We start from the raw sequence: 56,373 nt of genomic DNA on the forward strand, positions 1-56,373 counted from the left end.
ACGATCTTTATCTCGCCCTCGTCCGAACTGCCATCTGCCAGAACGATTTCCCACAACGCGTCAAGGGCTGCCAGCCGCTCTTTTAGGTCCGTGGTTTCCCGGATCAGTTTGCCGAACGTATCAGTTTCCGGTGCCGCAGCATGGAGCTTTTCGCAGGTGGCCCGAACCTTGGCCGCCTCAATCGCGTTATGCTGGTAAAGACGAGCCAGTATCTTGTCGATCAGACTGATCTCTTCCAGCTTATAATCGCGATCTGCCTGCGCGACGCGCACCATCAGAGCACCCAGAGCAAGTTCTGCATCCGGGTCCGGCAATTGTTCATGATGAGGCGGTCTGAGCGCCTTAAAGAACCTTTTCAACATAACAAACACCTAGACGACAGGTCGTGATCGGCCAAGCACGAAATGCCGGTCTTGCTATAGTATTGCGTGTGTCCCGCGCTGAACCAGAGCTGCGCGGCACCGGGTACACACCGGCCAACAATCAATCATTGCCCAATATCCATGAGTTTCAATTTGTCCTTAAGAAACAAAGGCCTGCGTTTACCAGGTCAGCGCCTCTTTGGTTGCGTTCTGCAACCAGGCCAGCATCTGGCGATAGGGGACCGGGCCGTAGCTGATCCGCGCGACCCCGAGCTTTGCCAGAGTGGCCGTATCCGGCGTGCCGGGCAGAGCGATGATATTGACCGGCAACGTGGTGGATTCGCAAAGCCGGGCGATCAGGGCTTCGTTCTTTAGCCCGGGGGCAAAGAATCCGCTGGCGCCTGCGTCAGCATAGGCATTGGCACGGGCAATGGCCTCATCCAGCATCGTGTCGTCATGGGTGTCCGCTGCGGCCTTCAGGAAGATATCTGTGCGCGCATTGACATAGCCGGGAATGCTTGCGCGCGCGCAAGCGTCGCACATCGCTTCAACGCGTTTGGCCTGAGTGGCGATATCGTAGAGACCGTCACCACCGATGATCTGGTCTTCAAAGTTGAACCCGACAACACCGCAGTCAAGTGCGCGCCGAACGTTTTGCGCGATCCCTTGCGGGTCTTCGGCATAAGCCCCCTCGAAATCCAGTGTTACCGGCAAATCAATCGCCGCAACGATGCGGCGTACATTGTCCAACGCGGCCTCAAGTGGAATGTTCTGCCCGTCGCCATAGCCCTGCGCCATGGCAACAGGGGCACTGCCGGTCGCGATGGCCTGGGCACCAGCGTCCCGAACGGCGCCAGCGCTGCCAGCGTCCCAGATATTGAACAGAATGACAGGATCGCCCTTCTTGTGAAGGCTGGTAAAGGTCACGGCTTTCTGGGACTGGCTGGTCATCGGAACTCTCCTGTTGTCACGTATCCTACAGCTAACGCTGAGAAAATGACCCGGCCAGAGTTTTTGCACCCAGCCAGGTCAATTTAAGGTGACGGCACAGGCACAGATTGCGTCAGCTTCGCAAAGCACCTGTGACATCCACCGGTTTGAAACCAAGGTCTCAGGCGTCGCCCGCAGCGCCAGAGACGAATTTCGCGCTAAACGCAGATTCGCCCAGACGTTGCAGAAGGCTCAGCTGTGTCTCCAGCCAGGCTTTATGACCTTCTTCTTCCATCAGGATGCGTTCGAACAGTGTACGCGAACCAACATCACCAACTTCGGCCGCCTGTTGCGCTGCATTGGTGTAGAAGTCGACGGCCTCACTCTCGTCTTTGAGATCAGAGGCGAACATCTCTTCCAGCGTGCCCGCTGCGGCTGGGCTTTTCTGAAACGCAAGCTCGGGGGTTCCACCCAGAAACAGGATACGTTCGATAAAGGCGTCAGAATGCACCAACTCTTCCTGCATCTCGCCCCGCATTTTCTCGGCCAGAATATCAAGGCCCCAGTCGTCCAGAACATGCGCGTGCAACTGGTATTGGTGCGCGGCAGTAAGCTCCATATGAAGCGCTTGCTGAAGGTTGGTGATCGTTGTTGCGTTGCTCATCGGAAATCTCCTGAAACCGTGAAATGCAAAAGCAGAAAACCTGCCTCTCCACACAGTTAAGAGGTCAGCCCCCACGAAACAACGTGGGGTGACAGTCCGACACAGTCAGGGATCAAACCAGGCGCGAGGTGTCTTTCGCGGCCCGCACAAATTCGCGAAACAGCGGATGCGGGTCAAACGGCTTGGACTTCAATTCCGGATGGTACTGAACGCCAATGAACCACGGGTGATCCGCCCATTCCACGATTTCGGGCAGACGTCCGTCCGGCGACATGCCCGAAAACTTCAGGCCCGCTTTTTCAAGCTTGTCGCGATACTTGATGTCCACCTCATAGCGGTGGCGGTGACGTTCCTCGATCTGCGTGCCGCCATAAACCTCGGCCACTTTGGATCCATCCGCCAATACTGCGTTGTAAGCCCCAAGGCGCATTGTGCCGCCCTTGTCGTCGCCGACCTTGCGCTCGACCTTGTGGTTGCCCTGTACCCACTCCTTGAGGTGATAGACCACCGGTTCAAACCGTTTCTTCCCGGCCTCATGGTCGAATTCCTCGGACCCGGCTTCGGTAATACCCGCAGCGTTCCGCGCAGCCTCGATCACCGCCATCTGCATGCCAAGACAAATGCCCAGATAGGGAACCTTGTGCTCGCGCGCATATTGCGCCGCCTTGATCTTGCCTTCGGTGCCACGCTCGCCAAACCCACCGGGGACAAGGATGGCGTGGAAGCCTTCCAGATACGGGGCCGCGTCTTCGGTGTCGAAAACCTCGGCATCCACCCACTCGATCTTGACCTTCACGCGGTTGGCCATACCGCCATGGGTCAGCGCCTCGGCAATCGACTTATAGGCGTCCTCAAGCTGCGTATATTTGCCGACAATGGCCACTTTCACTTCGCCCTCGGCGTTGTGGATGCGGTCGCTCACATCTTCCCATTTGGCCAGATCGGGCTTGGGAGCGGGGCTGATCTGGAAGGCATCCAGAACGGCCTGATCCAGCCCCTCGCGGTGATAGGCCAGCGGCGCGTCGTAAATGGTGGACAGGTCCTGTGCCGCGATCACGCTGTCTGGGCGCACGTTACAGAACAGGGCCAGCTTTTCCCGTTCCTTGGTCGGGATCGGCCCTTCGGACCGGCAGACCAGAATATCGGGGGCCAGACCGATCGAACGCAGTTCTTTAACCGAGTGCTGGGTCGGCTTGGTTTTCAACTCACCCGAGGCCTTGATGTAAGGCAGCAGCGTCAGGTGCATGAAAATGCACTGCCCGCGCGGCTTGTCCTGACTGAACTGGCGGATGGCTTCAAAGAAGGGCAGGCCTTCGATATCGCCCACAGTGCCGCCAATCTCGCACAGCATGAAATCAACCTCATCCTCGCCTATGGCGATGAAATCCTTGATCTCGTTTGTGACGTGCGGGATCACCTGAATGGTCTTGCCAAGGTAATCGCCACGGCGTTCTTTCTCGAGCACGTTCGAATAGATCCGCCCGGAACTGACCGAGTCGGTCTTGCGGGCAGCCACGCCGGTGAACCGTTCGTAATGGCCCAGGTCCAGATCGGTTTCGGCCCCGTCATCGGTGACGAACACTTCGCCATGCTCAAACGGCGACATCGTGCCCGGATCGACGTTCAGATAGGGGTCCAGCTTGCGCAGACGCACCGAATAACCGCGGGCCTGCAACAAAGCGCCCAAAGCTGCCGAAGCCAGCCCTTTGCCCAAGGACGAAACCACACCACCGGTGATGAAAATAAAACGTGCCATAGTTTTTCGGCTGCTCCCGTGAGACGTCAAAATCAGCTGCCCGGCGGTTCCGAAAAACCGCTGCATCACGGGACTTCACGTATAAAGGATTCGCGCCAAAAGCGCAAGAGAACCGCAAGATGCTGTTGCAGTCCTCTCTCAGGTTTCTAGGTTTTGTGGATCAATCCGCCTGCGGGATCAGCGGCGCGTTGTCGTCCTGTGCCGGCGGCAGAAGATCATCAACCGACGGAATAGCCGGAGCGCTTTCCTCGGTCGAAGCCGGTGCCGGAACGCCCAGACGGTCGATTACCGAGCTGCCCGAAGATTTCTGAGCCGCAAGAATGGTCAGTGTGATCGAGGTGACGATGAAACACGCTGCAAGTATCCAGGTCAGCTTGCCCAAAGCCGTCGCTGCCGCGCGACCGGTCATCGCACCACCGCCACCGCCCATGCCAAGGCCACCGCCTTCAGACCGCTGCATCAGGACAACGGCGATCAGGCCCAGAGCCAGAAGAAGATGGATGATGAGAACGACGTTTTCCATGGTGGTCCTGTACAGCGTGGCGTGTATCGCGTGGTACTTATGCAAGTTTGCCAGCGGGGGCAAGTCAGGAGTTGGCATCAACTTCCTTGATGTATCCCATCACGTCAAAGGGACTGGACAGTGCGTTGAGTTGTGACGCAGGCTGCGGCCATGCCACATGACGATCACGACCACCCGCATGCCCTGTTGCCACCCGAACCCGCATTGCGCGTCAAAGCGCTTGAGACGATTCTGACTCGCAAAGGGCTGATCGATCCGGCGGCTCTGGACGAGATCATCGACACCTATCAGAACAGGATCGGGCCGCAAAACGGTGCGCGCGTAGTTGCCAAAGCCTGGAGCGACCCTGCCTTCAAAGCTGCCCTGCTTGAAGACGCCACTCCGGTCGTAGCCGACCTTGGCTACTATGGCCGCCAGGGCGAACATATGGTGGTGGTTGAGAACACACCGGATCGGCACAACATGGTCGTCTGCACCCTGTGCAGCTGTTACCCTTGGCCACTGCTGGGTATCCCGCCCGGATGGTACAAGTCCGACGCCTACCGAGCCCGCGCGGTGCGAGAACCGCGTAAGGTGCTGGCCGAGTTCGGCGTCACCTTGTCCCAAGACACCTCTGTACGGGTTTGGGATTCGACGGCCGAAATTCGCTACCTTGTCTTGCCCATGCGCCCTGTAGGCACAGAGGGGATGAACGAAGAGGGGCTTGCCGCGCTTGTGACGCGCGACAGCATGATTGGCACGGGCCTTCCAAGGGTGCCCGCATGACCCGCGTTCACGATATGGGAGGACGTTTCGGTGACGGTCCGATAAACCCCGAGACAGAGGATGCGCCGGTCTTTGCCGAAGACTGGCACGCCCGCGCTCTTGCGGTGACACTTGCATCCGGTTTTCTGGGGCAGTGGAACATCGACGTTTCGCGCCACGCGCGAGAACGCCTGTCCCCGAAGGATTACGCCCGGTTTTCCTATTATGAGAAATGGATATCCGGTCTGGCCGATCTGCTGGTCGAAAAGGGTGTTCTGACATTGGATGATCTGCGTGGCGTGAGCGGCGACAACCCGCATCCCTTGGCGGACAGAGCACTCAAGGCGGAAGCGGTGTCCGCTGCGCTGGCCAAAGGCGGGCCTGCGGACAGGCCTTCCAATGTCGCGGCGCTGTATTCTGTGGGGCAAGAGGTTGTCACGGTCCAACCGGCGGCAAATCGCCTCGTGGATGGAGGTCACACGCGCCTGCCTGTCTATGCATCCGGTGCCAGGGGCCGAATCCTGCGCCTGCACGGAACCCATGTTCTGCCCGATTCCAATGCGCATGGGTTGGGTGAGGCGCCAGAGCCGATTTATGCAGTGGCTTTTGCGGCATCAGAACTCTGGGCCGCCCCCGAACATCCCGCTGACCAGGTGGTTCTGGACCTCTGGCAAAGCTACCTGCAACCGGCATGAACGACTGTATCACATACGGAGCCCCCGAGCCGGTTTTTGCTGAGCCCTGGCACGCTCAGGTCTTTGCCGTCACAGTCGCGCTGAACGAGGCCGGGCGGTTCGAATGGGCGGATTGGGCGGCGCGTTTTTCAGCGACATTGAAACGCAACGGGCTTGCCCGGGAACTGGATGGCGGTGACGATTACTTCCACGCATGGCTGGAAACGCTTGAAGCATTGCTGGCCGAACAGGGCGCTGCCATGCCGAAGGATGTGCTTGATCTGCGTAAGGCCTGGGAAGAGGCTTACCTGACCACTCCGCACGGACAACCTGTCCACTTGCGATGACAGGGTAGGGGGGCTCTGCCCCCGCCGCCCGTTCCGGGCGCCTCCCCCGGGATATTTAAAGCCAGGTGAAGTAGGGGATCCGCTCTTCATCTGGCTACAAATATCCCCGCCGGAGGCATCGCGCGCCTGCGCGATTTTCCTCTGCGGCGAAATATCGGTTTCCCTGCCGTTTTTGCCCCGCTATATGAGCCGGGTTTGATCACTCAGCACGAAAAGGACCGGATATGGCCAACGTGGTTGTTGTCGGCGCCCAATGGGGCGACGAAGGAAAAGGCAAGATTGTCGACTGGCTCAGCGAAAGGGCGGACGTAATCGCGCGTTTTCAGGGCGGTCACAATGCCGGTCATACGCTGGTGATCGACGGCGAGGTCTATAAGCTGCACGCGCTTCCTTCGGGTGTGGTACGCGGCGGCAAGTTGAGCGTTATTGGCAATGGGGTGGTTCTGGACCCCTGGCATCTGGTCAATGAGATCGCAACCATCCGGGCGCAGGGTGTTGAGATTACGCCCGACACGCTGATGATTGCCGAAAACACGCCGTTGATTCTGCCGATTCACGGCGAGTTGGATCGTGCGCGCGAGGAAGCTGCGAGCAAAGGCACCAAGATCGGAACAACCGGTCGTGGAATTGGCCCGGCCTATGAAGACAAGGTTGGGCGGCGTTCCGTTCGCGTTGCCGATCTGGCGGACGAAGCCACGCTGGAGGCCCGCGTGGACCGCGCATTGCAACATCACGATCCGTTGCGCAAGGGTCTGGGTATCGAACCGGTTGACCGCGACGCGCTGGTTGCTCAGCTCAAAGAGATCGCGCAACAAATTCTGCCGTTTGCGGCACCTGTCTGGAAAGTGCTGAACGAAAAGCGCAAGGCCGGGAAACGCATCCTGTTTGAAGGGGCGCAGGGCGCGCTGCTGGATATCGATTTTGGCACTTATCCCTTTGTAACGTCTTCGAACGTGATTGCGGGTCAGGCGGCAACCGGTGTTGGAATCGGTCCGGGCTCGATCAATTTCGTGCTTGGCATTGTTAAGGCCTATACCACCCGCGTTGGAGAAGGGCCGTTCCCGACCGAGTTGGAAGACGCAGACGGTCAGCGTCTGGGTGAACGCGGGCACGAATTCGGGACGACAACAGGCCGCAAGCGCCGCTGCGGCTGGTTCGACGCCTGTCTGGTGCGCCAGACCTGCGCCACCAGCGGCGTGAACGGTATCTCGCTGACCAAGCTGGATGTTCTGGACGGGTTTGAGACCCTTAAGATCTGCACCGGGTATGAGCTGGATGGCGAGCGTTTGGATTACCTTCCAACCGCAGCTGATCAGCAAGCCCGCTGTACCCCGATTTATGAAGAAATGCCGGGGTGGAGCGAATCGACCGAAGGCGCGCGCAGCTGGGCCGATTTACCTGCAAATGCGATCAAATATGTACGTCGGGTCGAAGAACTGATCGAATGCCCGGTGGCACTTTTGTCCACCAGCCCGGAGCGGGATGACACCATTCTGGTGACAGACCCCTTTGCCGACTGATGAGCGAAAAACAGAAGACAGGGTTGAGTTACAAGGCACGCCGGCGCTGGTCGCTGGTGATCCTTGTGCTTGGCCTTCCGCTGTACATCATCGCTGTTGTGACGATCGTGAACTTGCTGGGGCGTCCTCCGATCTGGATTGAGTTGCTGGTTTATATCGTGCTGGGCATCCTTTGGGCCCTGCCGTTCAAGTTTGTGTTTCGCGGCGTCGGTAAAGAAGACCCCGATCAGTCCTAGCGCTCGTCAGGTACGTGTAAATGACCGGGCCTGCTGAGCACTGCGCAGGATTACGCGCGGTCCTCGGAGGTATTTTGTCGGCTGTCTGGTATCAGTCGAAACGCTCGGGCTTTGTCATTCAGGGCAGGAGTATGGTCCAACGGCAAAAAGCAAAAAGGCCGGGGGTAAACCCGGCCTCGCTTGTGAACCTTCCAGTGTGATCAGCCAACGGCACGCTCGTCATCGGGGCGAAAACCGATCAGGTTGGACGCCGCGAAACGCCCGCCTCCGGCTTTCTCGATCTTGCCATCGCGCAGCAACTGTCCAAAAGAACGCAGGCTTTCTTCGCGATTGAACTCGTCCTGTTTCAGTGAACGCACCTTGTTCATCAGCTGCGGGCGCGAAAACTGCTCCTGACCTTCGATGAAGGACAGATATGCGGCAGCCGCTTCCAGAAGATCAGGCAGCGATTGCGCACCCTGTTCCTGTGCAAACTGTGCGAAACCGCCTTCCTCCGATCCGGTTGCTTCCTGGTCTGCGGTGACACGACGTGGCGAGACCGGGCTTGCGGATGTTCCGTGTTCATCCACCCGCTGCTCGGCCACCAGCTTGAGCGGCGCTGGAGCTTCCGGTGCCGGACGCATGCTGGTTACCTTGATTTCGGGTCGCCGTGGGCTGACCACGGATGCCAGATCGCCGCGATATTCCCGGTCGGCCGCCTCTTCCGAGCGTGCCTGACCGTCGCGGTCGGCTTCGGTGGCTGCGACGGCGGTGCGCAAGTGCGAATAGGTTTCGCGCGCATCGCTGCTGCTGGGGTCATCCATATGCTCGCCGGTCTTTGCCATCAGGCGCGACATATCCTGATCGGGATCCGCATCGTCCGCCAGTTTTTGGCTCGAACGACCGGACAGGTGCTGTTCGATCTCGGAAATTTCGGTCAGCAGGTGCATTTCGTCGTCTGCCGTCAAAACACCCTGCGCCAGGTCTTCCTCGACCGGTTCATCGTCGGATTCAATTGCTACGTCTTCTACGTTGAGGATGTTGGGGGCATCCTCTTCGTCGAAATCGTCTTCGGCAACGTCTGCAAGATCAGCGAACAGAGGCTCGGCGGCGGTCTGATCCGCCACCGGTGTGTCTTCGATCTCGTCGATTTGCAAGGGCTGGGGGGTCAGGGGCGCCTGCAGGTCAACGTCTTCTTCGATCTGAGTTTCAGCAACTTCGGGGATCAGCGCATCAGCTGTCTCAGCCGCTTGCGGTTCTTCAGCTTCCTGATCCTGCATCTCGTCAATCGCAGGTGCCGCAGGCACTTCGGTTTCCTGGGCTTCAGGCTCTGTGGGCTCGGCAAAGTCTTCCGCGCTGAGCGCACCGGCCTCAAACGCGGCGGCCACTGCATCTACCGGGGGGGCGGTATTGGCCAACAGCGGTGAGTCTTCGTCTTCGGAATACTCGGCCGCGGGCACATCGGAATGAGAGACGACTGCGCGAATGCGTTGCAGTTTCGCCGCGATGCTGTCAGCGGCCGGGGGTGGGGTGTCCGCGACAGGTTCCGCTTCGGCGAACCCGGTCTGCGCAGGGGCCGGTTGTGGCTGAACGTGAGCGGGAGTTTCGGCAACATTGATCGTGGCCGTGTGCGGGGCCGGCTCTTCAGCAGCGACAGGGGTTTCGGTTGTCTGAGTGGCGCGCAGCAACAGGCCGGATTCGTTCTGACGGGCTTCGACGCGCTGCGACGCATCGCGCCGGGCGATGCGGGTCAGCATTTCGGCATCAGGTTGCGGGGGTTCCGAGCCGAAGTAACGATCATCCGCTGCGAGATAGCGGAAATATTCGGCGATGGCTTTCATCGTTTCAAAGGAATCATCGAATCCTTCCAAAGTGCAGGAGAAGGTTCCATATGAAACGGTTAGTACCTTGTTATTCTGTACCATCAGACGCACGTCCTTTACAAACTACGAGAGCCCACTTACCCGGAATCGGGAGCACACGAAGGCTCTGAACTTTATGCATGAACCTATCATTTTGTGGTCTTAATGTGTCCAAATCCGGGAAAAATGGCCAATCTTAGGGAAATCGAGCCAATTGTACGCTCTACCGATCCAATTGGGCTGTTCGGAGGGGGATTTATCGGATCTGGAGACCTGAATCTGGTGCTGAATCGCGTCAATTCGGTCGTTGCCGCCGATGGCGGAGCGGACGTTTTGACAGAATCAGGCCGGATTCCCGATGCGGTGATTGGTGACTTCGATTCGCTGAGCAAAGCGACGCAAGCAAAAATCCCCGCGGATCGCCTGTTTGCCATCCGTGAACAGGACAGCACCGATTTCGACAAAGCTCTTCGCAATCTGCACGCTCCGCTGGTTCTTGGGGCCGGGTTTCTTGGCGGGCGACTTGATCATCAACTGGCCGTTCTGAACGTTCTGGTCCGGCGGCAGGATCAGGCCTGCATATTGCTGGGCGAACGTGAACTGGTTTTTCACGCGCCGCCAGAGATCAAGCTGCCGGTTGCACCCGGCGATGTGGTCTCGCTGTTTCCGATGCAGCCCGTGACGGGGCGCAGTACCGGGCTGGAATGGCCGATTGATGATCTGGCCTTTCGGCCGGACGGGCAGGTGGGAACATCCAACCGCGCATTGGCGCCTGTCGAGCTAAAGATGGATGGGCCGGGCCTGTTGGTGATGATCCCGCGCGCAGCGCTTGATCCGCTTATGCAGGTGTTTCTGTCGGGGCAGACCGGGCGCTGGCCCGCTCGCGCAGAATGACGTACAGGCCTGCGGCAATGGTGATGACGATGCCAGCCGCAGCCAATCCATCGGGCAGGTCGTTGAAAATCACCCATCCGATCAGGGTTGCAACCGGGATTTCCAGATATTGCATCGGGGCCAGTGTGGCAGAGGGCGCATAGCGCAGCGACCACGTCATCAGCAGATGCGCGACCGTACCCAACACCCCGATCGCAATCAGCAGCCAGTTCAGATCGCTGGATGGCAGGGTCATCGAGAGCTCCTGAATGTTCATTTGCGTGCCAATCAGAAGGAGCGGTGCCAGAAGGATCGTCGCAAATACGCCGGACACGGCTTGCAACGACACCGGATCGGTCTCTTTCGCGACTTGCCGGGTGACCAGCATGAACAAGGCAAAAACCACGGCAACGATCAGTGGCAGCAACGCAGGTGCACCTACCTCGGCAAAGCTGGGTTGAATGACCAGTAACGTGCCAATGAACCCGACGATGCAGGCAGCAAGACGGCGGGAACCGACCTCTTCCTCCAGAACATATTTGCCCAGCAGCAGCATGATGAATGGCATGACGAAGGCAATTGCAACGGCATCCGCCAATGGCAGGAATTGCAGCGCACTGAACATGGCCGAAATGCCGATGATATGCAGCAGCGTCCGTAGCAGGGTCAGCCGCAGGATGCGGCCGCGCATCCGCCAGGGTCGCCCCGTCACCGCAACCAGGGGGATCAGGATCACCGCTTGCACCGCGAAACGCACCATGACCAGCAGACCCAGCGGTGTGGTTTCACCCAACAGCTTCGCCATCGCATCCCCCAAGGGTGCGAGCACGCAAAAACCAAGCATCAAAAAGATGCCAAAGACGGGTCTGTCCTGGGTCATGAGCGCGACGCTATCTGTTTCGCGACGCAGAGGGAAGCGCTGTTGTCAGCGGTCGGGCAGGGGATGAACCTTGGTGTAATCCGGCCCGATGCAGGTGGGCAAACCATCCTCCAATTTCAGCCATTTCAGCTTTTCTTCATGCGCGACATGCAACGTAGGTTCCAGTGTGTCAGGAGAGTCCAGTGTCGCGACATAAAGGTGCATCACATCCGACATGGCGGTTGAACGGAAGGACATTGGCGTGCCGCAGTGCGGGCAGAAGCTGCGCTCGACACCGGGAGAGGAGTTGAAATGCTTGGGCTCTTCACCGGTCCACCGCCAATGGCCATCCCGAACTCCGAAATACGTTGTCATCGGCGCTGCGCATTGGCGACGGCAACTGTCGCAATGGCAGGTGACGCATGACAGTACCGGAGGGTCGACCTCGAACCGGATCTTGCCGCACAGACAATGTCCACGCATGTCGCCCCTCGCTTTCTGTTTCAGCAATTCGGTACGTTCACAGCCAGACCACCCAGCGACGTTTCCTTGTATTTCTCATGCATGTCATGGCCGGTCTGGCGCATCGTCTCGATCACTGCGTCCAGCGGCACGAAATGCTGACCATCCCCGCGCAAGGCCAGCGAGGCGGCTGAGACCGCTTTGATGGCCCCCAGCCCGTTACGTTCGATACAAGGAACCTGAACCAAACCGGCAACAGGGTCGCAGGTCATGCCCAGATGATGCTCCAGCGCGATCTCAGCGGCATTTTCCACTTGCTCGGGGGTTCCCCCCATCACGGCGCAAAGCCCGGCTGCCGCCATGGCAGCCGCGCTGCCAACTTCGGCCTGACATCCCGCTTCGGCACCCGAGATCGAGGCGTTGTATTTCACCAACCCGCCAATGGCCGCTGCGGTCAGCAGGAAATCTTCGATATGGCTTTCGGACGCGCCCGGTACGTGATCCAGGTAATAGCGCAGAACAGCGGGCAGAACACCTGCGGCCCCGTTGGTGGGCGCGGTGACAACCTGCCCGCCCGCCGCGTTTTCCTCGTTGACCGCCATGGCATAGACGCTCATCCAGTCGTTGATCGTGTGGGGCGCGGTCAGGTTCATGCCGCGCTCGGCCATCAGCGCATCATAGATGCCTTTCGCGCGGCGGCGCACTTTCAAACCGCCCGGAAGGATGCCGTCGGTGGTCAAGCCGCGTTCGATACAGGCGTTCATGACGTCCCACAAACGGGCCGATCCTTTCGCGAAACTGTCGGCGCAGCCCCGCGCGATCTCGTTTGCGCGCTTCATCCCGGCTATGGTCTTGCCACTGGATTTGGCCATCTCAAGCATTTCTGCGGCGGATTTGAACGGGAACGGGACCGGGTCGCCTTCATTGGTGTCTTTCCCCTCGGCCAGTTCTTCCTCGGTCAGGACAAAACCGCCGCCGATCGAATAATACACCTGCCGCAGGATCACATCGCCCTGTGCGTCGGTGGCCATCAGGATCATCCCGTTAGCGTGCCCGGGCAAATTGTTGTCGTAGTCAAAGATCAGATCCGCCTTGGGATCGAAATGAAGCGTCGGCAGGCCTTCGGGCGTTACGGTGTGCGTGCGTGCGATATCGGCCAGCGCGGCCTCGGCCTTTTCGTTGTCATAGGTGTCGGGAACAAAGCCCGCCAGACCCAGAATGGTCGCCCGATCGGTCGCATGGCCGACGCCGGTGAAGGCCAGCGAGCCGTGCAGTGAACCTTTCAGACCCGTAAATTCAAAGGGGGACGCGCGCATCATGTCCAGAAAGCGCGCCGCGGCCACCATCGGGCCCATTGTGTGAGATGAAGACGGGCCAATGCCCACTTTGAACATATCGAAGACAGATAGGAACATATCAGATAGCCGAGCCTTCCGGGGGATTAGCGTAAGTAGGGGATGTGAAGGGTGTAACGCCCAAACCTTCCGCAGCGATTGCCGAACGGGTGGCGGGGCATGTCTCAAGGTGCAGAAGCACTTTCTGCAGATGCGGCGTGTCGGCCAGTTGATACCAGCTGCGGTCAGTACTTACAGGGTACAGGGCCATCCAGCGCATCATGCAGGCGACATAATAGGTCAGAACCGATGGGACACCTGCGCGAAACCACTCAGGCCCGCGTTGCGCCAGCGCATCCAGCAACCGCAGGTGCTGCAGCAACCGGGGTCGGATGCCCGCGCGCAGCGTGTCGGCCTGTGAGGCGTCTATGTATTTTTCAGCGTAGAACAGGATGCGCAGATCCGCATGCAACGTGTTGGACGCGAAGAACAGCCATTTCAGAAATCCGGCGCGTTCAGGATCATCCACCGCCGGGGCCAGTTGACCATGGCGCTCTGTCAGCCAAAGCAGGATCGCCGCAGTTTCAAAGATCGGGCCCTGCGGCGTTTCCAGAACCGGGATCAGCCCGTTGGGATTAAGCGACCGATACGCGTCGCTGTCCTGCTCGTTCTGGCGGCGGTCCACCAGCACGGTTTCATAAGCCACGCCCATCTCGTCCAGCGCCAGCCGGATCACCAGCGAGGCGTTGTCAGGGGCATAATGCAGGCGGTACGGGGTCAACATGCGCGCAACTTACAGCGCAAAGATGTGGGTGTAAGACATGATTGCGACTTTTCCGACAGGAAACGCGTAGTCCTGAGACATCTTAACACCTGTCGGATCGCAAAATGGGGTCGCAGTCGTCTGACGCATTCCCTATAACTCCGTCAGAATAAACTGGGAAAGCTGCCATGACCAGAGATCTGTCGCCAATCGACACCGCGAAATATGTTGCCGCGTACCGTGCCGCCGACATGGTTGAAGACGGGATGCGCGTGGGCCTTGGCACAGGATCGACAGCCGCCTGGCTGGTGCGCCGTCTGGGTGAACGGGTGCGCGAAGACGGACTGCGGATCAAGGGTGTTCCAACCTCGACCCGCACGGCGCAGCTTGCCCGCGAGGTTGGTATCGACGTCATTTCACTGGATCAGGCCGGTTGGCTGGACATGACCATCGACGGCGCGGATGAGTTCGATCAGGACCTGAACCTGATCAAGGGCGGTGGCGGTGCGCATCTGCAGGAAAAGATTGTGGCCACGGCCAGCGACCAGATGATCGTCATCGCCGATGCAGGCAAAGAAGTTGAAACTCTGGGGGCCTTTCCGCTGCCTGTCGAGGTCATTCCCTTTGGCTGGCAGACAACACGCACATTGATCGAGGAAGCTCTGGATACGATGGATGTGCTTGGGACATCCTCGGCGCTGCGCATGAATGGCGAGGCCCCGTTTGTGACCGATGAGGGCAACCACATCCTTGACCTGCACCTCAAGCGCATCGGCAACCCGCGCCAGATGGCGCTGATCCTGAACCAGGTGCCCGGTGTTGTGGAAAATGGCCTGTTCATCGACATCTGCGACAAGGTCGTGATCGGCCATGGCGATGGCCGGGTCGAGCTGCGTGATATCAACGCGGGTACGGTCGCAATGGATCAGCTGCTCAGCAGATCGCGCGATAACCTGTTTTCCGATTTTTCGGACTGAGTATCGTGCAGGTCCCTCCGGCAAGTGGCTATGAAAGTTCGAATTTTCCACGCCGGGGGTTGGCACAGGGTTTTTTACACCCAGATATCCAGAGAATTTTGCAAGTTGAACGAAGGAACCCGGCATGAGCTTTGACTATGATCTTTTTGTCATCGGTGGAGGTTCGGGCGGGGTCCGCGCGGCGCGTGTTGCGGCGGGTGAAACCGGCGCCAAGGTCGCGCTGGCCGAAGAAGACCGGTATGGCGGCACCTGTGTGATCCGGGGCTGCGTACCCAAGAAGCTGATGGTCTTTGCCAGCGAATACTCGGGCATGGTCGGGGACGCGCAGGCCTATGGCTGGGACATTCAGCCCGGCGCGTTCAACTGGAACAGTTTTCACGGCAAGCTGGTGGCCGAGCTTGATCGGTTGGAAGGGATATATCGCAATATCCTGAAGAACAACGGCGTCGAAAGCTTTGACCATCGTGCGCGCCTTGTGGATGCCCACACGGTCGAGCTGGCCGACGGAACCCGCAAAACGGCCAAACACATTCTTGTCGCCACCGGCGGTCGCCCGGTTGTTCCGGATTTTCCGGGCTCGGAACTGGCGATTACGTCGAACGAGATATTCCACCTGGACAAGCTGCCCGAAAGCATCCTGATCGTTGGGGGCGGTTATATTGCCTGTGAATTTGCCGGGATCATGAACGGGCTGGGGGTCAGGACGACTCAGTTCTATCGCGGCGCACAGATCCTTCGGGGGTTTGATGACGAGGCGCGTGGACTGATCAGCGAAGAAATGTGTCAGAACGGCATCGACCTGCATCTGGGCACCAATGTGCTCGAGATGAAAAAGCAGGGCGACAAGATCTGGGTCAAGGCCACCAACGGCTCCGAGCAGAGTTATGATGTGGTGATGTATGCCACGGGCCGTGCGCCGAATGCCGATAACCTTGGGCTAGAGGCTTTGGGCGTTGAACGCGGCCGTAAGGGCGAGATCATCGTGGATGAATACAGCCAGACCGCTGTGCCCTCGATCTATGCCATTGGCGATGTGACCGACCGGGTGAACCTGACACCGGTTGCGATCCGTGAAGGGATGGCTTTTGTGGAAACCGTATTCAAAGGCAATCCGACACCGGTGGATCACGACTTGATCCCGACTGCGATCTTCACTCAGCCTGAGATGGGTACCGTAGGCCTCAGCGAAGAAGAGGCGGCAGCGCAGGAACCAATCGAGGTCTATGCCACATCTTTCAAGCCGATGCAGAAATCTTTTGCTGGCGGCACGCAGCGGGTGCTGATGAAACTCATCGTCTCTCAGGCGACGCGCAAGGTGTTGGGTTGCCATATTGTCGCCCCCGGTGCCGGCGAGATGATCCAGCTGGCGGGAATCGCCGTAAAGATGGGCGCGACCAAGGAAGATTTTGACCGTACGGTTGCAGTTCACCCGGTCATGGCCGAAGAACTGGTGACAATGCGGCAACCTGTGCGCACGGCTTGATTTGCAAGCGCGCGCACACACGTTACAAGGGAACCCGTGATCACACGGTCCAAAACGAAGGAAAAGATACTTATGGCGGGCAACAGCGGCGGCCCCTGGGGGGGCGGAGGCTCATCCGGTGGCGGAGGAAATCGGGGTAACAACGGGGACGGGCGCAAGCCCCCCGAAAGCGATGGCCCGCATATCCCCGAGATCGACGAACTGATGAAAAAAGGCCAGGAACAGCTGCGCGTCCTCATGGGCGGCCGTGGCGGCGGTGGCCGTGGCGGTAGCGGTGATCAGGGCGGTGGCGGTCCGGCCTTTACCAAGGGCACAGTTGCGATTGGCCTTGTTGCAGCTGCAGTAGTCTGGGGGCTTGCGAGCTTTTATACTGTCAAACCCGAAGAACAGTCTGTCGAACTGTTTCTGGGCGAATTCTCGGCCGTCGGCAATCCGGGCCTGAACTTTGCGCCATGGCCGTTTGTAACCGCCGAGGTCATACCGGTGACCCGCGAACAGAACGAAGACATGGGTGGCGCGCGTGGTAGCGACGATGGCCTGATGCTGACCGGCGACGAGAATGTGGTCGACATAGATTATCAGGTTGTCTGGAACATCAACGACCCGGCCAAGTACCTGTTTAATCTGCGTGATCCGCGCCAGACGATCCGAGCCGTGTCCGAATCCGCGATGCGTGAGATCATTGCGCAAAGCGAGCTTGCACCGATCCTTAACCGTGATCGCGGCGTAATCGCCGACCGTTTGCAGGTGCTGATTCAGGATACAATGGACAGCTACGATTCGGGTGTGAACATCATTCGCGTCAACTTTGACAAAGCCGACCCGCCACAGGACGTGATCGCCTCCTTCCGCGATGTCCAGGCTGCCGCGCAAGAACGTGACCGGTTGCAGAACGTGGCAGACGCTTATGCCAACCGTGTGCTGGCCGAGGCACGCGGTGAAGCCGCACAGATTCTGGAAGAGGCTGAAGGGTACCGCGCCCAACAAATCAATAGTGCTCAGGGTGAGGCCAGCCGCTTTAGCGCGGTTCTGGAAGAATACTCCAAGGCACCGGACGTGACTCGCAAGCGTCTGTACTTGGAGCGGATGGAACAGATTTTGGGTGACGTCGACAAGATCATTCTAGACCCGAGTTCGAGTGGACAAGGGCAGGGCGTCGTGCCCTACCTGCCGCTGAATGAGCTGCGCCGTAGTCCTTCTGGGGAGAGCAACTGATGCGTAAGACGACATTTATTTTGCCGATCGTTTTCATCGCGGTAGTCGGTGTTCTTTCCTCGATTTTCATCGTGGACGAGCGCGAACGTGCTCTGGTTCTACAATTTGGCCGCGTTGTCGCGGTGAAGGAGGAGCCAGGTCTGGCGTTCAAGATACCGGTGATTCAAGAAGTAGTGCGCTATGACAACCGCATCCTGTCCATCGATGTCCACCCGCTGGAAGTTACTCCGCTGGATGATCGTCGTCTGGTGGTTGATGCGTTTGCGCGTTATCGAATTTCTGATCTGGAACAGTTCCGTCAGGCCGTTGGCGTCGGTGGTATCCCGGTGGCCGAGGATCGTCTGGACCGCATTCTGCGTGCTGAAACCCGCGAAGTACTGGGTTCGGTTTCCTCGCGTGACATCCTCAGCTCGGACCGTGCAGCCTTGATGCTGCGCATTCGAAATAGCGCGATTGCCGAAGCGCAGGCGTTAGGCGTCACCGTAATCGACGTGCGCCTGAAAGCGACCGACTTGCCGCAGGCCAACCTTGAGGCCACATTTGACAGGATGAAGGCCGAGCGGGAACGTGAAGCGACAGATGAACGCGCACGTGGTAACGAGGCGGCGCAACGTGTGCGCGCGCAGGCTGACCGGACTGTGGTTGAACTGGTGTCGGATGCGCGCCGTGAGGCTGAGATCACCCGCGGTGAAGCCGACGCCGAACGCAACGCGATCTTTGCCGAAGCTTATAGCGCCGATCCGGAGTTCTTTGAATTTTACCGCTCGTTGACGGCCTATCAGAATGCGCTGCAAGGCGGTAACAGCTCGCTGGTGTTGAGCCCGGATTCCGAATTTTTCAATTACCTGGGTTCACCCACAGGGCGGAGTGTTCCGGCGGCTCCGGTCTCTGAATAATGGGCATGATCCTTCTGGCCTTCGGGCTGGTACTGATTGTCGAGGGGCTGGCCTATGCGCTGGCCCCTTCGCTTATCGAGCGGATGCTGGAGGCGTTGCGCGCCATGCCCGAACAGGCCCGGCGTCTGGCCGGGTTGCTTTGTGTTGTCAGTGGTTTGATCCTGCTCTGGGGGGCATATCAACTGGGCTTTTGACGGGGCGGTTTCACGTGCGGGTGATTTCCCTGCGATCCCGAGTTGCTCACCGGGTTAAACTGACTACATTGGAAACTAAGAAAGGCCGAAACAGGCCTTGGCAAGATTGTCGACAAGGAGAGCTCAAGTGCAGGCGAAAGCGCGCAGTTTATCCGTCCGGTGGGACGACGTGAGTGTTTGGATGCGGCTGTTGTGGCTGGCCTTTGCCGGTACGCTGCTTGTGCTGGCGCAGTCGGTTTCCGCTCAGGCCAGAGGCGAAAGCCTGGCGCCCTTGGCCGAAAAGATCAGCCCGGCCGTGGTGAACATCACCACAAGCACCCTGATCGAAGGTCAGACAGGTCCGCAGGGCATCGTGCCCGAGGGGTCTCCGTTCGAGGATTTCTTTCGCGAGTTTCAGGATCGCAACGGCGGCAATGACAACGGCCCGCCCCGACGCAGCAACGCCCTTGGGTCGGGTTTTGTGATCTCTGAAGATGGTTACATTGTCACCAACAATCACGTCATTGCGGAAGCTGATGAAATCCTTGTGGAATTCTTCCCCGGCGACGGGCAGCCCAAAAAAGAACTGGTGGCCAAGGTCATCGGAACCGATGAGAAAACCGATATCGCGCTGCTCAAGGTCGAAGCGTCCGGCCCCTTGAAATACGTGCAATTCGGCGACAGCGACGTGGCGCGTGTGGGTGATTGGGTTATTGCCATGGGCAACCCGCTTGGTCAGGGCTTTTCTGTATCCGCTGGTATCGTATCCGCCCGCAACCGGGCGCTCAGCGGATCTTATGACGACTACATCCAGACGGATGCGGCGATCAACCGGGGCAACTCGGGCGGTCCGTTGTTCAACATGGACGGCGAAGTGATCGGCGTGAACACCGCCATCCTGTCGCCCAACGGTGGCTCGATCGGCATCGGCTTTTCGATGGCGTCGAACGTGGTAGTGAAGGTTGTCGATCAGCTGCGCGAGTTTGGTGAAACCCGGCGCGGCTGGCTGGGTGTCCGCATTCAGGACGTGACCGAGGACATGGCCGAGGCCATGGGGCTGGAAAAGCCCGGTGGCGCGCTGATCAGCGATGTTCCGGAAGGCCCCGCCCAGGAGGCCGGTCTGAAAGCAGGCGACGTGATCATCAGCTTTGACGGTGTCGAGGTCGAAGACACCCGTGGTCTGGTCCGTCAGGTTGGCGAAACAGAAGTCGGCAAAGCTGTCCGGGTCATTGTGCATCGCGATGGCGGCACGCAGACAATTCTGGTCACGCTGGGACGCCGCGAAGACGCAGAAAGCAAAGAAGATGACGAAGAAGAAACGCAGGATGCTCCGGTCGAAGAAAACGCCGATATTCTCGGGCTGACCATCTCCCCGCTCACAGATACGCTGCGTGCGGATATGGGATTGGATGCAGATGCCCAAGGTCTGGTGATTTCGAATGTCGATGAAGCGTCTGAGGCTTACGCGAAAGGGTTGCGTGCGGGTGACCTGATCACGGAAGCGGGTCAGCAAAAGGTGGAAACCATCGCGGACCTGGAAGCCCGAATGGACCAATCGCGAGAGGCTGGGCGGAAATCCCTGCTGCTTTTGGTCCGCAGGGGGGGCGAGCCGCGATTTGTGGCGCTAAGCCTGGAAGAGTGATTTGAATAGGCCGGGACAAGCGCCCGGCCTTTTTCATTGCCTGAACACCTGAAGAGGCATGCAGAAAGAAAATGAGCCATACGCAGTAATTGCGTATGGCTCAGATACAGGGAGAGATCAGTGGACAGATATCGGGGATGATTCTCTGACCTCCTACGGTAACAACTTCACCTTAGGTCAACACAAACCCTCTCGTATGTGAACTAGATCACACTGGTTCAGATAAGTTCGGAATCGGCCAGTTCCCGCAAAGCATCGAAATCCTGAATCAGCAATCCGCCGCGCGAGGATTCGACAATATTGTCGCGTTTCCAGATCGAGATTGTCTTGGAAACGGCCTCGCGCGTGGCCCCGACAAATTCGGCAAGTTCGCTCTGCGACAGGGTGATGCGCTGCGTCGGGTCGTCCTGCAATTCCGACAGATGCAGCAGCTTTCGGGCCAGTCGAATGGGCATGGGCAAAAAGACCTGCTCGTTCAGCTGCAACCCCATCCATCGCATCCGCAGCCCGGCCAATCGGATCAGATCCACGGCAAGATCAGGCTGTTTTCTGATCTGGTTCATGACGTCATTGCGACGCACACGCAGGACGCGCGATGGCTCGGCCGCCGCAATGGTTGCCGTGCGCGGGCCGTTGTCAAACAGCGCAATCTCGCCAAAAACTTCACCTGGGCGCATCAGCGTCAGCGTCAGCTTTCGACCGCTCATCGCCAGAAAGGACACTTCAAGCGTGCCTGCCAGAATGGCATAGAGCGAATCCCCTTCATCGCCTTGTTCGAAAAGGGTTTCTCCTTGAGCCAGCGAGATGTCGGTCGCCTGCGCGGAAAGCATCTCTCTAAGCCCGTCGGAGGCTTCGGAAAGGAAGCCGCTGGTGGGAAAGGCCGTCATGTATACACCGATCTTGGGCAAGGTGTGAGTGTGGGTGGTGACACAACTTCCCATAGCTCGGCGGCTAAGCCAAGAATTTTGTTTGATTTTGCAGGTATGGCGACGTCAGAACAGCTATTTCTGTTCCGGGTCGTCCATATAGCGTTGCAGGATGCTGAATTGCAGCATCAGGAAGGCCATCAGCGCAATGGGAAATCCGAAGGTCTCGATCTTGACCCAAAGGTCGGTCGACATGGTGCGCCAGACAAACTCGTTTGCCGCGGCCAGAACAGCGAAACAGGCGCAAAGGCGGCGTGTCAGAATCATCCAGCCTTCGTGCTTCATCGGCAGCATTTCATCCAATACGTAGGCCAGATAAGATTTCTTTTGCAGCAACCCGATGCCAAGGATCAGGGCGAACAGGCCATAGACAAGCGTGGTTTTCATCTTGAAAAACCGCTCGTCATTGAACCATGCGGTCAGGCTGCCGAAGAAAATAACCATGAAGGCCGTGAAAATCTGCATCCGGCTAAGCTGGCCGGTGAGGTACCACAGGATACCCATTGCCCCCAGCATCAGGGGGACGAAGATAATCGTCGCGATGATAAAGCCGGAATATTCGGTGCCACCGATCAGAAAGCTGTCATCACGCAAGCGCAGGTAGATGAAGAAGAAGGCCAGCGGCGGGCCAAGCTCCAACGCCTGTTTCAGAAATGGGTTGATGTCTTTTTTGGCTGTCATCGGTATGTCCTGCTGCTTACCCGCCCATTTCAACTATTACGGCGCCGAGTGCAATCAATGCCATCAATGCAATGCGCCTTGGGCCAACGGTTTCCTTCAGGACAAGCCAGCCGATCAGCGCCGCAAAGACGGTTGAGGTTTCGCGCAGCACGGCGGCTTCGCCGACTTTGTCCAGTCGTGTGGCCAGCATGATCGAACCGAAGGACAAAGGCGCGATGATCCCGCCGGCCAGCCCCCGCAACATCAGCGGGCCGGGCGCAGGGCGATGCGTCATCGCGCGCCATCTGAGGAAGGCGTAGACCGGCATCGCCGCGCCGTCGATCATGAAGAACCAGGCCAGAAATGTGAACGGGTCGGCGGTGGCGCGTATGCCATAGGCGTCATAGGTGGTGTAAAGGGCGACAAACAGCCCCGTGATGATCGCCAGGACCAGCGCAATCCCCAGCGTGTCCCGGTTGGTTTCAAGAAACCGGAAATTATAGGCGGCCAGGCCGAATATCCCGGCCAGCAGGGTTGCGACGCCCAGCCACTGCACGGTCGAGAATGTTTCACCGAACAGAAGATAGGCACCAATGACCGTAAACAGCGGGCCTGTCCCGCGCACGACGGGATAGACGACCGTGTAGGACCCTTTGGTGTACGCCGCGGCCTGCAGCGTCTTGTAGGCAATGTGGATCAGCCAGGCGAGGGCGAAGATCGGCCACATATGAGGTTCAGGCCAGGGCACCACGAAAAAGGCAAACGGGGCGGCCATCAGGCCATAGCTGGCGTCAATGGCACCGCGGGACAGCCATGGATCATGACGGCCTTTCTGCAGCGCCCCGAACGCGGCGTGCAGGAAAGCGGCCATCAACGCCAGTGCCAGCGCCAGTTGGTGACCGGCTTCGGTGCCTTCAAGTGAGATCAGCCAGTCGCTCAAATACGCAGACCTTTTGTAGGGCGGAGAGGGGTGGGGGCTGTCTGCCCCCACACCCCCGAGGATATTTGGGGCCAGATGAAGTGGCGGATCAGCCCTTGTCGAGCCCGGTCAGGGCGGCGGCGAATTCTTCGGGATCGAAGGGGGCAAGGTCATCGATCTGTTCTCCCACCCCGATAGCGTGGATCGGCAGGCCGAACTTGTCGGCCAGCGCGACAAGAACACCGCCCTTGGCGGTTCCGTCCAGCTTGGTCATGATCAGGCCCGAGACATCGGCCAGCTTGCGAAAGGTTTCCACCTGGCTCAGCGCGTTCTGACCTGTGGTGGCGTCAAGGACCAGCAAGGTGTTGTGCGGTGCGGTCTCGTCGACCTTGCGGATGACGCGGACGATCTTGGCCAGTTCCTCCATCAGGTCGGTGCGGTTTTGCAGGCGCCCGGCGGTATCGATCATCAGCAGATCCGCGCCTTCGGCCTGAGCCCGGGTCAGCGCGTCAAAGGCGAGGCTGGCGGGGTCCGAGCCCTCGGGCGCGGTCAGAACCGGAACCCCGGCGCGATCGCCCCAGACTTGCAATTGTTCGACGGCCGCAGCGCGAAAGGTGTCACCGGCGGCGATGACGACTTTTTTGCCAGCCTGCTTGAACTGGCTGGCCAGTTTGCCGATGGTCGTGGTCTTGCCCGAGCCGTTGACACCGACGACCAGCACCACTTGCGGGCGTTTGGGATAGATCGGCAGGGGCCTGGCCACGGGCTCCATCACGCGGGCCACTTCCTGCGCCAGCAACTGTTTGATTTCCCGGGTCGAGAGTTTGCGCCCAAAGCGCCCCTCGGCCATGTTCGAGGTGACACGCAGGGCGGTGTCGACGCCCATGTCAGAAGCGATCAGCAGCTCTTCGAGTTGCTCGAGCATGTCGTCATCCAGCGTGCGGCGCATTTCAGTGGCGGCGCCGCCGCGGCTGAACAGACGGTTCAGGATGCCTTTGGATTCGGGAATTTCCGGCGGTGGGGCAATGGGCTTGGGGTCCGCCGGGGCGGGGGCAGGTTGTTCAGCCGGTTCCTGCGCCGGTTCAGGGGCCGGAATTTCCGGGACCGGTTGCGGCTCGGGCTCAGGTTCGGGGAGGACAGGGTCGGGTGCGGCGGTTTCCTCGCCACCATCCTCGACGATGGCGTCCAGCCCCTGTTCGAGGCGGGATGAGGATTTGAACAGCTTGTCCTTTAGCTTTGAGAAAAACGCCATATTTGGTCTCCGCAGGTGTTCCTTTCACCTAATGCGGATTTGCGGCAGTTGCAAAGGGTCACGCAAAAGCGAAGACGAAACCAAATTGCGCGCCCCAGTAGAGCGGCCAGATCAGATAGGGCGTCAGCTTGTGGGCGGGGTGGTTCGCAGGCAGCAGGAACTTTTCCGTAGCAAGGATCAGATCGGACGCGATGAAGGCGATTGCAGCCGGGAATGCCCATCGCAAGGCACCTGTCTGGGGCAGCGCCAGCACGGTGATCCCCATGCCAAGGATGATCGGGATATAGGCCAGAACAGGGCCTTTCAGGTCTCCGGCGCGGGGGGCAAGCAGTGTGGCCATGACAATGCCCAGAATGACCAGAGACCACACGATCGCGGGGGCATCCCAGATCAGGCTGGCGGAGCTGGCAGGATGCGACAGGAACAGGGCGATATAGGCCAGATGCCCGGCGGCAAAAGCGGCAATGCCGGCCATGAACGTGGCATCCGTTTCACGCGACAACAGCGCGTCCCCGGTTGCGCACAGGGCAAGCGCAGCGGCAAGCATCCATGGGCTGCCCTGCAGAACCGCAATGACTGCCAGCGCGGCGACCGAGGAGGTTTTCAGCACAGTGCGCAAGGAACTGGCTGGTCGGGCCGTCAGGGGCAGGTATCCCAATGCGCAGCCAAGGGCGATCCAGAAGAGAAAGGTTGTCATGTCACCTCACCGCGGTTTTCGAATACCTTCATCCCGAGCGCGGCATATAATCAAGCGCTTACGTTGAGTTAAGCGTGTTTCCCCAAGCCCTGGCCAAAGGGTGAATGGCATAGCGGGATCGCATCTGACACAATGGGCGTATGTTCCGAGCGCTGATGATTCTCGCCTGCTTTGCCGCACCGCCCGCTGCGGCCCAGACCCCTTTGTCCGGCCCCGAATTCGACACCTATACGCAGGGCAAGACCCTGTTTTACGGTTTCGAAGGGCAGGTTTACGGGGTCGAACGCTATTTGCCCAACCGCCGCGTGATCTGGTCATTTCTGGATGGCGATTGCAAGGAAGGTGTATGGTATCAGCAGGAAGAGCAGATTTGTTTCATCTACGAAGACCGGTTTGATCCGCAATGCTGGGTCTTTACGCGATCCGGCGGTGGCCTTGTCGCGCAGTTTGAAGGCGACCCGCAGGCGACCGAACTGTACGAGGCGGAAGATATCGGGGAAGAAATGGTGTGTTATGGCCCCGACGTCGGTGTCTGACTAGGTCACCCGAAGCTCATCATAGCTGAGCATGACATGCTGCTGATATGCAGGTCTTTCTGTCAGCTTATCGTAATAGCGCCGCAGGTTGGGCAGGACCGCGCGGGATATCGCGATGTCGTAATAGCGATAAAGGATATGTCCCAGCTGAATATCGGCCAGCGTCAGATCGGGCCCGCACAGGTAGGTGTTTTCTGACAGCCGGGTATCGGCAAGTACCAGTTTGCTATCCAGCGCGGCAACGGCCTGCTCAATCGCGTTTTGGTCCTGCTCTGCCGGGGCGGTCCGGACAACCTGCCAGAACACGGGCACCGTGAAATCCATCGCAACGTTGATCTTGGCCCATTCCGCCCATTTGTCGATTTCAGCCCGTTGGACCGGGTCGCGTGGCCAGAACGCATTCCCGCCATAGGCATTCGCCAGGTAGCGCAGGATTGCGCCGGTTTCCCACAGCGGTGGGTGATTGCCATCCTGTAGCACTGGGATGGTGCCGTTCGGGTTCAGCTTGCGAAAGGCATCGGTGTCCAGCCCGCCGAATCTGTGCCTTGCATCGTGGCGGTGAAAGCGCAGATCCATCTCTCCGACGCACCACATCAGGGCCTGAACATTCGATGACGTTTTGCGGCCCCAGATTGTCAGCATGGCTTAGAACAACGATCCTTGATCTGGTGTATCCGGTTTGGATTTCCGGTTGGTCTGCTTTGCGGCTGTCCCGGTGCCAAGAATGCCATCGGCGAATTCGATGTCCAGCACCGTGTGTTTTGCGGCCTCGGCCTTGGTCGTGATGACATTCCCATCTGCGCGAACCACGGCATATCCGCGTTCCAGCGTCGCCTTGTAGCTGAGCGTTTCGCGCAGGCGGTCTGTGGCCTCAAGCTGATGTTTCAGACGATCCAGCCGCGTGGTCTGCGCCGCGTTCATCCGGTCACCAAGCCGGGCAAGGTTTTGCGCGTGCTGGCCGATCTCGCGTTGAATTGGGCGCAGGGACAGGCGCGACGACAGGTTGCGCAGTGATTCCTTCCGGGCCGAGACCAGACCGCGCAGAGTTGACGGGCGCAGATGGGCTGACAGTTCCACAACTTGCAGGCGGCGGTTTTGCACTCCTCGCGTCAAAGCCGGGGTCAGGCGATCTGCAATCAAATCAAGGCGTTGCCGGGGGGAGTTCAACAGACTGTCAGGGCGCGGCAGGGCGCGGGACAAATCGCGCAGCCTTTGCGAACGGCGCTGCACCGCGTCCGTTGCCGCGCGCGACAGACGGGCGCCTTGCTCTCCGGTCCAGGCGAGCAGTTCGATGCGGACCGGCACGGCCAGCTCTGCCGCAGCTGTGGGTGTAGGCGCGCGGCGGTCCGAGACGAAATCAATCAGGGTCGTGTCGGTTTCATGCCCGACGGCCGAAATCAGCGGTATTTCCGATGCGGCGGCGGCGCGCGCGACACTTTCTTCGTTGAAGCCCCAAAGATCTTCGATCGACCCACCGCCACGGGCCACGATGATCAGGTCAGGACGGGGCAGTGCGCCGCCGCGTGTAAACTGGTTGAACCCTTCGATGGCGCGGGAAACCTCGGGGGCGCAGTTTGCGCCCTGCACGGCTACGGGCCAGATCAACACCTTGCGCGGGAACCTGTCCCGAAGCCGGTGCAGAATGTCACGGATCACCGCGCCCGAAGGCGATGTCACGACGCCGATGATCTGCGGCAGATACGGCAGGGGCTTCTTACGCTCGGGCGCAAACAGACCTTCGGCCTCAAGCTGCTTCTTGCGCTTTTCCAGCAAGGCCATAAGCGCGCCCTGACCGGCAACGGCAACTTCATCGACATTCAGGTTGTATTTGGATTGCGCGCCAAAAGCGGTCAGGCGACCGGTGACGACAACCTCCAGCCCTTCCTCTGGCACGACCGAGAGGCTGGAAACCTGACCTTTCCATGTCGTGCAGGCCAAAACGTTCCGGTCGTCCTTGATGTCGTAGTACAGGTGCCCGGATCGGGCCTTGAACACGCGGCCAACTTCGCCGCGCACGCGGATTCGCCCGAACGCGCCTTCCAGCGTGCGTTTTACCTCGCCCGATACCTCGGAAACCGTGTATTCAGGGGTGTTTTGGCCCGGAATCGGGTCATCAAGCAGGTCGGACATTTCAGCGCCTTGTTTCAAATGCTCACCCAGCTTAGAACGCCGCGCAGGCGAGGCCAAGCAGATCGGAGACGACTCCATGAACATCCTTATTCTCGGCAGCGGCGGGCGCGAACACAGCCTGGCCTGGGCGGTGATGCAAAACCCCAAATGCGACCGTCTGATCGTGGCGCCGGGCAATGCCGGGATCGCTCAGATCGCGGAGTGTGCCGCTCTGGATATCGAAAACGGCGGGGCCGTTGTCAGCTTTGCCGAGGAAAACGCGATTGATTTCGTGATTGTCGGCCCCGAGGCCCCCTTGGCCGCCGGAGTAGCGGATCGCCTGCGCGAAGCCGGGGTGCTGGTTTTCGGACCGTCCGCCGAAGCGGCCCGGCTGGAAGCCTCAAAAAGCTTTACCAAGGAAATCTGTGACGCGGCACATGCGCCCACCGCTGCCTATGCGCGGTTCACCGCGCCCGAACCCGCCAAGGCCTATATCCGCGAACAGGGCGCGCCCATCGTGGTCAAGGCCGATGGTCTGGCCGCGGGCAAGGGCGTGATCGTGGCCATGGACGAAGACACGGCGCTTGACGCCATTGACGACATGTTCGGCGGTGCCTTTGGGGGGGCCGGGGCCGAGGTCGTGATCGAAGAGTTTATGGACGGCGAAGAGGCGTCTTTGTTTGTTCTGTGCGACGGCCAAGACATCCTGTCCATCGGCACGGCCCAAGACCACAAGCGGGTGGGCGAAGGGGATACCGGTCTGAACACCGGGGGGATGGGTGCCTATTCTCCGGCGCCGGTTCTGAGCGCGGAAGTTGAAGCGCGCGCGATTGAAGAGATCGTGCGCCCCACCATCGCCGAGATGAAGCGCCGGGGCACACCGTTTCAGGGAATTCTTTATGCGGGGCTGATGATCAAGGACGGCCAGCCGCGCCTTGTGGAATATAACGTCCGTTTCGGGGATCCGGAATGTCAGGTCCTGATGATGCGTCTGGGCGCGCAGGCGATGGACCTGTTGCATGCCACCGCCGAAGGGCGGCTGGGCGAAATGCGGGTCAACTGGGCCGATGATCACGCGATGACGGTCGTGATGGCGGCCAAAGGTTATCCGGGAACCTACGAGAAGGGCACGGTCATCAAAGGATTGGACGGCTTGCCCGAGGACAGCAGCAACATGGTGTTTCATGCGGGCACAAGCGAGGCTGCGGGGCAGGTGCAGGCCGTCGGCGGGCGCGTTCTGAACGTGACCGCGCGCGGAAAAACGCTGCAAGAGGCGCGCGACCGGGCGTACCAGATGGTTGATGCCGTGGATTGGCCTGAAGGGTTCTATCGCAGCGATATCGGCTGGCGCGCTTTGGAGGGATGATCGGGCAGGGGGCTTTGCCCCCTCGGCCTTGCGGCCTCCCGGCACTGCGCGGGTTCGCGGTCGAAATCGTCCGCTGGACGATTTCTTTTCAACCACTCACCCTCCAGGATATTTTTGGCCAGATGAAGAGGCTGATCAGCACTTCAGGGCTGATGTGAGATTGTCGCGCTGTTTGAGCGGGCGCAAGTCCGTCAGGTGCCAGCCATCCTGATAGGAAACACGGATGATCCGCGACCAGTCGGCGCTGGCGAGGATCATTTCGGGATGGTCGCCGCAGCTCCGCAGGCCGCCGGAAATGAAATCCTCACCGATCTTGTGGTTGGTCAGGCCGGGCAGAACAGCGATTTCGGTCAGTCCACCATCTTTGAAGCGCCAGATGCGCAGGGTTTTGGCCAGGTGGGGGCGGTCGACATAGGCGATCTCGATATTGCCATCACCATCCAGATCAGCAGCACCGACCGGGGCGAGCCAGCGGAAACGTGCGCCGATATGAGGAGTGGCCGCTATTTTTTCGCCAGCGGCGTTGTAGATCGCAAGCTGAGCGCCTGTTGTGTTCTGCGTTTCAACGACAATTGCTTCAACCGCGCCGTCCTTGTCGATGTCTGCCAGACGCGGCGCAAGGTCTTCGAATACACGGTCCTGTGGCAGACGAACCGTTACGACTGTGTCATCGACCACAAGCTCCAAAGCGCCGTATTCGATATTGTCGCCCAAAACACCATGCGCGTATCGCGTGGTTGGTTCCGTGAAGCGGGCGTCGGTGATGGTGTCTGCCGTGACAGCGATTGGCAGCGCGCACCACAGGCCAAAAGGGAGCAAAGCGCTGCGCACCCGACATTGCCACAGGCGGGCGGGCTGACGCGGCGCTTTGGACAGCATCAGATCTGCTTTTCGGGCATCTGGACAATCAGACCGTCCAGCGCGTCGGTCACCTTGATCTGGCAGGTCAGGCGCGAGCGGGCCGGGTCAGGCTCATAGGCGAAATCCAGCATATCCTCTTCCATGTCGTCCTTGGCCGGGATCTTCTCGACCCAGTCGGGGTGGACATAGACATGGCAAGTCGAGCAGGCGCAGGCACCGCCGCAATCGGCCTCGATGCCGGGAATATTGTTGTCACGGGCCCCTTCCATGACGGTCAGTCCGTTGGCGACCTCGACAGTGTGCTCGGTACCGCCATGCTCGACATAGGTGATCTTTGCCATTGCGTGCGTCTTCCTTTTGCGATGTTCGAAACCTTCCTTAGTGAAGGGAGTTAGGTGTTTCCAGCCTCATTTGCGACTCCTCACGCCGTGTCTGGACTTTCCTGTATTTTGTTCTATCTTTGTTCTTATGCTTGTTGCCCCTTTTCTCCGCGCGGTTTCAAACCGGGACTGGCCGCGACCGCCGTCCTGTCTGTCCTCCGCCCAGCTGGAGGCCCCGCCCGAAGGGGCGCGTGTGGCCGTGGCCGGGCTGGTGATCCTGCGGCAGCGGCCGGGGACGGCCAAAGGCGTGATCTTTCTGACGCTTGAGGATGAGACCGGGATCGTCAATGTGGTGGTCTGGCGCAAAATCTACGAACGCTTCCGCCGTGCGGTGATCTCGGGGCGGTTGCTGAAGGTGACAGGCCGGATGCAGCGGGCGCATTCGGTGACCCACGTGATCGCGGAAGAGATCGAGGATATCTCGGGCATGCTGGACCTGCTGGTGCAGGGGCAGGGTTAGGTCTGTCGTGCGGATCAATCCTAAATTGTCCGTCGCCGTGCCGCAAACCCGCGCCTGAAGAACGGGCGATATGTTTTCTTTGCCTCAAATGCGCGATTAAGGCGCTTTTCCGCCACTTGAACGCGGGATGGTCGACTCTCCGGCGCCGGGCGCGTAGTGACACGCATCTTTGCGCATCGGCTTGTGTCAAAGCTCGGGCCGGATTGCGCATCACTCAACGTCTTTTCAGAGTCAGTTCGGATGCCCAACGCAACGCACCAAGGATCGCTCGAAAATACCGTCTCTCGGGACGAAAGCCGGATTTCCGACCGTCTGGCAGAGCTCTCGGAACTCACGCGTTCAGCGGGATATGTTCATACCGCCCGAATGATCGATGAGGCGCTAAGCGCTTATTCCTTCGAACGCAGACAGGCTGAGACTGCAAAAAGGCTTCGGTCAGAGTTGCAGCAACTCAAGCGGATTGAGGCGTCGCGCTCGTCTGACGAAACGGATCGAAAGCCGCATTTGGTTCCGAACTTTCGGTCCCGGCGGTCGGCAAAACCCGATGGGATGCTGTTCGACAGGGCCGAGCGTTCTGACGGCGCAGCCCAGAAAGCCGGGGCGCGCAAAGGGCAGGCCGCATTTGTCCTGACGACCCGGATGCGTGTTGACGGGCGGAACGTTGCAAGGCTGCGCAATGGGCACTGGACAGGAATTTCCATGTCTTTCCCCGCGGAACCTGAATTCCAGTTTCGCTGACAGGTCGCCCCACGCCAAGGATTCTCCGCCGGGGGCGTTGCAGGGCCGGATGCAGAGGGCGCATTTGGTAACCCATGCGATCGCGGCAAGGATCGAGGATATTCCGGGGATACAGGATGTGTTGGTGTGGGGGAGAGGGTTAGTCCGCTTAGCGGACTTTGCTGCCATTGCCATTTCAGGTGTTTGCTAATGCAGCATTCTATTGCAGGTGCGGCACGCTCATCGCTGCGATGCAGCCGATGTCGTCAGAGCGGTCATTCAATGCCAGTCTGAGGCGCGAAATTCGAACCGCCCTTTCGCTGCAACCACGACCGACTAACGAGAAGCGGGAATATACCGTCATTGGCGTTCGTGATCTGAACGGCCGCTTTTTTGTCCTTCGCGCCGGCGGCGAAAACAGCAAAGGATAAACCGGACCTTCGCTGCTCTCGCGAAAAGCCATTCCCAGTCTTGCTTAGCGGTCATTCGACGACGTCTGCGTGAATTAACTTATTGGTCCGCTTGAGCACGCAAACAGAGAAACCACCGGACGGTGTCGGCCTGGCTATCTCATCAGGATGTTTGATTGCCGAATTCGCGGCTTTGCAACCCGCTTTGCGATTATGGCACAGCTCTGTCGCGGCCTGCCCAAGAGGATTCAATGTATTCAATTAGTGAGTGGCAATCTATTATGGTGTTGTTAAATATGTAAAATTCCTTTGGGCGCAGGAGTCTCAATGGCATTGTGAATATTTATGCTTTCTAAATATACAAATTCTCCTCTCAAACTTCACCGCTATGTTAGCGTTATCGCTTTGGGATTGATGCTTGTTCTTACCGGTTAGCCGATATCCAGCACAATTTGCGAAGCATTTAGCGTTGCCGACCCAATTGGACCGGCAGCCAAGGAACATACACTGGAGGAAATATGTCCCTTTTGCAGACCATTACCCGTAGAGCCGCCTTGCTGTCTGTCGCCGCTGTCGCACTAACTGCCGGGACAGCGTTTGCAGGCGATGTCAAAATTGGCTTTCTGCTGAAAACCATGCAGGAAGAGCGCTACAAGCGCGACCGCGCCGCGTTTACTGCGAAAGCTGAGGAACTGGGCGCCGAAGTTATCTTTGATTCAGCGAACAATGACGAGCTGACCCAGCTGGCTAAGTTTGAAAACATGCTCGCCAAGGGAGCAGATGTCATCGTGTTGCAGCCGGTGAATACCGGTACTGCTGGTAGCATGGTCAGCATGGCAAACAGCGAAGGTGTGCGCGTTGTCGGGTATGACTCGATGCTTGTGGACGGGCCGCTGGATGCGATGGTGATGCAAGACAGCTGGGCCGTGGGTCGCCTGCAAGGCGAAGCCATGGTCGAATGGTTGCAGGAGAAGAACGGAGAGGTGTCCGGCAAGATCGCCCTGATTCAAGGTCAACCCGGCGACTCTAACGCGATTGCCATGAGCAGCGGTGTGTTGGAGATTGTCGAAGCGAACCCGGGGCTTGAGCTGGTAACAAATCAGGCCCATGAAGGGTGGTCCTCTGAGAAGGCCATGGCGACTGCGGAAAATACGCTGACCTCAAACAGCAACAGCATCGACGCGTTTATCGCCAACAACAGTGGCATGGCCCGTGGAGTTATCGCGGCATTGGAAGCACAGGGGCTGGCTTCATCAGACAAAGTGTTTGTAGCCGGATCTGATGCCGACCTGGCCAACATCCAATACGTCGCGCAAGGCAAGCAAGCCGTTGAAATCTGGAAACAGATCGATCCCTTGGCTGAAACCGCGGCAGAAGTTGCAGTGGCTTTGGCTAAAGCGCCGGACACTGCTCCTGCTGATCTGGTCGAGGTGGACAAGGTTATCAACAACGGCTTCACCGATGTGCCAACAATCGTGACCCCGATCACGCTTGTGACACAGGACAACATCGATGACACGATCATCGCTGGCGGCTTCTACTCCAAGGAAGAAGTCTACGGGAACTGATCCTCGGGACCTTTTCCTGAAGGAGGGCGTTTCGCCATCTGGCTCCCTATGCGTGTACTCCCCGCGCGCAGCTTTATGGTGCCCTCCTTCCTTAACCCGTCACGGAGAAACTGCCGGTCAGGGTGGGGAACGTCCGAAATACCTTTCTGAATGTGATGGGAAAAAGCATGTCTGAAGTCGTCCTGAAAATGCAGGGTATCATCAAGGATTTTCCCGGTGTCCGCGCCCTGAATAATGTCAATTTCGAAGCCCGCTCGGGTGAGCTTCTGGCGCTGATGGGAGAAAACGGAGCGGGCAAATCCACGTTGATGAAAGTGCTCAGTGGAGTTTGGCCCTATCCGACCTACGAAGGCGATATCTATTTGCGCGGCGAAAAGGTCCGATTCGCGAATACAAAAGAGGCCGAGGCAGCAGGCATCGGTATCATCTACCAAGAACTCAACCTGATCCCCGGTTTGTCTGTCGCCGAAAACATCTTTCTGGATCGCCAGTTCACCGATGCCAAGGGCAGGATCAACTGGAACCAGACCTTTGCCGAAACCCAGAAGCTGCTGACCGAACTGGGCATCAATGACATTCGCCCGACCGATCTGGTGCAGAACATCACTGTGGGCAAACAACAGATGGTTGAGATTGCCAAAGCTTTGTCGCTCAAGGCCGAGATACTGGTGCTGGACGAACCGACGTCGGCGCTGACAGATAAGGAGGTCAAGGATCTCTTCCGTATCATCCGCAAGCTGAAAGCCGACGGTGTCTGCATGTGCTACATTTCGCACAAAATGGAAGAGATTGAGCAGATCGCCGACCGGATTGCGGTTCTGCGCGATGGCCAGACCATCGGTGACGTCACGCCTATCGCGGATATCACGCTTGATCAGATCATCGCCCGAATGGTTGGACGCGACATCAAAGATATGTTCCCCAAGGTCGATTTCACACCGGGTGAGGTGACTTTGGAGGTCAACGATCTGTCCGTCACAAACCCCGACCTGCCTGGCAGCTATCTGGTCAAGAACGCCAGCTTCGTTGCCCGCAAAGGCGAGATATTGGGCATCTCCGGGCTAATGGGCGCTGGCCGGACCGAACTGGTTGGCGGTGTATTCGGTGCTTATCCGGACCAGACCACCGGTGAAGTGAAGCTGAACGGGCAAAAGCTGGACATCAAATCGCCGAAGGACGCCATTGATGCCGGCATCGCGCTGCTGACCGAAGATCGTAAGGCTTTGGGGCTGTTTTTGGACAAATCCATTTCCTTCAACACGACGATTTCCTCGCTTGAGACGATCAGTTCAAAGGTTCTGGGCATTATCAACACCCAGCAGGAGCGCAAAATCGTTAAGGAATATGTCGACCAGTTGGGCGTTAAAACACCGTCGATTGACACCGTTATCGGTACACTCAGCGGCGGCAATCAGCAGAAGGTCATTCTGGGTAAGTGGCTGAACTCACGGCCGGATGTGTTCATTCTGGATGAACCCACACGTGGGATCGATATCGGTGCCAAGGTCGAGATTTACAAGCTGCTGAACGAACTGGTCCTACAAGGTGTCACCGTCATCATGATTTCTTCGGAACTGCCTGAGGTCTTGGGCATGTGTGACCGGATTCTGGTGATGTGCGAAGGCGAGATCGTGTCAAACTTTGAACGGGACGATGCGAAGAAAGAAGCAATCATGGCGTATGCCACCGGCAGCGCATAAGGGAGGAAGCAAATGAGTGCTGACAGCAACGTTGCAGGTGTTGGCGTCAATGGCGCCAAGGAAAACCACCTGATAAACTTTATAAAGGACAACGCGACGCTAATTGCGTTGATCGTGCTTGTCGTCGGGCTCAGCTTTGCCGACGACGCGTTTTTCACCGCAAGGAACCTTAGCAACCTATCCCGTCAGGTTACCATCATCGGGATCATTGCCGTAGGCATGACCATGGTCATTCTGATTGCGGGAATTGACCTATCCGTTGGCTCTGTCGTCGGGTTATCAGCGGTCGTCTGTACACTCATGATGCAATGGGGCGTGCCGACCATATTGGCAGTACCTGCAACCCTTTTGATCGTGGGTGTTGGAATAGGTCTGTGGAACGGGTTCTGGATAGCCAAGTTCAACATACCCCCATTCATCATAACCCTTGGAATGCTGACTATCGCACGCGGATTGGCGCTGACCCTGACCAATGGCAGTTCTGTACCGGTAACGAGTAATGTGTTTCCATTGATAGGTGGGGCTTATATCCCGCCGATGATGTCCAGTATCGTGCTGTTCGTGTGTGCTGCGCTTGCTGTTTATTCGATCTTCCGGGATGTTCAGCAAAGCAAGGCGCATGGCGTCGAAGTGAACATGCAAGAGTTGCTAGTCAACGGGGCCGTGATGATTGGTGGCTTTGCTTTGGCCTTCCACGTGTTCACCAGCTACAAAGGGATCCCCGTTCCTGTTGCGATCTTTGCAGTCATTGCGTTTGCCGGGATCTATACGCTGAACAGCACCCGCTTTGGTCGCCGCCTCTATGCGCTTGGCGGAAACGAGGATGCGGCACGCCTGTCCGGCATCAACGTCGTCCGCACCAAGATGATTGTCTATACGGTCATTTCGGTCCTGTCGGCGCTGGCTGGTATCATCCTGGCCTCGCGTCTGAACGGTGCCTCACCCAACCTTGGAACCATGTTCGAACTCGACGCGATTGCAGCGGTTGTTATCGGCGGTACCAGCCTGGCAGGCGGCTCTGGCAAGGTAAGTGGAACCATCATCGGTGCCCTACTGATCGGTGTCCTGAACAACGGCATGAGCCTGCTTGGTGTGGTCACGTTCTATCAGTTGATCATCAAGGGCCTGATCATCATCCTCGCCGTCTGGTTCGATGTGATGCAGAAAAAATAATGTTGCTGGCCTGCCCCCGGTCACACGCACCGGGGGCACCGCCAAAATCCCCTAAATCTTGAATGACAGTTGGGAGGTAAGCGATGGTCCAGTCCATTTTAGCAACCTTACGCACAGACGGCCTCAGAGCTTTGGGTTTGGCCGGCCTTCTATCCGCATCGCTGCCAATGATCGCGGCAGCGCAGGACAACGCCAAGATCGGGTTCCTGCTCAAGACCATGCAGGAAGACAGGTACCAAACAGACAAATCCCTGTTCATCGCACGCGCGGAATCCCAAGGCGCAGATGTGATCTTCGACAGCAGCGGCAATGATCCATTGCGTCAGTTGCAGCAGGTTGAGGAAATGCTGGAATCGGGGGTGGACGTTCTGGTCCTGCAACCCGTCAACACCGCAACCGCTGGTGCCCTTGTTGATCTGGCCCACGATCAAGGCGTCAAAGTGGTCGGGTACGACTCGATGCTGCAGGACGGGCCGCTTGACGTCATGGTCATGCAGGACAGTTGGGCTGTCGGGCAGCTTCAGGCCGAAGCGATGGTGGACTGGCTGAACGACACCCGTGGTGAAGTGGCGGGTCGGGTTGCCCTGATCCGCGGTCAGCCCGGTGATGCCAATGCCGAAGCGCTCAGCAGCGGTGTGCTGAAAGTGATTGCCGATCATCCGGGGCTCGAACTTGTTGCAGATCGCAGCCACGTGGACTGGTCACCGGATATGGCCAGAGACACTGCCGAAAACCTTCTGGTCGAATATGACAACGACATCGATGCATTCATTGCCAATAACAGCGGGCTTGCTTTCGGGGTTCTGGCAGCATTGTCGGACGAGGATCTGGCATCGGCGGATCAGGTCTTTGTTGCCGGTTCAGACGCTGATCTGCGGAATGTCCAGATGGTCGCAAACGATGTGCAGGCGCTGGAAATCTGGAAGCAAATTAAACCTTTGGCCTATGAGGCGGCGGATATTGCCGTGAAAATTGCGCAGTCTCCGGATGCGGAAGTTAGTGATTTGATCGGAGACCATACGCTAATTGACAACGGTTTCACGGAAATCCCGACGGTTATCACTCCTGTTTTTGCAGTGTCAAAAGATACGATCGACAGCACGTTGATCGACGGCGGGTTCTATACCAGCGAACAGATCTATCAGAACTGAAGCTGCTATAATCACGCATACGCCCGTCGACAAAACAGCGAATAAAAGCAAGGGACCGAAATGTCTGACAAGATCAATGTCGCAGTCCTTGGCCCGATCCCAAGGGACAACATCACCAGCTATCAGGGTGAGAAATTCAATAAATTTGGCTGCGCGGTCTATACAGCGGTCTGTATGTCCTCGCTGGCCGGTCCGGGTTCGCGGATCAACGTCGTCAGCCATGTACGCCGGTCAGACGTCGATAATGTTCGCAACTTGCTGTCTGAGTTTCCGTATCTGGATGTCGGCCATGTTACGGGCGACGCTGATCAGGGCGCGGTGATCGATCTTGTCTACGTCGATCAGAACCATCGCAACGAAAAGCAAACGGGTTTCATGAACCCGATCCTGCCCGACGACATCGAAGACCTGATGGATTGCGAGGCTTTCGTTTTCGTTCCGATCACGGATTTCGAGGTTCCGTTGGAAACGATTCGATACATCAAGGCCAACAGCGATGGTCTGGTTGTATTTGATGCGCATGGCCCCACCAGCGGGTGTTCTGCACATGGCGAACGGTATCATAAATTCTGGATCGACCGAGATCGCTGGCTTCCACATATCGACCTTCTAAAGATGAATTTGGAAGAGGCTCAATGCAGTTGGTTCAAGGGAGAATACGGTTCTGACGAGTTGCAGGAAATAAGCGAACTCACGATGGACCAGTTGCCCAAGTTCGCCCAACACTGCCTGGATCTGGGCGTCAAGGCGCTCTACGTCACGCTGGATCAACACGGCTGCGCCGTCTACCACAAGGATGCAACCGGCCGGATGCGGGAACATCTGGTCAAGCGGGTGCTTGTCGAGGATGTGGTCGACACCACGGGCTGCGGTGACAGCTTTGCTGGTGGCCTGGCCTTTGGCTACCTCAAGACCCGCGACTTCGTCAAAGCCTGCCAGTTCGGCAACTGTGCCGGGGCGCAGCGCTGCTCGAGCAGCGAGCTGGATGTCTACGGATCACTGGAAGAAACCGAACGTCAGATTGCCGAAACCTACGGCGACTGAATTACCCGAAATATCACCCGAATGGAGCCCTGACATGCAGACAATGCTGAGCAGTAGCGACTGGCTGATTGAAGAAACCCAATTCAATCTGGATGAAGCGAACTTCAAGGAGACCATTTTCACGGTCGGCAACGGCTATCAGGGCACACGTGGATCGCTGGAAGAGGGTCACAAAGGAGAGCTGTCTGGCACCTATCTGGCTGGTGTTTACGATCACCATGACTCGACGGTGATCGATCAGGTCAATGTGCCGACCTGGCTGCCGCTTCGGGTTCGTGTCGAAGGTGAAATTCTGGATGTCCAAACGTGTAAAGTGGTCGAACACAAGCGCGTGTTGGATCTGCAGACCGGATTTCTCCACCGAGATACGGTTTTTGAAGATAGCAAAGGCCGTCGCACTCGCATCACCAGCATCCGATTTGCGAGTTTTGCCGATCAGCACATCTGTGGCATTCGCCTGACGGTTACGCCTGAGAACTACTCCTCGGAGATCACTGTCGAAAGCGCCCTTGATGCCCATCGATACAATCTGGACCGCCTGCCAGCTTATCAGGGAAATCCCGTCTTCCACCCCGAAGTTAAATGGGAGAAGTGGGCCAAAAGCCGGCACATGAAGGTCACTCAGTCACATGCAAGCAGCGATGCGTCCTATATCGAAACTCTGACACTGGACACTGGCATTTCGATTGGCATGGCGTCTGCCTTGGATTGTCCTGCCTTCAGCGAGTTCAAAGTCGCAAATCGTGGCTATGAGCAGGTTTCACAAACCGTTTCTGTCGAGGCGCTCAACGGGCAAAGTCTGACTTTCGAAAAGCTGGTGTCGATTTATACATCGCGAGATCTGAACGGCGCGGAAATGGCGGCCAAGTGCGAAGCCTCCCTTGAGACCGCGCATGCCAAGGGATTTTCCGCCTGTCTGAGCGAAAGCGCCGCAGCCTGGCGCGAAAAATGGGACGCCTGTGATTGTGTGGTGACGGGTGATCTAGAAGCAACGCGTGCAATGCGTTTCAACATCTATCATCTACTGATTGCCGCAAACGAAAACGACCCGCGCGCGAACATCGGCGCCAAGTCCATGTCAGGCGAGGGGTATAAAGGGCACGTTTTCTGGGATACCGAGATCTTCCTGCTGCCATTCTACATTTTCACGCAGCCGGATACAGCCAAAGCCCTTCTGAAATACCGTTTCAACACGTTGAACGGCGCACTTGAGAACGCCCGAATGAATGGGCTTAAGGGCGCGCAGTACGCGTGGGAATCTGCTGATACCGGAGTAGAGACAACGCCAAAATGGACAGCGGACGGTGCGAACCGTATCTGGACCGGAGAAGAAGAGATTCACGTCACCGCATGCGTGGCATATGGCATCCTCAGTTATGTTGCGGCGACCGGAGACAGAGATTTCCTTCGCGATTTCGGTGCCGAGGTTTTGTATCAAACCAGCCGGTTCTGGATCAGTCGGCTGGAATGGAACAAAGACAAGGACCGGTACGAGCTGACAAATGTTATCGGGCCGGACGAGTTCCACGAACATGTCGACAACAACACATTCACCAATCGGATGGCGAAATGGCACCTTGAACAATCGGCTCGCGTTTTCGCAGAATTCAGCAAAACCACTTCAGCAGTTCATGACGAATTGCTGATACGGTTGGATTTAACCCGAAAAGAAGTGGATCAGTGGCTGGAAACAGCGGAAAAAATCTATGTTCCATTTGATCCCTCCCGCAATCTGATCGAACAGTTTGAAGGGTATTTCCAGCTCAAGGACATTCCCATCACCGAATGGGACAAAAACCGTATGCCAGTCTACCCCGAGGGGCATGATCACTTTTCACTGAATGGCTCGATGCTGCTCAAGCAACCTGACGTGATCATGTTGAATTATCTCTTGCCCGACGAGTTTTCAGACGAAATCAAAAAGGCGAATTACGCGTTTTACGAGAAACGCACGATGCACAAGTCATCACTTAGCCCGGCCATTCATTCGATCATGGGGATTGAAGTTGGCGACATTTCCTCGGCCCATCACTATTTCGAACGTTCTGCCTTTGTTGATCTGGTCAACAATCAGGGAAACACACAGGACGGGATGCATATCGCATCGGCCGGTGGCACCTGGCAGTCGCTTGTTTGTGGGTTTGGCGGGTTCCGGGTCAAGCACGGCAAGATGACGTTCAAACCCTGGCTGCCCGAGGCATGGTCCGGCATCCGGTTTAATCTGAAGTGGCAGGGGAATGACGTCGAAGTTCTGATTTCTCATGACGAGTGTCGGTTTAAGCTGATTGCTCCGTCCGGCACGAAAGAGGATATCGAGGTGATGGGCCATCCTGTTACTTTGATTGCCGGAGAGGAAGCGGTCTTAGCACCGCAGCCTGCGTGACAACCAAGATTTTTCTCGCAGGAATGGTCAAGGTGTGCCGAGGTGCTATCGTCAGTCTGCAAGAGCCTCAGCAACGCGCGTGTGCAGTTGTTCCGCTGCCGCGTGATCGATGAGCAATTCGTTAACAAGTCCCCGGGTGATCAGTTCGAATACCGTATCGCCTCGTTCCTTCTGAATCGCGACGACCACAACACCACTTTGATCAGGATCGTCAAATGCCCGATCTGCGATGGCTTTGACATGCTCTGTTTTGATCCCGGTCCACAGCCCATTCAGCTCGTCAATCAGGTCCATCTTGGCCTGTGAAATTTCGGTTCTCGGGATCAAAATACCGCCAAGGTCCCCGACGACCAATTGCCGGAGATCGTCAGCCCTTAACCCGCCAGCCTGAACCAGCTCTTCAAAACTGCCCAGAACCGGAGTGCTTGAAGACCCGACGCTGGAAATCAACATATCCATTTTATCAATCAATGCGTCTGGACCCGAAAACACGCGGTGAAATCCCGGGGTGTCAGAGATGTACTGCCAAATGGAACGGCGCATGGTCTCATCGTAGTGACGGGGTATGTATGCCGGGAAACCAGTGAGCTGAGGGCTATCCTCCGGCTGATCGTTAAATAGCTCATCAAACGTTCCGGCAAGCCGGCTGGCAGAGTATCCATGCTGAGCCAGCGACATCAATTCTGCGCAAACCGCTGCAAACTCAGTCTTTTGCGACTTATCTATGGGCTGCCTTGAGGCTGCAATCCCTTCTGCCAGAGACTTGATTGTTCGACCCCACGCAACGCCGATGACGTTCGATTTCTCGATCAGTTCTATCAATCGTCCGGATGCGGTTCGTCCAAACCTGGTACGGCGCTGTGACAGCGCGGCCTCGGTGTTCCCCGGGCCGCTTTCAAACACCCCAAGCCGAGGCGGTCTAAGCTTGTTCCTGTTGCAATATCGCTTCAGATCAGAATTCAACCCTGAAGGAGCCAGCATTTCGTCCATCTGGGCAATCCACTCGTCTGAGAATTGTTCTTTGACGAAGCGTTGTTCGATGACCAAGTAGTTTTGGCGTTCAGCGTGTTTCAGTAACCGCGATACATGCGGTTGAGACAGGCCACCAAGAATTGCTCCTATCTCTACCTGCGACATGTTGTGCGTTGCGCGCATATAGGCAGCGCACTGGGCGCGTTCTTCAAATGGAAGTTTTTTAACGTCGATCATTTGTTCAATATTGTTCGTTAGCAGGATCCTGACAGCGTGAATAACTATGCCATATAAACATTCACATGCCAGCCGATTGAAGAAAAATCCTTACATGCTACGTGTTTCTTGCACAGGCTCGAACCAGGAGATTCAGCATGCCGATCAAAGGACTGATCTTTGACCTCGATGGTGTTTTGGTCGACACCGTACCGGCGCATTTTGCTGCTTGGAAACGCATGTTCGAAGAATACGGGTATGAGTTTGGAAGGGCGGAATACCGGCGACTTGTCGATGGGCGCCCTCGTTATGACGGCGCGCGCGCGGTCATGACCCGGCATTCGGAGAATGAAGTCAGAACCGCCGCAGACAAAAAAAATGACTATTATGTTGAAATGATCGAGCGAGGCGAATTTCGTGTCTTCGATGCTGCTGTGCACCTCGTAAGACAATGCCAGTCGGAGGGTTACGGGCTGGCGGCCGCTTCCAGCAGCGCCAATGTCCGAGCCGTTCTCGAAAAAGCTGGTTTGTTGGATGCCTTTCCGGTTGTTATCGGAGGCGACGATGTCGAAAAAGGGAAACCCAACCCTGATATATTCCTCACCGCCGCCAGCGGGCTGGGGCTTAATGTGGATGAATGTATCGTGATCGAGGATTCCTCTTCCGGTGTCGAAGCGGCAAAGAATGGTGGTTTCTATTGCGTAGGTCTTCTTCATGAAGATCACGAGAGTGAACTAACGGCTGCGGATTGCGTCATTTCTTCGCTGGCCGAGGTTAACATTGAGCAGATAGATGGATCTAGGTCTGAGCGGTCGGTTTGAGTACTGTGTAGCGATATAGAATTGGATTTCTTGGGGGCAGATAGCAAACTACACCCAAGATTCGGTATCGTGTACTCAACCTCTCGTAACTTCGGTGTCCGAACTGGACTATTGGCCGCTTCAGCCAAGCTCCGATGCGGCCTTGAAACTGCTGGGACTGTTTGCGCGCGTGTAAGGCGTTTGGCTGAAGGCCCGGAAAATCCGCGAACTGTTCGACTGGCCTTCCCCCTGTCTCGCGCTGGCAGCGAACTGCAGGTTTGACGAACCGCAACGCAGCATTGAAGTTGTCCAATGGACGGCAGCTCCGGGCCGTCCTCAATATCGCTAACGTCGGGTTTCAATGGTTGTCCGGCAATTACGTCTGCGCAGCATCCGGCACTCTGGGCTCGAACCGAACCACTGCCGCGGTGCGACCGTAGGTCTGGTCTGAATTGGCGAACGGCAAGAGCCGCCCGCCATGGTGGTTCAAATGTCGATTTGCTCGGCGATACTCAGCGCATCTTCAAGTTCGACACCAAGATATCTGACTGTGCTGTCAACCTTTGTGTGCCCGAGCAACAGTTGAACCGCCCTAAGATTTCCGGTTTTGCGGTAGATTTCCGCTGCTTTGGTCCGGCGCAGCGAATGGGTGCCGTATCCGCTGGGCTCCAGCCCAATCGCGGCCACCCAATCCCGCACAAGCCGGCCATATTGGCGTGTTGAGATATGCGGGCGGTCGTGAAACCGGCTGGGAAACATGAAACGGCAGCCGAGCATCTCCGGTGACTTGATCCATGCGGCAATGGTATCCCGCGTGTTTTCAGAGAGTTCAAACTGAACAGGCCGCTTGGTTTTGCTCTGGATCACGGACACGCGTTCGCGAACGCGATCATCCCTCACCAGGTCGGCGACGGCCAGTTTCACCAAATCGCATCCGCGAAGCTTGCTATCAATGGCCACGTTGAACAGCGCAAGATCGCGCAGGTTGCCCGCCAGCTCGAGCCGCGCGCGGATCGCCCAGACCTGTTTCGGCAACAGTGGTCGTTTCTGGCCGATAATCCGGCCCTTGTTCCAGGCTCTTCGTTTCGGGGTGACAGCGGGAAGTTGGACTCTTGGCATTGTGCGCCCTCCAATCCTCCCGCCAAACCCAGACATCAGCACAGCGCTGACGCCTCAGTTTACTGGTGGTTTGAATGGCCGTTGTCAGCTTGCTGCTTCATTGGCGAACGACGCAAACGCATTGGGCAGCTTCGAGCCCACTTTGACCGATGCTGCGGTGTGGGCGAATGCCGGCTTCGAGGAACTTACCAACTGAGCAGAATGTTTATTGAAAATTCCTAGAAATTTCCAGAGCGTTGCCGATGAAGGAGACTCACGATGGTAAACTGTGGTTATCGAACCGGCGTGATTTGGGATGTGACGCGCTCAAATTGGCAAAACAATGCAGACCGCCCAATCGCTTGGTCAGCATGGTATCCAGTCGAAGATGTAGAGACAACTGAACGGCCTCCGGGGCAATTCTTTGAACTTGGAGAAGTTATCTGGGAAGCCACACTGGCCCCGAAGGAGACTTTTCCCGTCATACTGTTATCACATGGTACTGGTGGCACAGCTGAAAGCCTTGGTTGGATCGCCCGCGCGCTGGCATCGGAAGGCTATGTGGTCTTGGGCGCAAATCACCATGGCAACACTGGCTTGGAGCCTTATCGCGCCGAGGGCTTTCTTTGCTGGTGGGAACGAGCGACCGACCTGTCAATACTGCTTTCGGAGGTTGGGTCGAAGGGCTTCTTCGCCAACAGATTGGACCTCGATCAAGTAGCAGCACTCGGGTTCTCTCTTGGGGGACATACGGTCTTGGCCCTGTCAGGTGCGCGAACTTCTTTGGATGAGTTTGACGCATGGCGCAGGGCCAACGAGAATACTGAAGGTGGCCCGAGAGAGTTTCCGGATGCAGCGGAACAAATTCCAACGCTGATGGAAACTTCGGATGCATTCCGCGTATCTTGGGCACGTCATAGCAATGATTACTCAGACGTTCGGATTAAGTCTGTTGTTACGATTGCGCCAGCGCCACCAATCCGTTCATTCGTTTCCACCTCAATCACTGAAATTCAGTTGCCTGCTGTTATCCTTACCGGAGGTGCCGATGATGAAGCGCCATCAGAGCATTGTGCCGATTGGCTTGCTTCACAGAACGACAAGTTCCATCTCTGCTGCCTTGGCCGACACGTGGGACACTACACGTTCTTGGATTTCCCTTCTGACAAGTCGCTCATTGGGAAAGAGGACATCTTTTCAGATCATGAAAGTGTGGACAGAAGAAAAATTCATAAACAGACAATAGAAATCGTAATTCAAAGCCTAAGGACGACAGTAAGCAAACGTGAAGCTTGACCACCTCCTGGTGGGAAAGCAGCCATTGGCGCAGCCGCAGCAAACGGCAACTTCGTCCGCGCTGTGTGATTTCGCGGTTTCAGAATTGCTGCATGTTGCATGAATGGCCGGATTTCCCGCCGCGCCGCGACACGAGAGTTTGCGCGCATGCAAAAATTTTCTGTTCTGCGAGCGCATGCAGCACGAAAATTCAAGGTCAGGTGAGGCCTCAAAGCAGCCCATAAGTCTTACCGCTTGAACAAAACGCTCTGTGCCTGTTTGTCCCGATGATCCCCTCGCAACTCGGCATACAGCGCGCGTCCGGCCTGAACGGCTGGGCGGGCGCTGACGGTCTCCAGCCAGCGGGCAAAGTGCGGTTTGTCCTCCAGCACCTGCTGCTGGCCTTCCCACAGGCTGGCCCAGCCCCAGATCGACATGTCGGCGATGGAATAGAAATCGCCCGCGACATACTCGTTTTCGGCCAGCCGCCTGTCCAGTACGCCGTACAGGCGCGCGACCTCGGCGCGGTAGCGGTCCTTGGCATAGGGCAGGTCCTGCGGCGGGTCCAGTTGCGGGGCGTATTTCAGGAAGTGATGCGCCTGACCGGCCATCGGGCCAACGCCGCCCATCTGCCACATCAGCCATTCCTCGACCGCGATCCGGTCGCGTTCGGTCGTGCCATAGAACCGCCCGGTCTTGCGGGCCAGATACATCAGGATCGCGCCGCTTTCGAAAACCGAAACAGGTGCGCCGTCCGGCCCGTCGGGATCGACGATGGCGGGCATCCGGTTGTTGGGCGCGATTTGCAGGAACGCGGGGTCGAACTGGTCACCCTTGCCGATATTGATCAGATGGGTGGTGTAGGGCAGCTCCATCTCCTCCAGGGCGATGGAAACTTTCCAGCCATTCGGTGTCGGCCAGAAATACAGATCAATCGGGTCAGCCATGCATTCTCCTGATGTTGACGGGGATCATGCGGGTTTCTGCCGGTTCGGCAAGTACCGCTTACGAAAGCGTGACCAAAGCGCAGGCCGGGCTTGACCGAGAACCGCCCGAGGCGTATTGCGATCCTGAAGCTACGTGGCGATTTGTTACCGGATTGCGGGCCACGCTAAACAACACCGCTAAAAGGTCAGGATGAAAGACCCCTTTCGCTTGGCCGCGTCTGGGGTTTTTTGTTTGCCTCCACCCGAGGCTGAAAGGATTGAGATGAGCGAGAACTGGAACAAACGCACCCAAGCCGTCCATGGCGGCATCCGTCGCAGCCAGTATAACGAGGTGAGCGAGGCGATTTTTCTGACGCAGGGTTTCGTCTACGAAAACGCTGAACAGGCCGAGGCCCGGTTTCTGGAATGTGGCCCGGACGAGTTCATCTATGCCCGTTACGGCAACCCGACCGTGTCCATGTTCGAGCAGCGCATCGCGGCGCTGGAAGGCGGCGAAGATGCGTTTGCGACGGCCTCGGGTATGGCCGCCGTCAACGGCGCGCTGACCTCGATGCTGAAGGCCGGGGACCATGTCGTTTCGGCCAAGGCGCTGTTCGGCTCGTGCCTCTATATCCTTGAAAACATCCTGAGCCGCTATGGCGTGGACGTGACCTTTGTTGACGGCACCGATCTGGAACAGTGGAAGGCTGCGATCCGCCCGGACACCAAGGCCGTTTTCTTTGAATCCATGTCGAACCCCACGCTTGAGGTGATCGATATCGCCGCCGTGGCCGATCTGGCCCATGCGGTCGGAGCCGTTGTCGTGGTGGACAACGTGTTCTCGACCCCGGTGTTCTCGCGCGCGATCCAGCAGGGTGCGGATGTGGTCGTCTATTCAGCGACCAAGCATATCGATGGGCAGGGCCGTGCGCTGGGCGGTGTGATCATCGGAACCAAGGACTTCATCCGAGGAACCGTTGAACCCTATCTTAAGCATACCGGCGGCGCGCTGAGCCCGTTCAATGCGTGGATCATGCTCAAGGGTCTTGAGACGATGGCGCTGCGGGTCAATGCTCAAGCCGAAAGCGCGCAAAAGATTGCCGAGGCGCTGGAAGGGCACCCGGCGCTGGAACGTACACTTTACCCCGGTCTGAAAACCCATGCCCAGAACGCGCTGGTTCAGACCCAGTTGGGCGGCAAGGGCGGAACCGTGCTGTCGCTGGACATCAAGGGCGGCAAGGATGCAGCGTTTGCCTTCCTGAATGCGATGACCATCCCGGTGATTTCGAACAATCTGGGCGATGCCAAATCCATCGCGACGCACCCGGCGACAACAACGCACCAGCGTCTTAGCGACGCGCAGAAGGACCAGTTGGGCATTGCACCGGGTCTGATCCGCTTTTCCGTCGGGCTTGAGGATGCCGGTGACTTGCTGGCCGACCTTCGGCAAGCGTTGGAAGCCTCGCAGAAATAAACCAAAGCCCCCCGCTTTTTGTACTGGGGGGCAGGCTGCGTGCCTAAGCGGCCACTTTGTTTCGGGCGGCAGCCAGGCGTGCCGCCCGCTGTTCCCACCTTTAAAAGGCGCTAACTGTTGCGAGATGACGGTTTTGCGCCGGATTTTTCAATCCGGGCTGCTATTGCCGACGTATCGGGTTAGACTGGTATTAGACCATCAGTCATATATAGTCCGACGACCAACCAAGGAACCGCCGCTGATGAATGTTCACCCGCGCGACATTGATGAAAAACCGGATCGGGACAAGGCTGCCGAGGCTTTGAACGTTCTGCGGCAATGGGCCAAATCTGCCTCGGAAGCCGAGATAAACCAGCTTGACCCGGCTGTGGCCCGGCTGCTGCCCGGTTTGGCAGCGGGCAACTATCCGCCTTTTTCGCGCGCTTACCCCGATGACTTTACCGTCGATGCGGCGTACCGCGCATCCTTGCCAGATTTGCAGAACGGCCCGTCCAGCCTGATCCGTGGGGCCAAACAGCAGATCCAACATGTGGGTATTTCGAACTTCCGCCTGCCGATCCGGTTCCACCGGAAAGAGGGCGAAGACCTGACGCTGGAAACCTCGATCACCGGCACGGTCAGCCTCGAGGCCGAGAAAAAGGGCATCAACATGTCCCGGATCATGCGGTCTTTCTACAAACATGCGGAACGGACGTTCAGCTTTGAGGTTATGGAATCCGCTCTGGACGATTACATGTCCGATCTGGACAGCTTCGACGCCCGTATCCAGATGCGCTTTTCCTACCCGGACAGGATCAAAAGCCTGCGCTCGGGCCTTGAGGGGTACCAGTATTACGACATCGCCCTGGAACTGGTCGAACAGAACGGTGTGCGTCAGAAGATCATGCACCTTGACTATGTCTATTCCTCGACCTGCCCCTGTTCGCTGGAACTCAGCGAACACGCCCGGTCGATGCGTGGTCAGCTGGCGACGCCGCATTCGCAGCGCTCCGTCGCGCGGATTTCGGTTGTCGTGGATTGCGATGCGGATTGCCTGTGGTTTGAAGACCTGATTGCGCTGTGCCGCCGTGCGGTTCCGACGGAAACGCAGGTGATGGTGAAGCGCGAAGATGAACAGGCTTTCGCCGAATTGAACGCAGCCAATCCGATCTTCGTCGAAGATGCCGCGCGCCTGTTTTGTGCCGAGTTGCTGGCAGATCATCACGTCGGTGATTTTCGCGTTGTCGCAAGCCATCAGGAAAGCCTGCACAGCCATGACGCCGTGTCGATTCTGACCGAAGGCCCAACCTTCGCCGCGTCCAGCCTTGACCCGAAACTGTTTACGACCCTGTTTCACGTTGGCTGAACGTCTCGGGTAAGTGGCTAGAATTTAATCAGAGATTTACCTGATCGGCGCTCATTCGCCGCAGTGCAGCAAAAATGCTGCAATTGCGTGAAAAACTCCTGTATCCTGACGGGGAATGCAGCTTCGGCACACCGGCGCGCTCAATGGTGTGTCACCCGAAAGGAAGCCGAGACGTGAGACGCCTTGGACTGCAAGACCCCAACCTCCGCCCGGACCCCCCGAGCGGGCAGGGCGCTTTACCCTTACTTTTCTGGCTGCATCGTTTTCACAGGAGATCTATGGAATGAATCCGATTACCCAACCGCTGGAGCTTCAGGCCGCGGCTATACGCATGGCTGGCTATGCGATCGTCAACCAGATCAAGATTGCACAGATCATGACCCGTTCGGCGCTTGAACTGCCGATGGTGCCGGTCCACGCCCTGCATCTGGCAGCATCAGCACCGGGTCCAGTGGTAGAAGCTCCGGCGGAAAAACCGGCGGCCAAACCCAAACCTGCCGTGGCGCGCGCGAAACGCGTACCGGTGAAATCGTCAACGGCCAAGAAAAAGCTGGCCCGCAAACCTGCGCCGGCCAAGCCGGTAGCCAAACCTGTTGAGTTTTCAGCCAGTCCGCGGCCCACGGCGGCACCCCCGGCGGCAGCCAAACCGACACCAGCGGTTAGTGATGAAAAAGCAGTGAAGCCTGTTGAATCCGCGGCGACACCTGCGACCGAAACCGTGTCGCCCGTAACGCCCAAGCCCACCCCTGCGACACCGGCGCCCGTTCAGGCAGCGCAGGTCAGGCCGACACAGGCCGATCCTGCCCCGGCCAAGGTGCAGGCGAAACCAGCCCCGGCGACGGAACCGCGCAAACCGCAGGCGCGAAAATCACGCGCCCCGTCCAAACCGCCTGTGATGCCCGGAACAGATGTCAAAAACTGACAGGTAAACCGGGATCATCTGCTTGACACGGTCGGGTTGGCACGCCAACCCTGCGCGTCATGATGGATCTTCGCCCGGTCGGATATGTGATTGGCTTGCTGGTCGCCATTCTTGGGGCGACCATGCTGCTGCCTATGCTCGCGGACCTGATCGAGGGGCGCGGCGAATGGCCGGTATTTCTGGAAAGCGCCATTATCACGACGCTGACCGGGACCGTTCTGGCGATGAGCTGCTCGAACGGTGTGGGCGAAGGGCTGACCATCCGCCAGACCTTCCTGTTGACAACCGGTGTTTGGGCGGCGCTGCCCCTGTTTGGGGCAATTCCGTTTCTGTTCGGTGAAACCGAGCTGCGCTTTGTCGACGCGTATTTCGAGGCGATGTCCGGCCTGACAACAACAGGTTCAACGGTGATTTCCGGGTTGGATACCCTGCCGCAGGGGCTATTGCTGTGGCGTGGTATCCTGCAATGGCTGGGGGGTATCGGGATCATCGTTGTCGCCATGGTGTTCCTGCCCGAACTGCGTGTCGGCGGCATGCAGATCTTCCGCTCGGAAGGCTTTGAAACAATGGGTAAAATCCTGCCTCGCGCGCAAGAGATCGCGGGTCAGATTTCGCTCATCTATGTTTTCCTGACACTGGTTTGCGCGCTGGTTTACGCCGGTCTGGGAATGAACTTTTTCGATGCGCTGGTACATGCGTTGACAACGCTTTCGACCGGTGGGTTCTCGAACTATGACGCCTCGTTCGGAACCTTTTCGGGCCCCGCCGAATATGCGGCGTCGGTGTTCATGATATTGGCGGCGCTTCCTTTTGTGCGCTATGTCCAGCTGGCAAACGGCCATACAGCGTCCTTGTGGAAAGACAGTCAAATTCGCGCGTTTCTGGCGACCATTCTGGTTCTGGTCATCATCATGTCGATTTTCCTGACATCGGTCTTTCCGCATCACTGGGAACAGGCGTTTCGGGAATCTCTGTTCAACATCACCTCGATCATCTCGGGCACCGGCTATGCCAGTGTCGATTACATGGGTTGGGGCAGCTTTCCGATCATGATGTTCTTCCTGATCGGCCTGATTGGCGGCTGCGCGGGTTCGACCGCATGCTCGATCAAGATATTCCGCTACCAGCTGCTATTCGCCTCGATCAAAAGTCAGATCAAACGGATCAGGTCTCCGCATGGCGTGTTCGTGCCGCTCTATGATGGGCGGCCCGTGGGGCAGGGCGTTCTGACCTCGGTGATGAGCTTTTTCATGTTCTTCGTCCTGTCGATGGGCGTGCTGTCCTGGGCGCTGGCGCTGACCGGCCTGGACTTCATCACAGCCGTTTCCGGGGCGGCGACCGCGCTGGCCAATGTCGGTCCCGGTCTGGGCGATCAGATCGGACCAGCGGGTAATTTCGCAAATCTCAACGACACGGCCAAATGGTTGCTGACAATCGGGATGCTGGTCGGGCGGCTCGAGCTGTTGGCCGTTTACGCGATCTTCACCGTTCAATTCTGGAGAGGCTGATGAAAAGACCCCTTGGCGCGCAGATTTCGCATATGCTCAAGGATCGTGGCGTGGACGTGATTTTCGGCATACCCGGCGTTCACAATCAGGAATTGTACCGCGGCATCGAAGAGGCTGGCATCCAACATGTTCTGGCCCGTCACGAACAGGGGGCGGGGTTCATGGCCGATGGGTATGCCCGCGCAACCGGCAAGCCGGGGGTTGCCTATGTGATCACCGGGCCCGGCCTGTGCAACATCATGACGCCGATCGGACAAGCCTACAGCGACTCGGTGCCGATGCTGGTGGTGTCGTCCTGCCTTGATGAAACACAGGCCTTGCGCGGCCAGTTGCACCAGATGAAGGACCAGCGCCTTGCGGCCGGAACCGTTGCCGACTGGTCGGCACAGGCCAACACGGCCGAGGCCGCCTATGCGCTGGTCGAACGCGCCTTTGAAGAATTCGAGCTGTCGCGCCCGCGCCCCAAGCACATTCAGGTGCCAATCGCGCAGTTGCAGGCCGAGGCTGATCCGGCACCTTTCCCCAGCCAGCCCGCGTTGCGCACCAAAGCGTTGCCGCCTGACGTATCGCCTGTTGTCTCGATGCTGAACCTTGCGCGCAGGCCGCTGTTCATTCTGGGGGGCGGTTGCAAGTCCAGCGACTGGCGGCAGATTCTGACACAGCTTGGGGCTGCCTGCTTTACCACTTATGCAGGGCGCGGGCTGCCAGGCGCAAACTATCCGCTGGATTTCGGCGCATCCCTGCCGCGCCCCGGCAGCGCCGAGGTTATCGCCTCAGCGGATCTGGTCATCGCGGTCGGCGCCGAACTGGGCGAGGTCGATCTGTGGCGCAGCGACCTTGGGCATTCGGCAACATTGATCCGGGTTGACCTTGATCCCGAAGTCCTGTCCGACCACCATCGCGCCGCGATCAAACTGCAAACCGACAGCGAAAGCTTTGCCCGCGCCTTGTGGCAGGCGACCGAAAACCTGAAACCGGCAACCGGCTGGTCGCCCGACGAAATTTCCGAAACCCGTGCCCGGTGGCGGGCCGAGGTGGATGCCGAACGGCCCGGAATTGTAGCAGTGGCCGATGCGCTGCGCGCGGCGATGCCCGCTGATACCATGATCTATTCCGACATGACCCAATTCGCCTATGTCGCGAAAGAGGTGTGGGACATGGCCTATCCGCATCACTGGCACCATCCCACCGGGTTCGGAACGCTGGGCTATGGTTTGCCGGCCGGAATTGGCGGCGCGGTGGCGCGGCGCGGCAAACCAACGGCGGTTATCGCCGGGGATTACGGGTTCCACTATACGATGCAGGAACTGGGTGTTGCGGTCGAACTGGGTTTGTCGCTGCCGATCATCCTGTGGGACAATGGCAAGCTGAAAGAAATCGAAGACAGCATGGTCCGCAGCCAGATCGCGCCAAATGCGGTGGTGGCGCATAACCCGGATTTCTGCAAACTGGCCGAGGCTTTTGGCGCGCGCGCCTCAGCCCCTTCATCTCTGGCTGAGATGCAGAGCGCAGTTCGCGCGGCTTTCGATGCACCTGTCCCGACCTTGATCCACATGACCCCGGACATTCTGTAAAAAAAAGAAGCGCCGCAAGTTCATGCGGCGCTTTGGTGTTTCAATGTCTGGTTTCAATATCTGCGCGGGCTCAGTCCCAGCAGTGCACCAGAACCGTCATTCCGGTCGCGCGCCGGTTCAGCTCGTTGGGGGAAATCCGGGTGGTTTCCTCGCTCGACTGACCGGAAACACCGGCTTTCGTCAGGATTTCTGTCAACCGCTCGACCGTTGCCGCAAGGCTGACTGACGCGGGCAGGGTGCGCCCCTCGGACGGTGTGGGCAGCAGCATGCCAACCACGTTGCCGCTGTCGTTGAAGACCGGCCCGCCCGCATCGCCGGGCTGTGCGTTCAGCGCCAGCCGTTTGACACCCGTCTCGCCGTTCAGGCCACGGATATCCGCGATTTGGCCGTAGGTCAGCGTCGGTGCGCCCAAAGCCCCCTGGTAGGAAAAGCCGGATACGGCCACTTCGGACTGGATGCGCGGTTGGGTGGTGCTGAAAGCAGCCACACTCATAGGGGCAAGAGCTTTTGCAGGACGCAGAACCGAAACACCAAGCTCCGGGTCCGTCAGCGCCAGCTGAACCTCCTGATCCCCTTCCAGAGTGATCCGGGTGCAGCTTTCGGCGGCTTCGGACACCGTCAGAACCGTGCCGTCCGCACCAGCGAAAAAGCCCGACCGCGACAGCCGCGGCTTGCGGATCTGAAGACCCGAGACCAGATCGATGCGCTGTTCCGCATCCGCACCGGCGGCGGCATCCAGAACCGCGTCCGTTGTGCTCAGGCTGGTCGCCATCGCAGCCAGAACACGCAGGCGGCGCGCCTCGTCCCCTTCGGGCCAGACCAGCGTAAAGCCCTTGATCATTCCATCGGCCAACCGCGCCTGCGTGAATGAAACGATCCCATTGCCGCGCCCTTCAAGGGTAAACTGGTCGCGGCCAAGCTCACGCGGGCCGTTCAGCGGAACAATTTCAAGCGACTGCATCACCTGGTAAAGGGCGCGCAGCGTGTTCTTGTCACCCTCCTGACTGATCAAAAGGGCCTGGGCGTTCAGATCCGAGGCGCTTTTGAAATGTACGAACGGAGCTTCATAGCGGTCAAAGCTGACTGTACCCAACGGCATGTCCAGCGCAATTCCGGCCGCGTCGTCGGAATACCGGTCCATCCCGGCCGAGATCAGCGGCGCGTTGTATTCATCCATCAGGGCCTTGCGCTGCACCGTGGTTAGAACGCCCGTCACCTCATAGCCGTTGAACCGCTGCCAATCGCCCATCGACCGGCGGGTTCCCTGTCCGAAAGCACCATCAATGGTCGAATTATAGAAACCCGCCGCCTGAAGGGCCGTTTGCAGGTCTTTCCGTTCCTGCGCGGTCAAAAGGCGCTCGGATTGCAGCGCCTGTGCGCGGGTTTCATCCGAAACCTGTGGGGTCGTAACCGCCACGGGTTCTTCCGCCTGTGCTGCCGGTTCCGTCGGCGCGCTTGCGACGTCGCGGTTTATCGCGTTTTCGCCGACGGGCCAGAATTGCTGCCCCAACGCGCTTGAAAACGCGACAAAGCTGTCACGCGGGATCTGCCCCTCGGCCCGGTATACGCGCAAAACCTGCTCGGCATCGCCGCGCGAATAGGGGCCAATGACGATGGCATACCAGCCACTGTTCAGCCGAAACCCGTTCACATCGGGCAGGGTGCTGGCATAGGCTTGCGCCCGGTCCTGCGCTTCGCGCAGCGAGGGCTGCGCCTCGACCTGAACCCAGACGCCGAGGTCTTGTTGTGCGGTCGCGGCGCGCAGGCCGACCAGAAGAAACAAAAGAATTGCTGAAAATACGCGTGTCATTGTCTGCCCGTGTTATGCGGTGTTTGTACTGAGGTGCAGAATACGCGATTTCATTTGCCAAATACCATGCTGAGAATGCGGGGAATTTGTGGTGTGGCCGCGCAGATACAGCCACAGCCCAAAGCCCCGTTGACGCCCCTCGGCCCCTTGCATAGGAAGGGCCAAACCGACCGGAACCGGGCGCACGGGGCGCCCAGAGGGAATGTCATGACCGAACCGACCAGCGCACCGCGTTCATTTCAGGAAATCATCCTCAGGCTTCAGTCCTACTGGGCCTCGAAAGGCTGTGCGATTCTGCAACCCTATGACATGGAGGTCGGGGCAGGGACGTTCCATCCCGCAACCACCTTGCGGGCGCTGGGATCCAAGGCATGGGCCGCAGCCTATGTTCAGCCGTCGCGCCGTCCCACGGATGGGCGTTATGGCGAAAACCCCAACCGGCTTCAGCATTACTACCAGTATCAGGTGCTGATCAAACCCAGCCCTCCGGATTTGCAAGAGCTGTATCTGGGCAGCCTTCAGGCCATCGGCATCGACATGGACCTGCATGATATCCGCTTTGTCGAAGACGACTGGGAAAGCCCCACACTGGGCGCATGGGGGCTTGGCTGGGAGGTTTGGTGTGACGGAATGGAAGTCAGCCAGTTCACCTATTTCCAACAGGTTGGCGGCCATGACTGCGCGCCGGTATCAGGCGAGCTGACCTATGGGCTGGAGCGTCTGGCCATGTATGTGCTGGGCATCGACCACGTGATGGACATGCCGTTTAACGATCCGCAATCCCCCAGCCCTTTGACTTACGGCGATATCTTCAAGCAGACCGAAGAGGAATACGCCCGCTGGAACTTTGACGTGGCCAATACCGAGGTTCTGCTGCGCCATTTCGAAGAGGCCGAGGCTGAATGCGCAACTATCCTGGCGCAGGCGCATGACGATCCGAAAACCGGCAAGCGCATCATCATGGCGCATCCGGCCTATGACCAATGCATCAAGGCGTCACACATCTTCAACCTGCTGGATGCGCGGGGCGTGATCTCGGTCACCGAACGACAGGCCTATATCGGACGCGTGCGGGCGCTGGCCAAGCAATGCGCGGATGCCTTTGTGCAGACCGAGGCCGCCGGGTTCAGCGCCGGATGAGGCGATCAGGCCAGCCCCGGCAACAGGGCTTTCAGGCCGTCCGCAATCATGCTGACGGCGATAGCCGCAAGAATCATCCCCATAAAGCGGCTCATGATCACGCGCGCGGTGTCGGACAGGCGTTGGGCCAGCCAGGCCGCGTTCCAGAACGTGATCAGAAGCAGGCCGACAATAGCAAGGAATACACCTGCATAAACAAAGGCTTCTACAGGCTTCTTGATCTGGTGCGCATACAGGATCAGCGTGGTGATGGTGCCGGGGCCGACCAGAATGGGAAAGGCCAGCGGATAAAAGGCGACGGTGTCGGCTTCGGGGTAAGCGTCCTTTTCCCCCTTCGTCCCGTGATGAGAGGTGCTTTCGTGTCCGTTCAGCATGTTCAGACCGATCATCATGACAACCAGACCACCGGCGACGCGCAGATGATTGACGCTGATGCCAAAAAGGCCAAGCGCCTGACTGCCGACCAGGGCAAAGGCACCGCCAAGGATCAGGCAGTAGATCACGGTTTTGACCGCAATCTTGCGCTGTTCGGCGGCAGACAGGTCCTGAGTGACGCTCAGAAACACCGGCAGGTTGGTGACCGGGTTCATGATCGCAAACAATGCGCCGAAAAATCCGACGGCAAGGGTGGATTCCATCGTGTAGACCTCGTTTCTGCCTGTTCCCCGATGAAACCTGTCCTATTTTACAAGAACTTGAAAGAGGCGGCCTGAAAGATGACGGGAAA

Annotated in this window: 55 protein-coding genes and 1 riboswitch (2 of these 56 cut by a window edge); of the genes, 31 read left to right on the forward strand and 24 right to left on the reverse strand. The window is 58.2% G+C overall.

Annotated elements, in window-relative coordinates; translation table 11 throughout:
• From ACR0D9_RS02600 to secG, 5 genes are all read right to left on the reverse strand, one after another.
• Window positions 1–362 carry the 5' portion of a tellurite resistance TerB family protein gene (locus tag ACR0D9_RS02600; RefSeq protein WP_209504295.1) on the reverse strand. The gene continues 88 nt to the left of window position 1, outside the view, so the window shows 362 of its 450 coding nt (coding positions 1–362); it begins with the start codon at window positions 360–362; its stop codon lies off the left edge, out of view.
• A 180-nt stretch (window positions 363–542) separates the two neighbouring features.
• Window positions 543–1,313, reverse strand: a complete 771-nt coding sequence (locus ACR0D9_RS02605) for an isocitrate lyase/PEP mutase family protein (RefSeq protein WP_480481550.1) — start codon at window positions 1,311–1,313, stop codon at window positions 543–545.
• Between the two features lie 160 nt (window positions 1,314–1,473).
• On the reverse strand, window positions 1,474–1,956 hold the full coding sequence (locus ACR0D9_RS02610; RefSeq protein ID WP_267365948.1) for a bacterioferritin: 483 nt from the start codon (window positions 1,954–1,956) through the stop codon (window positions 1,474–1,476).
• Window positions 1,957–2,068: 112 nt separating this feature from the next.
• Window positions 2,069–3,712: a CTP synthase gene (locus tag ACR0D9_RS02615; RefSeq protein ID WP_209595839.1), complete on the reverse strand. Its 1,644-nt coding sequence runs from the start codon at window positions 3,710–3,712 to the stop codon at window positions 2,069–2,071.
• Between the two features lie 160 nt (window positions 3,713–3,872).
• On the reverse strand, window positions 3,873–4,235 hold the full coding sequence (gene secG / locus ACR0D9_RS02620; protein WP_209504291.1) for a preprotein translocase subunit SecG: 363 nt from the start codon (window positions 4,233–4,235) through the stop codon (window positions 3,873–3,875).
• Window positions 4,236–4,385: 150 nt separating this feature from the next.
• Between secG and nthA the strand changes: the two genes are divergently transcribed.
• The 5 genes from nthA to ACR0D9_RS02645 all read left to right on the forward strand — a co-directional run bounded on the left by nthA (window position 4,386) and on the right by ACR0D9_RS02645 (window position 7,756).
• Entirely contained in the window at window positions 4,386–5,000 is a 615-nt protein-coding gene (gene nthA, locus ACR0D9_RS02625) for a nitrile hydratase subunit alpha (RefSeq protein WP_480486051.1), read from the forward strand.
• A complete protein-coding gene (nthB, locus tag ACR0D9_RS02630; protein WP_480486049.1) occupies window positions 4,997–5,674 on the forward strand; it encodes a nitrile hydratase subunit beta in 678 nt (225 codons plus the stop codon). Before nthA ends, nthB begins: the two co-directional genes overlap by 4 nt.
• Window positions 5,671–6,000: a nitrile hydratase accessory protein gene (locus ACR0D9_RS02635; RefSeq protein WP_480486048.1), complete on the forward strand. Its 330-nt coding sequence runs from the start codon at window positions 5,671–5,673 to the stop codon at window positions 5,998–6,000. Before nthB ends, ACR0D9_RS02635 begins: the two co-directional genes overlap by 4 nt.
• Before the next feature lie 224 nt (window positions 6,001–6,224).
• Window positions 6,225–7,520 (forward strand): adenylosuccinate synthase, encoded by a 1,296-nt coding sequence (locus ACR0D9_RS02640; RefSeq protein ID WP_480486046.1) that lies wholly within the window; start codon window positions 6,225–6,227, stop codon window positions 7,518–7,520.
• Window positions 7,520–7,756 (forward strand): DUF2842 domain-containing protein, encoded by a 237-nt coding sequence (locus tag ACR0D9_RS02645; RefSeq protein ID WP_480481534.1) that lies wholly within the window; start codon window positions 7,520–7,522, stop codon window positions 7,754–7,756. The genes ACR0D9_RS02640 and ACR0D9_RS02645 overlap by 1 nt, the downstream gene beginning before the upstream one ends.
• Window positions 7,757–7,956: 200 nt before the next feature.
• On the opposite strand, the gene ACR0D9_RS02650 is transcribed toward ACR0D9_RS02645, so the two are convergent.
• Complete coding sequence (locus ACR0D9_RS02650; RefSeq protein ID WP_480537539.1) at window positions 7,957–9,660, reverse strand: RNA polymerase sigma factor; 1,704 nt, start codon at window positions 9,658–9,660, stop codon at window positions 7,957–7,959.
• Window positions 9,661–9,783: 123 nt separating this feature from the next.
• Between ACR0D9_RS02650 and ACR0D9_RS02655 the strand changes: the two genes are divergently transcribed.
• Entirely contained in the window at window positions 9,784–10,491 is a 708-nt protein-coding gene (locus tag ACR0D9_RS02655) for a thiamine diphosphokinase (RefSeq protein WP_480537541.1), read from the forward strand.
• Here ACR0D9_RS02655 and ACR0D9_RS02660 read toward each other — a convergent pair.
• The 4 genes from ACR0D9_RS02660 to ACR0D9_RS02675 are packed head-to-tail and all read right to left on the reverse strand — an operon-like array spanning window position 10,436 to window position 13,909.
• Complete coding sequence (locus ACR0D9_RS02660; protein ID WP_480505658.1) at window positions 10,436–11,350, reverse strand: DMT family transporter; 915 nt, start codon at window positions 11,348–11,350, stop codon at window positions 10,436–10,438. The two genes, ACR0D9_RS02655 and ACR0D9_RS02660, sit on opposite strands and share 56 nt — an antisense overlap.
• A gap of 45 nt (window positions 11,351–11,395) precedes the next feature.
• Window positions 11,396–11,812, reverse strand: coding sequence for a GFA family protein (locus ACR0D9_RS02665; protein WP_480481526.1), 417 nt, complete (start codon window positions 11,810–11,812; stop codon window positions 11,396–11,398).
• A 20-nt stretch (window positions 11,813–11,832) separates the two neighbouring features.
• Window positions 11,833–13,206: an L-serine ammonia-lyase gene (locus ACR0D9_RS02670; RefSeq protein ID WP_480537543.1), complete on the reverse strand. Its 1,374-nt coding sequence runs from the start codon at window positions 13,204–13,206 to the stop codon at window positions 11,833–11,835.
• Between the two features lies 1 nt (window position 13,207).
• Window positions 13,208–13,909: a glutathione S-transferase family protein gene (locus tag ACR0D9_RS02675; protein WP_480486041.1), complete on the reverse strand. Its 702-nt coding sequence runs from the start codon at window positions 13,907–13,909 to the stop codon at window positions 13,208–13,210.
• Window positions 13,910–14,076: 167 nt separating this feature from the next.
• Between ACR0D9_RS02675 and rpiA the strand changes: the two genes are divergently transcribed.
• The 6 genes from rpiA (at window position 14,077) to ACR0D9_RS02705 (ending at window position 20,274) form a co-directional block, all read left to right on the forward strand.
• A complete protein-coding gene (gene rpiA / locus ACR0D9_RS02680) occupies window positions 14,077–14,865 on the forward strand; it encodes a ribose-5-phosphate isomerase RpiA (RefSeq protein WP_480481520.1) in 789 nt (262 codons plus the stop codon).
• Window positions 14,866–14,989: 124 nt separating this feature from the next.
• Window positions 14,990–16,348 (forward strand): glutathione-disulfide reductase, encoded by a 1,359-nt coding sequence (gene gor / locus ACR0D9_RS02685; protein WP_480486037.1) that lies wholly within the window; start codon window positions 14,990–14,992, stop codon window positions 16,346–16,348.
• Window positions 16,349–16,420: 72 nt separating this feature from the next.
• A complete protein-coding gene (gene hflK / locus ACR0D9_RS02690) occupies window positions 16,421–17,563 on the forward strand; it encodes an FtsH protease activity modulator HflK (RefSeq protein WP_480481516.1) in 1,143 nt (380 codons plus the stop codon).
• The gene (gene hflC, locus ACR0D9_RS02695) at window positions 17,563–18,459 is read left to right on the forward strand and encodes a protease modulator HflC (protein ID WP_480476482.1); all 897 of its coding nucleotides are present in this window, start codon (window positions 17,563–17,565) and stop codon (window positions 18,457–18,459) included. The genes hflK and hflC overlap by 1 nt, the downstream gene beginning before the upstream one ends.
• Entirely contained in the window at window positions 18,459–18,653 is a 195-nt protein-coding gene (locus ACR0D9_RS02700; protein ID WP_267363999.1) for a DUF2065 domain-containing protein, read from the forward strand. Before hflC ends, ACR0D9_RS02700 begins: the two co-directional genes overlap by 1 nt.
• 127 nt (window positions 18,654–18,780) lie before the next feature.
• Window positions 18,781–20,274, forward strand: coding sequence for a DegQ family serine endoprotease (locus tag ACR0D9_RS02705; RefSeq protein WP_480486035.1), 1,494 nt, complete (start codon window positions 18,781–18,783; stop codon window positions 20,272–20,274).
• A 218-nt stretch (window positions 20,275–20,492) separates the two neighbouring features.
• Here the strand turns inward: ACR0D9_RS02705 and ACR0D9_RS02710 are convergent, their stop codons facing one another.
• The 5 genes from ACR0D9_RS02710 to ACR0D9_RS02730 all read right to left on the reverse strand — a co-directional run bounded on the left by ACR0D9_RS02710 (window position 20,493) and on the right by ACR0D9_RS02730 (window position 24,728).
• The gene (locus ACR0D9_RS02710) at window positions 20,493–21,161 is read right to left on the reverse strand and encodes a Crp/Fnr family transcriptional regulator (protein WP_209504274.1); all 669 of its coding nucleotides are present in this window, start codon (window positions 21,159–21,161) and stop codon (window positions 20,493–20,495) included.
• Window positions 21,162–21,275: 114 nt separating this feature from the next.
• Window positions 21,276–21,881 carry an inner membrane-spanning protein YciB gene (locus ACR0D9_RS02715; RefSeq protein WP_480537546.1) on the reverse strand — a complete coding sequence of 202 codons (606 nt, stop codon included), beginning with the start codon at window positions 21,879–21,881 and terminating at the stop codon, window positions 21,276–21,278.
• Window positions 21,882–21,897: 16 nt separating this feature from the next.
• Window positions 21,898–22,800, reverse strand: a complete 903-nt coding sequence (locus tag ACR0D9_RS02720; RefSeq protein ID WP_267363986.1) for an EamA family transporter — start codon at window positions 22,798–22,800, stop codon at window positions 21,898–21,900.
• Window positions 22,801–22,888: 88 nt separating this feature from the next.
• Window positions 22,889–24,031 (reverse strand): signal recognition particle-docking protein FtsY, encoded by a 1,143-nt coding sequence (ftsY, locus tag ACR0D9_RS02725; RefSeq protein ID WP_480537548.1) that lies wholly within the window; start codon window positions 24,029–24,031, stop codon window positions 22,889–22,891.
• Window positions 24,032–24,089: 58 nt separating this feature from the next.
• Window positions 24,090–24,728, reverse strand: coding sequence for a lysoplasmalogenase family protein (locus tag ACR0D9_RS02730; RefSeq protein ID WP_480537550.1), 639 nt, complete (start codon window positions 24,726–24,728; stop codon window positions 24,090–24,092).
• A gap of 155 nt (window positions 24,729–24,883) precedes the next feature.
• Between ACR0D9_RS02730 and ACR0D9_RS02735 the strand changes: the two genes are divergently transcribed.
• Window positions 24,884–25,264 carry a hypothetical protein gene (locus ACR0D9_RS02735; protein WP_267363991.1) on the forward strand — a complete coding sequence of 127 codons (381 nt, stop codon included), beginning with the start codon at window positions 24,884–24,886 and terminating at the stop codon, window positions 25,262–25,264.
• Here ACR0D9_RS02735 and ACR0D9_RS02740 read toward each other — a convergent pair whose 3' ends face one another.
• Together ACR0D9_RS02740 and xseA are read right to left on the reverse strand one after the other, a co-directional pair.
• On the reverse strand, window positions 25,265–25,906 hold the full coding sequence (locus ACR0D9_RS02740) for a glutathione S-transferase family protein (RefSeq protein ID WP_480537553.1): 642 nt from the start codon (window positions 25,904–25,906) through the stop codon (window positions 25,265–25,267).
• A 3-nt stretch (window positions 25,907–25,909) separates the two neighbouring features.
• On the reverse strand, window positions 25,910–27,394 hold the full coding sequence (xseA, locus tag ACR0D9_RS02745; RefSeq protein WP_480537555.1) for an exodeoxyribonuclease VII large subunit: 1,485 nt from the start codon (window positions 27,392–27,394) through the stop codon (window positions 25,910–25,912).
• A gap of 76 nt (window positions 27,395–27,470) precedes the next feature.
• Here xseA and purD point away from each other — a divergent pair, with 76 nt between their 5' ends.
• Window positions 27,471–28,739, forward strand: coding sequence for a phosphoribosylamine--glycine ligase (gene purD / locus ACR0D9_RS02750; RefSeq protein WP_480481496.1), 1,269 nt, complete (start codon window positions 27,471–27,473; stop codon window positions 28,737–28,739).
• Window positions 28,740–28,874: 135 nt separating this feature from the next.
• On the opposite strand, the gene ACR0D9_RS02755 is transcribed toward purD, so the two are convergent.
• Complete coding sequence (locus tag ACR0D9_RS02755) at window positions 28,875–29,618, reverse strand: FG-GAP repeat domain-containing protein (RefSeq protein ID WP_480481494.1); 744 nt, start codon at window positions 29,616–29,618, stop codon at window positions 28,875–28,877.
• Complete coding sequence (locus ACR0D9_RS02760; protein ID WP_209504265.1) at window positions 29,618–29,941, reverse strand: 2Fe-2S iron-sulfur cluster-binding protein; 324 nt, start codon at window positions 29,939–29,941, stop codon at window positions 29,618–29,620. The genes ACR0D9_RS02755 and ACR0D9_RS02760 overlap by 1 nt, the downstream gene beginning before the upstream one ends.
• A 127-nt stretch (window positions 29,942–30,068) precedes the next feature.
• Here ACR0D9_RS02760 and ACR0D9_RS02765 point away from each other — a divergent pair, with 127 nt between their 5' ends.
• The 8 genes from ACR0D9_RS02765 (at window position 30,069) to ACR0D9_RS02800 (ending at window position 40,586) form a co-directional block, all read left to right on the forward strand.
• A complete protein-coding gene (locus tag ACR0D9_RS02765) occupies window positions 30,069–30,440 on the forward strand; it encodes an OB-fold nucleic acid binding domain-containing protein (protein ID WP_480481492.1) in 372 nt (123 codons plus the stop codon).
• A gap of 240 nt (window positions 30,441–30,680) precedes the next feature.
• Window positions 30,681–31,178 carry a hypothetical protein gene (locus tag ACR0D9_RS02770; protein WP_480481490.1) on the forward strand — a complete coding sequence of 166 codons (498 nt, stop codon included), beginning with the start codon at window positions 30,681–30,683 and terminating at the stop codon, window positions 31,176–31,178.
• Window positions 31,179–32,085: 907 nt separating this feature from the next.
• Window positions 32,086–33,135 (forward strand): sugar ABC transporter substrate-binding protein, encoded by a 1,050-nt coding sequence (locus tag ACR0D9_RS02775; RefSeq protein ID WP_480481488.1) that lies wholly within the window; start codon window positions 32,086–32,088, stop codon window positions 33,133–33,135.
• Window positions 33,136–33,302: 167 nt separating this feature from the next.
• Window positions 33,303–34,835, forward strand: coding sequence for a sugar ABC transporter ATP-binding protein (locus ACR0D9_RS02780; RefSeq protein WP_480537557.1), 1,533 nt, complete (start codon window positions 33,303–33,305; stop codon window positions 34,833–34,835).
• Window positions 34,836–34,847: 12 nt separating this feature from the next.
• On the forward strand, window positions 34,848–36,008 hold the full coding sequence (locus ACR0D9_RS02785) for a sugar ABC transporter permease (protein WP_480537559.1): 1,161 nt from the start codon (window positions 34,848–34,850) through the stop codon (window positions 36,006–36,008).
• A gap of 83 nt (window positions 36,009–36,091) precedes the next feature.
• The gene (locus ACR0D9_RS02790; RefSeq protein WP_480537561.1) at window positions 36,092–37,159 is read left to right on the forward strand and encodes a substrate-binding domain-containing protein; all 1,068 of its coding nucleotides are present in this window, start codon (window positions 36,092–36,094) and stop codon (window positions 37,157–37,159) included.
• A gap of 60 nt (window positions 37,160–37,219) precedes the next feature.
• Window positions 37,220–38,203, forward strand: coding sequence for a carbohydrate kinase family protein (locus ACR0D9_RS02795; RefSeq protein ID WP_480481482.1), 984 nt, complete (start codon window positions 37,220–37,222; stop codon window positions 38,201–38,203).
• 34 nt (window positions 38,204–38,237) lie between these two features.
• A complete protein-coding gene (locus tag ACR0D9_RS02800; protein ID WP_480486019.1) occupies window positions 38,238–40,586 on the forward strand; it encodes a glycoside hydrolase family 65 protein in 2,349 nt (782 codons plus the stop codon).
• Between the two features lie 51 nt (window positions 40,587–40,637).
• Here ACR0D9_RS02800 and ACR0D9_RS02805 read toward each other — a convergent pair whose 3' ends face one another.
• Window positions 40,638–41,795: a sugar-binding transcriptional regulator gene (locus ACR0D9_RS02805; protein WP_170451110.1), complete on the reverse strand. Its 1,158-nt coding sequence runs from the start codon at window positions 41,793–41,795 to the stop codon at window positions 40,638–40,640.
• A 137-nt stretch (window positions 41,796–41,932) separates the two neighbouring features.
• Between ACR0D9_RS02805 and ACR0D9_RS02810 the strand changes: the two genes are divergently transcribed.
• Complete coding sequence (locus tag ACR0D9_RS02810; protein ID WP_480481478.1) at window positions 41,933–42,595, forward strand: HAD family hydrolase; 663 nt, start codon at window positions 41,933–41,935, stop codon at window positions 42,593–42,595.
• Between the two features lie 465 nt (window positions 42,596–43,060).
• Here the strand turns inward: ACR0D9_RS02810 and ACR0D9_RS02815 are convergent, their stop codons facing one another.
• Window positions 43,061–43,693, reverse strand: coding sequence for a tyrosine-type recombinase/integrase (locus ACR0D9_RS02815; protein ID WP_174148044.1), 633 nt, complete (start codon window positions 43,691–43,693; stop codon window positions 43,061–43,063).
• 258 nt (window positions 43,694–43,951) lie between these two features.
• On the opposite strand from ACR0D9_RS02815, the gene ACR0D9_RS02820 reads away from it, so the two are divergent.
• Window positions 43,952–44,968, forward strand: a complete 1,017-nt coding sequence (locus ACR0D9_RS02820) for an alpha/beta hydrolase family protein (protein WP_480486015.1) — start codon at window positions 43,952–43,954, stop codon at window positions 44,966–44,968.
• Window positions 44,969–45,195: 227 nt separating this feature from the next.
• Here the strand turns inward: ACR0D9_RS02820 and ACR0D9_RS02825 are convergent, their stop codons facing one another.
• Window positions 45,196–45,894, reverse strand: coding sequence for a glutathione S-transferase N-terminal domain-containing protein (locus tag ACR0D9_RS02825; RefSeq protein ID WP_480537564.1), 699 nt, complete (start codon window positions 45,892–45,894; stop codon window positions 45,196–45,198).
• Window positions 45,895–46,017: 123 nt separating this feature from the next.
• Window positions 46,018–46,095, forward strand: a riboswitch (SAM riboswitch).
• Between the two features lie 61 nt (window positions 46,096–46,156).
• On the opposite strand from ACR0D9_RS02825, the gene metZ reads away from it, so the two are divergent.
• The 5 genes from metZ (at window position 46,157) to ACR0D9_RS02850 (ending at window position 52,696) form a co-directional block, all read left to right on the forward strand.
• A complete protein-coding gene (metZ, locus tag ACR0D9_RS02830) occupies window positions 46,157–47,347 on the forward strand; it encodes an O-succinylhomoserine sulfhydrylase (RefSeq protein WP_480486011.1) in 1,191 nt (396 codons plus the stop codon).
• A 241-nt stretch (window positions 47,348–47,588) separates the two neighbouring features.
• Window positions 47,589–48,692, forward strand: a complete 1,104-nt coding sequence (gene folE2 / locus ACR0D9_RS02835) for a GTP cyclohydrolase FolE2 (protein ID WP_480481445.1) — start codon at window positions 47,589–47,591, stop codon at window positions 48,690–48,692.
• Window positions 48,693–48,975: 283 nt separating this feature from the next.
• Window positions 48,976–49,614 (forward strand): hypothetical protein, encoded by a 639-nt coding sequence (locus tag ACR0D9_RS02840; protein WP_480537566.1) that lies wholly within the window; start codon window positions 48,976–48,978, stop codon window positions 49,612–49,614.
• A 59-nt stretch (window positions 49,615–49,673) separates the two neighbouring features.
• The gene (locus ACR0D9_RS02845) at window positions 49,674–51,122 is read left to right on the forward strand and encodes a TrkH family potassium uptake protein (protein ID WP_480486008.1); all 1,449 of its coding nucleotides are present in this window, start codon (window positions 49,674–49,676) and stop codon (window positions 51,120–51,122) included.
• A complete protein-coding gene (locus ACR0D9_RS02850; protein ID WP_480537568.1) occupies window positions 51,122–52,696 on the forward strand; it encodes a 5-guanidino-2-oxopentanoate decarboxylase in 1,575 nt (524 codons plus the stop codon). The genes ACR0D9_RS02845 and ACR0D9_RS02850 overlap by 1 nt, the downstream gene beginning before the upstream one ends.
• 70 nt (window positions 52,697–52,766) lie before the next feature.
• Here ACR0D9_RS02850 and ACR0D9_RS02855 read toward each other — a convergent pair whose 3' ends face one another.
• Entirely contained in the window at window positions 52,767–54,506 is a 1,740-nt protein-coding gene (locus tag ACR0D9_RS02855; RefSeq protein WP_480537570.1) for a serine protease, read from the reverse strand.
• A gap of 207 nt (window positions 54,507–54,713) precedes the next feature.
• On the opposite strand from ACR0D9_RS02855, the gene ACR0D9_RS02860 reads away from it, so the two are divergent.
• Window positions 54,714–55,646 (forward strand): glycine--tRNA ligase subunit alpha, encoded by a 933-nt coding sequence (locus ACR0D9_RS02860; protein WP_480537571.1) that lies wholly within the window; start codon window positions 54,714–54,716, stop codon window positions 55,644–55,646.
• A gap of 5 nt (window positions 55,647–55,651) precedes the next feature.
• Here ACR0D9_RS02860 and ACR0D9_RS02865 read toward each other — a convergent pair whose 3' ends face one another.
• Complete coding sequence (locus tag ACR0D9_RS02865; RefSeq protein ID WP_480537573.1) at window positions 55,652–56,284, reverse strand: MarC family protein; 633 nt, start codon at window positions 56,282–56,284, stop codon at window positions 55,652–55,654.
• A 78-nt stretch (window positions 56,285–56,362) separates the two neighbouring features.
• Here ACR0D9_RS02865 and ACR0D9_RS02870 point away from each other — a divergent pair, with 78 nt between their 5' ends.
• Window positions 56,363–56,373 carry the start of a DUF6446 family protein gene (locus ACR0D9_RS02870; protein WP_209595868.1) on the forward strand. The gene runs 511 nt beyond the window's last position, so the window shows 11 of its 522 coding nt (coding positions 1–11); its start codon is at window positions 56,363–56,365; the stop codon falls past the right edge of the window.

The organism is Ruegeria sp. AK11 (assembly GCF_056541095.1).

Coding starts and splice junctions, on each gene's coding strand:
- ACR0D9_RS02605 (WP_480481550.1), bottom strand. CDS start 1,313: ATGACCAGCCAGTCCCAGAAAGCCGTGACCTTTACCAGCCTTCACAAG.
- ACR0D9_RS02610 (WP_267365948.1), bottom strand. CDS start 1,956: ATGAGCAACGCAACAACGATCACCAACCTTCAGCAAGCGCTTCATATG.
- ACR0D9_RS02615 (WP_209595839.1), bottom strand. CDS start 3,712: ATGGCACGTTTTATTTTCATCACCGGTGGTGTGGTTTCGTCCTTGGGC.
- secG (WP_209504291.1), bottom strand. CDS start 4,235: ATGGAAAACGTCGTTCTCATCATCCATCTTCTTCTGGCTCTGGGCCTG.
- nthA (WP_480486051.1), top strand. CDS start 4,386: ATGCCACATGACGATCACGACCACCCGCATGCCCTGTTGCCACCCGAA.
- nthB (WP_480486049.1), top strand. CDS start 4,997: ATGACCCGCGTTCACGATATGGGAGGACGTTTCGGTGACGGTCCGATA.
- ACR0D9_RS02635 (WP_480486048.1), top strand. CDS start 5,671: ATGAACGACTGTATCACATACGGAGCCCCCGAGCCGGTTTTTGCTGAG.
- ACR0D9_RS02640 (WP_480486046.1), top strand. CDS start 6,225: ATGGCCAACGTGGTTGTTGTCGGCGCCCAATGGGGCGACGAAGGAAAA.
- ACR0D9_RS02645 (WP_480481534.1), top strand. CDS start 7,520: ATGAGCGAAAAACAGAAGACAGGGTTGAGTTACAAGGCACGCCGGCGC.
- ACR0D9_RS02650 (WP_480537539.1), bottom strand. CDS start 9,660: ATGGTACAGAATAACAAGGTACTAACCGTTTCATATGGAACCTTCTCC.
- ACR0D9_RS02655 (WP_480537541.1), top strand. CDS start 9,784: ATGGCCAATCTTAGGGAAATCGAGCCAATTGTACGCTCTACCGATCCA.
- ACR0D9_RS02660 (WP_480505658.1), bottom strand. CDS start 11,350: ATGACCCAGGACAGACCCGTCTTTGGCATCTTTTTGATGCTTGGTTTT.
- ACR0D9_RS02665 (WP_480481526.1), bottom strand. CDS start 11,812: ATGCGTGGACATTGTCTGTGCGGCAAGATCCGGTTCGAGGTCGACCCT.
- ACR0D9_RS02670 (WP_480537543.1), bottom strand. CDS start 13,206: ATGTTCCTATCTGTCTTCGATATGTTCAAAGTGGGCATTGGCCCGTCT.
- ACR0D9_RS02675 (WP_480486041.1), bottom strand. CDS start 13,909: ATGTTGACCCCGTACCGCCTGCATTATGCCCCTGACAACGCCTCGCTG.
- rpiA (WP_480481520.1), top strand. CDS start 14,077: ATGACCAGAGATCTGTCGCCAATCGACACCGCGAAATATGTTGCCGCG.
- gor (WP_480486037.1), top strand. CDS start 14,990: ATGAGCTTTGACTATGATCTTTTTGTCATCGGTGGAGGTTCGGGCGGG.
- hflK (WP_480481516.1), top strand. CDS start 16,421: ATGGCGGGCAACAGCGGCGGCCCCTGGGGGGGCGGAGGCTCATCCGGT.
- hflC (WP_480476482.1), top strand. CDS start 17,563: ATGCGTAAGACGACATTTATTTTGCCGATCGTTTTCATCGCGGTAGTC.
- ACR0D9_RS02700 (WP_267363999.1), top strand. CDS start 18,459: ATGGGCATGATCCTTCTGGCCTTCGGGCTGGTACTGATTGTCGAGGGG.
- ACR0D9_RS02710 (WP_209504274.1), bottom strand. CDS start 21,161: ATGACGGCCTTTCCCACCAGCGGCTTCCTTTCCGAAGCCTCCGACGGG.
- ACR0D9_RS02715 (WP_480537546.1), bottom strand. CDS start 21,881: ATGACAGCCAAAAAAGACATCAACCCATTTCTGAAACAGGCGTTGGAG.
- ftsY (WP_480537548.1), bottom strand. CDS start 24,031: ATGGCGTTTTTCTCAAAGCTAAAGGACAAGCTGTTCAAATCCTCATCC.
- ACR0D9_RS02730 (WP_480537550.1), bottom strand. CDS start 24,728: ATGACAACCTTTCTCTTCTGGATCGCCCTTGGCTGCGCATTGGGATAC.
- ACR0D9_RS02735 (WP_267363991.1), top strand. CDS start 24,884: ATGATTCTCGCCTGCTTTGCCGCACCGCCCGCTGCGGCCCAGACCCCT.
- ACR0D9_RS02740 (WP_480537553.1), bottom strand. CDS start 25,906: ATGCTGACAATCTGGGGCCGCAAAACGTCATCGAATGTTCAGGCCCTG.
- xseA (WP_480537555.1), bottom strand. CDS start 27,394: ATGTCCGACCTGCTTGATGACCCGATTCCGGGCCAAAACACCCCTGAA.
- purD (WP_480481496.1), top strand. CDS start 27,471: ATGAACATCCTTATTCTCGGCAGCGGCGGGCGCGAACACAGCCTGGCC.
- ACR0D9_RS02755 (WP_480481494.1), bottom strand. CDS start 29,618: ATGCTGTCCAAAGCGCCGCGTCAGCCCGCCCGCCTGTGGCAATGTCGG.
- ACR0D9_RS02760 (WP_209504265.1), bottom strand. CDS start 29,941: ATGGCAAAGATCACCTATGTCGAGCATGGCGGTACCGAGCACACTGTC.
- ACR0D9_RS02765 (WP_480481492.1), top strand. CDS start 30,069: ATGCTTGTTGCCCCTTTTCTCCGCGCGGTTTCAAACCGGGACTGGCCG.
- ACR0D9_RS02770 (WP_480481490.1), top strand. CDS start 30,681: ATGCCCAACGCAACGCACCAAGGATCGCTCGAAAATACCGTCTCTCGG.
- ACR0D9_RS02775 (WP_480481488.1), top strand. CDS start 32,086: ATGTCCCTTTTGCAGACCATTACCCGTAGAGCCGCCTTGCTGTCTGTC.
- ACR0D9_RS02780 (WP_480537557.1), top strand. CDS start 33,303: ATGTCTGAAGTCGTCCTGAAAATGCAGGGTATCATCAAGGATTTTCCC.
- ACR0D9_RS02785 (WP_480537559.1), top strand. CDS start 34,848: ATGAGTGCTGACAGCAACGTTGCAGGTGTTGGCGTCAATGGCGCCAAG.
- ACR0D9_RS02790 (WP_480537561.1), top strand. CDS start 36,092: ATGGTCCAGTCCATTTTAGCAACCTTACGCACAGACGGCCTCAGAGCT.
- ACR0D9_RS02795 (WP_480481482.1), top strand. CDS start 37,220: ATGTCTGACAAGATCAATGTCGCAGTCCTTGGCCCGATCCCAAGGGAC.
- ACR0D9_RS02800 (WP_480486019.1), top strand. CDS start 38,238: ATGCAGACAATGCTGAGCAGTAGCGACTGGCTGATTGAAGAAACCCAA.
- ACR0D9_RS02805 (WP_170451110.1), bottom strand. CDS start 41,795: ATGATCGACGTTAAAAAACTTCCATTTGAAGAACGCGCCCAGTGCGCT.
- ACR0D9_RS02810 (WP_480481478.1), top strand. CDS start 41,933: ATGCCGATCAAAGGACTGATCTTTGACCTCGATGGTGTTTTGGTCGAC.
- ACR0D9_RS02815 (WP_174148044.1), bottom strand. CDS start 43,693: ATGCCAAGAGTCCAACTTCCCGCTGTCACCCCGAAACGAAGAGCCTGG.
- ACR0D9_RS02820 (WP_480486015.1), top strand. CDS start 43,952: ATGGTAAACTGTGGTTATCGAACCGGCGTGATTTGGGATGTGACGCGC.
- ACR0D9_RS02825 (WP_480537564.1), bottom strand. CDS start 45,894: ATGGCTGACCCGATTGATCTGTATTTCTGGCCGACACCGAATGGCTGG.
- metZ (WP_480486011.1), top strand. CDS start 46,157: ATGAGCGAGAACTGGAACAAACGCACCCAAGCCGTCCATGGCGGCATC.
- folE2 (WP_480481445.1), top strand. CDS start 47,589: ATGAATGTTCACCCGCGCGACATTGATGAAAAACCGGATCGGGACAAG.
- ACR0D9_RS02840 (WP_480537566.1), top strand. CDS start 48,976: ATGAATCCGATTACCCAACCGCTGGAGCTTCAGGCCGCGGCTATACGC.
- ACR0D9_RS02845 (WP_480486008.1), top strand. CDS start 49,674: ATGATGGATCTTCGCCCGGTCGGATATGTGATTGGCTTGCTGGTCGCC.
- ACR0D9_RS02850 (WP_480537568.1), top strand. CDS start 51,122: ATGAAAAGACCCCTTGGCGCGCAGATTTCGCATATGCTCAAGGATCGT.
- ACR0D9_RS02855 (WP_480537570.1), bottom strand. CDS start 54,506: ATGACACGCGTATTTTCAGCAATTCTTTTGTTTCTTCTGGTCGGCCTG.
- ACR0D9_RS02860 (WP_480537571.1), top strand. CDS start 54,714: ATGACCGAACCGACCAGCGCACCGCGTTCATTTCAGGAAATCATCCTC.
- ACR0D9_RS02865 (WP_480537573.1), bottom strand. CDS start 56,284: ATGGAATCCACCCTTGCCGTCGGATTTTTCGGCGCATTGTTTGCGATC.